The 56,766-nt window shown below is 44.9% G+C and carries 56 protein-coding genes and 1 pseudogene (1 of these 57 only partly in view); 36 read left to right on the top strand and 21 right to left on the bottom strand.

Features of this window, described 5'->3' with window-relative positions; genetic code table 11:
* Window positions 1-76 carry the start of a tRNA (N6-threonylcarbamoyladenosine(37)-N6)-methyltransferase TrmO gene (tsaA, locus tag ACTRWI_RS06115; protein WP_499129898.1) on the bottom strand. Its footprint begins 620 nt before the window's first position, so the window shows 76 of its 696 coding nt (coding positions 1-76); the start codon lies at window positions 74-76; its stop codon lies beyond the left edge, outside the window.
* Window positions 77-199: 123 nt separating this feature from the next.
* Between tsaA and ACTRWI_RS06110 the strand changes: the two genes are divergently transcribed.
* The 3 genes from ACTRWI_RS06110 to ACTRWI_RS06100 all read left to right on the top strand — a co-directional run bounded on the left by ACTRWI_RS06110 (window position 200) and on the right by ACTRWI_RS06100 (window position 2,562).
* Complete coding sequence (locus tag ACTRWI_RS06110) at window positions 200-460, top strand: type B 50S ribosomal protein L31 (protein WP_499129897.1); 261 nt, start codon at window positions 200-202, stop codon at window positions 458-460.
* Window positions 461-586, top strand: coding sequence for a type B 50S ribosomal protein L36 (ykgO, locus tag ACTRWI_RS06105; protein ID WP_005380299.1), 126 nt, complete (start codon window positions 461-463; stop codon window positions 584-586).
* A 389-nt stretch (window positions 587-975) separates the two neighbouring features.
* Window positions 976-2,562, top strand: a complete 1,587-nt coding sequence (locus ACTRWI_RS06100) for an AbgT family transporter (RefSeq protein WP_499129896.1) — start codon at window positions 976-978, stop codon at window positions 2,560-2,562.
* Between the two features lie 75 nt (window positions 2,563-2,637).
* Here ACTRWI_RS06100 and ACTRWI_RS06095 read toward each other — a convergent pair.
* From ACTRWI_RS06095 to ACTRWI_RS06085, 3 genes and pseudogenes are all read right to left on the bottom strand, one after another.
* A pseudogene (locus ACTRWI_RS06095) lies at window positions 2,638-2,991 on the bottom strand (MipA/OmpV family protein); the annotation flags it as partial.
* 488 nt (window positions 2,992-3,479) lie between these two features.
* The gene (locus ACTRWI_RS06090) at window positions 3,480-3,923 is read right to left on the bottom strand and encodes a YaiI/YqxD family protein (RefSeq protein WP_004738567.1); all 444 of its coding nucleotides are present in this window, start codon (window positions 3,921-3,923) and stop codon (window positions 3,480-3,482) included.
* A gap of 66 nt (window positions 3,924-3,989) precedes the next feature.
* Window positions 3,990-4,277: a hypothetical protein gene (locus tag ACTRWI_RS06085; protein ID WP_434566130.1), complete on the bottom strand. Its 288-nt coding sequence runs from the start codon at window positions 4,275-4,277 to the stop codon at window positions 3,990-3,992.
* A 750-nt stretch (window positions 4,278-5,027) separates the two neighbouring features.
* Here ACTRWI_RS06085 and ACTRWI_RS06080 point away from each other — a divergent pair.
* A complete protein-coding gene (locus ACTRWI_RS06080) occupies window positions 5,028-5,546 on the top strand; it encodes a GNAT family N-acetyltransferase (protein WP_499129895.1) in 519 nt (172 codons plus the stop codon).
* Here the strand turns inward: ACTRWI_RS06080 and ACTRWI_RS06075 are convergent.
* Both ACTRWI_RS06075 and ACTRWI_RS06070 read right to left on the bottom strand, forming a co-directional pair.
* Window positions 5,512-5,820 (bottom strand): DUF3301 domain-containing protein, encoded by a 309-nt coding sequence (locus tag ACTRWI_RS06075; RefSeq protein WP_499129894.1) that lies wholly within the window; start codon window positions 5,818-5,820, stop codon window positions 5,512-5,514. The two genes, ACTRWI_RS06080 and ACTRWI_RS06075, sit on opposite strands and share 35 nt — an antisense overlap.
* Window positions 5,821-5,909: 89 nt before the next feature.
* Window positions 5,910-6,947 (bottom strand): DUF3549 family protein, encoded by a 1,038-nt coding sequence (locus tag ACTRWI_RS06070; RefSeq protein ID WP_499129893.1) that lies wholly within the window; start codon window positions 6,945-6,947, stop codon window positions 5,910-5,912.
* A gap of 86 nt (window positions 6,948-7,033) precedes the next feature.
* Here ACTRWI_RS06070 and ACTRWI_RS06065 point away from each other — a divergent pair, with 86 nt between their 5' ends.
* Both ACTRWI_RS06065 and truC read left to right on the top strand, forming a co-directional pair.
* The gene (locus ACTRWI_RS06065; RefSeq protein WP_499129892.1) at window positions 7,034-7,348 is read left to right on the top strand and encodes a YqcC family protein; all 315 of its coding nucleotides are present in this window, start codon (window positions 7,034-7,036) and stop codon (window positions 7,346-7,348) included.
* Entirely contained in the window at window positions 7,348-8,097 is a 750-nt protein-coding gene (gene truC, locus ACTRWI_RS06060) for a tRNA pseudouridine(65) synthase TruC (RefSeq protein WP_499129891.1), read from the top strand. The genes ACTRWI_RS06065 and truC overlap by 1 nt, the downstream gene beginning before the upstream one ends.
* Before the next feature lie 104 nt (window positions 8,098-8,201).
* Here the strand turns inward: truC and ACTRWI_RS06055 are convergent, their stop codons facing one another.
* The 3 genes from ACTRWI_RS06055 to map form a co-directional block, all read right to left on the bottom strand.
* A complete protein-coding gene (locus ACTRWI_RS06055; RefSeq protein ID WP_499129890.1) occupies window positions 8,202-8,585 on the bottom strand; it encodes a DUF3461 family protein in 384 nt (127 codons plus the stop codon).
* Between the two features lie 182 nt (window positions 8,586-8,767).
* Window positions 8,768-11,389 (bottom strand): bifunctional uridylyltransferase/uridylyl-removing protein GlnD, encoded by a 2,622-nt coding sequence (gene glnD / locus ACTRWI_RS06050; RefSeq protein ID WP_499129889.1) that lies wholly within the window; start codon window positions 11,387-11,389, stop codon window positions 8,768-8,770.
* A 138-nt stretch (window positions 11,390-11,527) separates the two neighbouring features.
* Entirely contained in the window at window positions 11,528-12,406 is an 879-nt protein-coding gene (gene map, locus ACTRWI_RS06045) for a type I methionyl aminopeptidase (protein ID WP_004738580.1), read from the bottom strand.
* A 458-nt stretch (window positions 12,407-12,864) separates the two neighbouring features.
* On the opposite strand from map, the gene rpsB reads away from it, so the two are divergent.
* From rpsB to ACTRWI_RS05940, 21 genes are all read left to right on the top strand, one after another.
* Window positions 12,865-13,596 (top strand): 30S ribosomal protein S2, encoded by a 732-nt coding sequence (gene rpsB, locus ACTRWI_RS06040; RefSeq protein WP_063524560.1) that lies wholly within the window; start codon window positions 12,865-12,867, stop codon window positions 13,594-13,596.
* Window positions 13,597-13,737: 141 nt separating this feature from the next.
* Entirely contained in the window at window positions 13,738-14,583 is an 846-nt protein-coding gene (gene tsf / locus ACTRWI_RS06035; protein WP_499129888.1) for a translation elongation factor Ts, read from the top strand.
* 161 nt (window positions 14,584-14,744) lie between these two features.
* The gene (gene pyrH / locus ACTRWI_RS06030) at window positions 14,745-15,476 is read left to right on the top strand and encodes a UMP kinase (protein WP_004738586.1); all 732 of its coding nucleotides are present in this window, start codon (window positions 14,745-14,747) and stop codon (window positions 15,474-15,476) included.
* 98 nt (window positions 15,477-15,574) lie between these two features.
* The gene (frr, locus tag ACTRWI_RS06025) at window positions 15,575-16,132 is read left to right on the top strand and encodes a ribosome recycling factor (RefSeq protein ID WP_004738588.1); all 558 of its coding nucleotides are present in this window, start codon (window positions 15,575-15,577) and stop codon (window positions 16,130-16,132) included.
* A gap of 98 nt (window positions 16,133-16,230) precedes the next feature.
* Window positions 16,231-16,983: an undecaprenyl pyrophosphate synthase gene (gene uppS / locus ACTRWI_RS06020; protein WP_004738590.1), complete on the top strand. Its 753-nt coding sequence runs from the start codon at window positions 16,231-16,233 to the stop codon at window positions 16,981-16,983.
* Window positions 16,984-16,998: 15 nt separating this feature from the next.
* Window positions 16,999-17,841, top strand: a complete 843-nt coding sequence (locus ACTRWI_RS06015; RefSeq protein ID WP_499129887.1) for a phosphatidate cytidylyltransferase — start codon at window positions 16,999-17,001, stop codon at window positions 17,839-17,841.
* A 50-nt stretch (window positions 17,842-17,891) separates the two neighbouring features.
* Window positions 17,892-19,100: a 1-deoxy-D-xylulose-5-phosphate reductoisomerase gene (gene ispC, locus ACTRWI_RS06010; RefSeq protein WP_499129886.1), complete on the top strand. Its 1,209-nt coding sequence runs from the start codon at window positions 17,892-17,894 to the stop codon at window positions 19,098-19,100.
* Complete coding sequence (gene rseP / locus ACTRWI_RS06005) at window positions 19,097-20,455, top strand: sigma E protease regulator RseP (RefSeq protein ID WP_499129885.1); 1,359 nt, start codon at window positions 19,097-19,099, stop codon at window positions 20,453-20,455. Before ispC ends, rseP begins: the two co-directional genes overlap by 4 nt.
* 48 nt (window positions 20,456-20,503) lie before the next feature.
* Window positions 20,504-22,909, top strand: coding sequence for an outer membrane protein assembly factor BamA (bamA, locus tag ACTRWI_RS06000; RefSeq protein ID WP_499129884.1), 2,406 nt, complete (start codon window positions 20,504-20,506; stop codon window positions 22,907-22,909).
* Between the two features lie 27 nt (window positions 22,910-22,936).
* A complete protein-coding gene (locus tag ACTRWI_RS05995; protein WP_499129914.1) occupies window positions 22,937-23,437 on the top strand; it encodes an OmpH family outer membrane protein in 501 nt (166 codons plus the stop codon).
* A 5-nt stretch (window positions 23,438-23,442) separates the two neighbouring features.
* Complete coding sequence (gene lpxD / locus ACTRWI_RS05990) at window positions 23,443-24,474, top strand: UDP-3-O-(3-hydroxymyristoyl)glucosamine N-acyltransferase (protein ID WP_499129883.1); 1,032 nt, start codon at window positions 23,443-23,445, stop codon at window positions 24,472-24,474.
* A gap of 114 nt (window positions 24,475-24,588) precedes the next feature.
* Window positions 24,589-25,020, top strand: a complete 432-nt coding sequence (fabZ, locus tag ACTRWI_RS05985; protein ID WP_499129913.1) for a 3-hydroxyacyl-ACP dehydratase FabZ — start codon at window positions 24,589-24,591, stop codon at window positions 25,018-25,020.
* A 1-nt stretch (window position 25,021) separates the two neighbouring features.
* Window positions 25,022-25,810, top strand: coding sequence for an acyl-ACP--UDP-N-acetylglucosamine O-acyltransferase (gene lpxA / locus ACTRWI_RS05980; protein ID WP_004738600.1), 789 nt, complete (start codon window positions 25,022-25,024; stop codon window positions 25,808-25,810).
* A gap of 82 nt (window positions 25,811-25,892) precedes the next feature.
* Window positions 25,893-27,089, top strand: a complete 1,197-nt coding sequence (gene lpxB, locus ACTRWI_RS05975) for a lipid-A-disaccharide synthase (protein WP_499129882.1) — start codon at window positions 25,893-25,895, stop codon at window positions 27,087-27,089.
* 48 nt (window positions 27,090-27,137) lie between these two features.
* Window positions 27,138-27,758, top strand: a complete 621-nt coding sequence (rnhB, locus tag ACTRWI_RS05970; protein ID WP_499129881.1) for a ribonuclease HII — start codon at window positions 27,138-27,140, stop codon at window positions 27,756-27,758.
* Window positions 27,759-27,870: 112 nt separating this feature from the next.
* On the top strand, window positions 27,871-31,350 hold the full coding sequence (gene dnaE, locus ACTRWI_RS05965) for a DNA polymerase III subunit alpha (RefSeq protein WP_499129880.1): 3,480 nt from the start codon (window positions 27,871-27,873) through the stop codon (window positions 31,348-31,350).
* Between the two features lie 45 nt (window positions 31,351-31,395).
* Window positions 31,396-32,355, top strand: coding sequence for an acetyl-CoA carboxylase carboxyl transferase subunit alpha (accA, locus tag ACTRWI_RS05960; protein ID WP_499129879.1), 960 nt, complete (start codon window positions 31,396-31,398; stop codon window positions 32,353-32,355).
* Between the two features lie 123 nt (window positions 32,356-32,478).
* Window positions 32,479-33,810 carry a tRNA lysidine(34) synthetase TilS gene (tilS, locus tag ACTRWI_RS05955; RefSeq protein WP_499129878.1) on the top strand — a complete coding sequence of 444 codons (1,332 nt, stop codon included), beginning with the start codon at window positions 32,479-32,481 and terminating at the stop codon, window positions 33,808-33,810.
* 58 nt (window positions 33,811-33,868) lie between these two features.
* Window positions 33,869-34,174: a c-type cytochrome gene (locus ACTRWI_RS05950; protein ID WP_499129877.1), complete on the top strand. Its 306-nt coding sequence runs from the start codon at window positions 33,869-33,871 to the stop codon at window positions 34,172-34,174.
* Between the two features lie 130 nt (window positions 34,175-34,304).
* Window positions 34,305-34,643 (top strand): nitrogen regulatory protein P-II, encoded by a 339-nt coding sequence (gene glnB, locus ACTRWI_RS05945; protein WP_499129876.1) that lies wholly within the window; start codon window positions 34,305-34,307, stop codon window positions 34,641-34,643.
* A gap of 60 nt (window positions 34,644-34,703) precedes the next feature.
* Complete coding sequence (locus ACTRWI_RS05940; RefSeq protein WP_499129875.1) at window positions 34,704-35,546, top strand: endonuclease/exonuclease/phosphatase family protein; 843 nt, start codon at window positions 34,704-34,706, stop codon at window positions 35,544-35,546.
* Window positions 35,547-35,574: 28 nt separating this feature from the next.
* Here the strand turns inward: ACTRWI_RS05940 and ACTRWI_RS05935 are convergent, their stop codons facing one another.
* The 3 genes from ACTRWI_RS05935 to gloB all read right to left on the bottom strand — a co-directional run bounded on the left by ACTRWI_RS05935 (window position 35,575) and on the right by gloB (window position 38,655).
* Complete coding sequence (locus ACTRWI_RS05935) at window positions 35,575-36,261, bottom strand: YIP1 family protein (protein WP_499129874.1); 687 nt, start codon at window positions 36,259-36,261, stop codon at window positions 35,575-35,577.
* The gene (locus ACTRWI_RS05930; protein ID WP_499129873.1) at window positions 36,258-37,826 is read right to left on the bottom strand and encodes a LysM peptidoglycan-binding domain-containing protein; all 1,569 of its coding nucleotides are present in this window, start codon (window positions 37,824-37,826) and stop codon (window positions 36,258-36,260) included. Before ACTRWI_RS05930 ends, ACTRWI_RS05935 begins: the two co-directional genes overlap by 4 nt.
* Window positions 37,827-37,896: 70 nt before the next feature.
* A complete protein-coding gene (gene gloB / locus ACTRWI_RS05925) occupies window positions 37,897-38,655 on the bottom strand; it encodes a hydroxyacylglutathione hydrolase (protein WP_499129872.1) in 759 nt (252 codons plus the stop codon).
* 53 nt (window positions 38,656-38,708) lie between these two features.
* Here gloB and ACTRWI_RS05920 point away from each other — a divergent pair, with 53 nt between their 5' ends.
* Window positions 38,709-39,494, top strand: a complete 786-nt coding sequence (locus ACTRWI_RS05920; RefSeq protein ID WP_499129871.1) for a class I SAM-dependent methyltransferase — start codon at window positions 38,709-38,711, stop codon at window positions 39,492-39,494.
* A 40-nt stretch (window positions 39,495-39,534) separates the two neighbouring features.
* On the opposite strand, the gene rnhA is transcribed toward ACTRWI_RS05920, so the two are convergent.
* Window positions 39,535-39,999 carry a ribonuclease HI gene (rnhA, locus tag ACTRWI_RS05915; RefSeq protein ID WP_499129870.1) on the bottom strand — a complete coding sequence of 155 codons (465 nt, stop codon included), beginning with the start codon at window positions 39,997-39,999 and terminating at the stop codon, window positions 39,535-39,537.
* A gap of 56 nt (window positions 40,000-40,055) precedes the next feature.
* On the opposite strand from rnhA, the gene dnaQ reads away from it, so the two are divergent.
* Both dnaQ and ACTRWI_RS05905 read left to right on the top strand, forming a co-directional pair.
* Window positions 40,056-40,823 (top strand): DNA polymerase III subunit epsilon, encoded by a 768-nt coding sequence (gene dnaQ, locus ACTRWI_RS05910; RefSeq protein ID WP_499129869.1) that lies wholly within the window; start codon window positions 40,056-40,058, stop codon window positions 40,821-40,823.
* Between the two features lie 9 nt (window positions 40,824-40,832).
* Window positions 40,833-42,080 (top strand): TIGR03503 family protein, encoded by a 1,248-nt coding sequence (locus tag ACTRWI_RS05905; RefSeq protein WP_499129868.1) that lies wholly within the window; start codon window positions 40,833-40,835, stop codon window positions 42,078-42,080.
* 127 nt (window positions 42,081-42,207) lie between these two features.
* Here the strand turns inward: ACTRWI_RS05905 and fadE are convergent, their stop codons facing one another.
* Window positions 42,208-44,673 carry an acyl-CoA dehydrogenase FadE gene (gene fadE / locus ACTRWI_RS05900; RefSeq protein WP_499129867.1) on the bottom strand — a complete coding sequence of 822 codons (2,466 nt, stop codon included), beginning with the start codon at window positions 44,671-44,673 and terminating at the stop codon, window positions 42,208-42,210.
* Window positions 44,674-44,998: 325 nt separating this feature from the next.
* On the opposite strand from fadE, the gene lpcA reads away from it, so the two are divergent.
* Both lpcA and ACTRWI_RS05890 read left to right on the top strand, forming a co-directional pair.
* On the top strand, window positions 44,999-45,574 hold the full coding sequence (gene lpcA, locus ACTRWI_RS05895) for a D-sedoheptulose 7-phosphate isomerase (protein WP_004738621.1): 576 nt from the start codon (window positions 44,999-45,001) through the stop codon (window positions 45,572-45,574).
* Window positions 45,575-45,641: 67 nt separating this feature from the next.
* On the top strand, window positions 45,642-46,487 hold the full coding sequence (locus tag ACTRWI_RS05890) for a class II glutamine amidotransferase (protein ID WP_499129866.1): 846 nt from the start codon (window positions 45,642-45,644) through the stop codon (window positions 46,485-46,487).
* Window positions 46,488-46,563: 76 nt separating this feature from the next.
* Here the strand turns inward: ACTRWI_RS05890 and purN are convergent, their stop codons facing one another.
* A complete protein-coding gene (purN, locus tag ACTRWI_RS05885; RefSeq protein WP_499129865.1) occupies window positions 46,564-47,238 on the bottom strand; it encodes a phosphoribosylglycinamide formyltransferase in 675 nt (224 codons plus the stop codon).
* 128 nt (window positions 47,239-47,366) lie between these two features.
* A complete protein-coding gene (gene purM / locus ACTRWI_RS05880; protein ID WP_499129864.1) occupies window positions 47,367-48,407 on the bottom strand; it encodes a phosphoribosylformylglycinamidine cyclo-ligase in 1,041 nt (346 codons plus the stop codon).
* 169 nt (window positions 48,408-48,576) lie between these two features.
* On the opposite strand from purM, the gene upp reads away from it, so the two are divergent.
* Window positions 48,577-49,203 (top strand): uracil phosphoribosyltransferase, encoded by a 627-nt coding sequence (gene upp / locus ACTRWI_RS05875; protein ID WP_004738627.1) that lies wholly within the window; start codon window positions 48,577-48,579, stop codon window positions 49,201-49,203.
* 139 nt (window positions 49,204-49,342) lie between these two features.
* Here upp and ACTRWI_RS05870 read toward each other — a convergent pair whose 3' ends face one another.
* Complete coding sequence (locus ACTRWI_RS05870; protein ID WP_499129863.1) at window positions 49,343-50,581, bottom strand: uracil-xanthine permease family protein; 1,239 nt, start codon at window positions 50,579-50,581, stop codon at window positions 49,343-49,345.
* Window positions 50,582-50,857: 276 nt separating this feature from the next.
* Here ACTRWI_RS05870 and ACTRWI_RS05865 point away from each other — a divergent pair, with 276 nt between their 5' ends.
* Window positions 50,858-52,120: a DUF8605 domain-containing protein gene (locus ACTRWI_RS05865; protein ID WP_499129862.1), complete on the top strand. Its 1,263-nt coding sequence runs from the start codon at window positions 50,858-50,860 to the stop codon at window positions 52,118-52,120.
* A gap of 147 nt (window positions 52,121-52,267) precedes the next feature.
* On the opposite strand, the gene ACTRWI_RS05860 is transcribed toward ACTRWI_RS05865, so the two are convergent.
* The 4 genes from ACTRWI_RS05860 to bepA form a co-directional block, all read right to left on the bottom strand.
* A complete protein-coding gene (locus tag ACTRWI_RS05860; RefSeq protein ID WP_499129861.1) occupies window positions 52,268-52,705 on the bottom strand; it encodes a DUF2069 domain-containing protein in 438 nt (145 codons plus the stop codon).
* Window positions 52,702-53,295 carry an NAD(P)H:quinone oxidoreductase gene (wrbA, locus tag ACTRWI_RS05855; protein ID WP_499129860.1) on the bottom strand — a complete coding sequence of 198 codons (594 nt, stop codon included), beginning with the start codon at window positions 53,293-53,295 and terminating at the stop codon, window positions 52,702-52,704. The genes ACTRWI_RS05860 and wrbA overlap by 4 nt, the downstream gene beginning before the upstream one ends.
* 6 nt (window positions 53,296-53,301) lie before the next feature.
* Window positions 53,302-53,652, bottom strand: a complete 351-nt coding sequence (gene arsC / locus ACTRWI_RS05850) for an arsenate reductase (glutaredoxin) (protein WP_499129859.1) — start codon at window positions 53,650-53,652, stop codon at window positions 53,302-53,304.
* 112 nt (window positions 53,653-53,764) lie between these two features.
* Entirely contained in the window at window positions 53,765-55,219 is a 1,455-nt protein-coding gene (gene bepA / locus ACTRWI_RS05845) for a beta-barrel assembly-enhancing protease (RefSeq protein ID WP_499129858.1), read from the bottom strand.
* Window positions 55,220-55,397: 178 nt separating this feature from the next.
* On the opposite strand from bepA, the gene ACTRWI_RS05840 reads away from it, so the two are divergent.
* Together ACTRWI_RS05840 and ACTRWI_RS05835 are read left to right on the top strand one after the other, a co-directional pair.
* On the top strand, window positions 55,398-55,637 hold the full coding sequence (locus ACTRWI_RS05840; protein ID WP_004738640.1) for a sulfurtransferase TusA family protein: 240 nt from the start codon (window positions 55,398-55,400) through the stop codon (window positions 55,635-55,637).
* Window positions 55,630-56,706 carry an AI-2E family transporter gene (locus tag ACTRWI_RS05835; RefSeq protein WP_499129857.1) on the top strand — a complete coding sequence of 359 codons (1,077 nt, stop codon included), beginning with the start codon at window positions 55,630-55,632 and terminating at the stop codon, window positions 56,704-56,706. The genes ACTRWI_RS05840 and ACTRWI_RS05835 overlap by 8 nt, the downstream gene beginning before the upstream one ends.
* The last annotated feature ends 60 nt before the right edge of the window (window positions 56,707-56,766 follow it).

Below are 56,766 nucleotides of genomic sequence, written 5' to 3'. Positions count from 1 at the left end.
ACCTAGGCTGCCTTGGCACCGCGAACTTCTCTTTATAGGGAGATTCTATAAAGCCAATAGGTTCTATGGAGTACATGGGGGAAGGTTCTCTAATTACGATCTATGACCGGAAAATATCATAAATTAACTTGCCTTTCATTTGATAATTATTATCATTTGTCATGTTATAACATATCAAATAATAGTTTAGGGGAAACAAATGAAACCAAATATCCATCCTGATTACCGCACCGTGGTTTTTCATGATACCAGTGTTGATGAATACTTCTTGATAGGTTCAACCTTGAAAACAGACCGCACTATCGAATGGGAAGATGGTAATACTTATCCTTACTTCACTATTGAAGTGTCTTCAAAGTCTCATCCTTTCTATACAGGTAAGCAACGAGTGATTCATAAAGAAGGTCGTGTGGCGAACTTTACTCGCCGCTTTGGTCAATTTGGTAAGGGAGCTAAATAGATGAAGGTTGTAAAATCACTTAAAAGTGCCAAGAGCCGTCACCCAGATTGTCAAATCGTTAAGCGTAGAGGACGCCTCTATGTAATCTGCAAAACCAACCCAAGGTTCAAAGCGGTACAAAAATAAACAGTCAATTAGTTTCGGCACGCCTGTAAAAAATGAGGGGAAAGTCAAACTTTATTCATTTAACGTTTTTTCTTTTCCTTCATATGCAAGTTGATTAAATACCGAGTGGCTACTTATCGTACGATGAACTCTATTTTTAAACTAATCAAGAGGTTATATCATAAAATCATATTAATGATGAATGTGTGGTTGTGAATTATAAAGCTAGTTTTTGTGTTTATTTTGGTTTTATTTGCTAGGTAATTGTTAAATTATAGTTAAGTGTCGTCGTTTGTTACACATTTTGTAACATTTTGAATTTCTATTTGATTATTTTGTCGCGTACCCTTCGCCTGCAATTTGAACATTTTTGTCACAATTGCATAGGAATCACTACAAGGAGGGAACTGATGAGTTCATCAGCTTCAATAAAAAATAACTCGCCAAAGAAACCCATTTTTACCCGTTTTCTCGATGGTGTTGAGTATTTGGGGAATTTATTACCCCACCCTATCACTCTTTTCGCAATCTTCTGTGTCGCAATCTTAGTTACTTCTGGTATTGCAGGGTACTTTGAAGTATCTGTTATGGACCCTCGTCCAGAAGGTGCTCCAGGTCGTGCTGCTGACGGCATGATCCATGTTGTAAGCTTACTTAATGCTGAAGGCTTACAACTTATCGTAACTAATTTAGTTAAAAACTTTGTTGGTTTTGCGCCATTAGGTACCGTGCTAGTTGCAATGCTAGGTGTAGCGATTGCGGAGTACTCAGGTCTACTATCTGCTGCGATGCGTGGCATGGTAATGGGCGCGTCTAAGCGCATGGTTACAGTAACTGTGGTATTCGCAGGTATCATTTCTAACACAGCTTCAGAGCTAGGTTACGTGGTACTGATTCCACTTGCAGCAATGCTTTTCCACTCTTTAGGTCGTCACCCTCTTGCCGGTCTAGCGGCAGCATTCGCTGGTGTATCTGGCGGTTACTCTGCAAACCTTCTAATCGGTACGGTTGATCCTCTGCTTTCTGGTATTACAGAAACAGCAGCACAAATGATTGACCCGACTTACACCGTTGGTCCAGAGTCAAACTGGTACTTCATGTTTGTATCTACTTTCTTCATCGCAATTACAGGTGCATTCGTAACGGAGAAGATTGTTGAACCAAAACTTGGTAAATACAACGACGAAGAAGCGTCTGAAGATTTATCAAACGATAAAATGGGCAAGCTAACAGACGTTGAGAAAAAAGGTCTTAAGCTAGCAGGTATCGCAGTTCTAGCAGTATCAGCTCTTCTTGCTTGGACAATTGTTCCTGAAGACGGCGTTCTGCGTTCTGCAGCTGGCACGGTAGCAGGTTCTCCGTTCCTTAAGAGTATCGTAGCGTTCATCTTTGTATTCTTCGCAGTTCCTGGTTTCGTTTACGGTAAAGTTACCGGCACAATGAAAACTGACCGCGACGTTATCGATGCAATGTCTAAGTCTATGTCTTCTATGGGCATGTACATCGTACTTGTATTCTTCGCTGCTCAGTTTGTTGCTTTCTTCAAGTGGACTAACTTCGGTCAAGTATTCGCAGTAGCGGGTGCGAGCTTCCTACAAGACATCGGCCTAACAGGTCCAATGTTGTTCTTCGCATTCATCCTAATGTGTGGCTTCATTAACCTGATGATCGGTTCAGCTTCTGCTCAGTGGGCAGTAACAGCACCTATCTTTGTTCCAATGCTAATGCTTGTTGGTTACGCACCAGAAACGATTCAAGCGGCTTACCGTATCGGTGATTCAACAACGAACATCATTACTCCAATGATGAGCTACTTTGGTCTTATCCTTGCTGTAGCAACGCGTTACATGAAGAACCTAGGTATTGGTACTTTGATTGCAACTATGCTTCCATACTCGATCGTATTCATCGTTGGTTGGAGCTTAATGTTCTACGTGTGGGTATTCGTATTTGGTTTGCCAGTTGGCCCAGGTGCAGCAACGTACTACACGCCATAGAATCTAATCATTGTTTTATGATTACACCGAAAGCCTGCACATTGTGCGGGCTTTTTCTTTATTGGAAGATAGGGATTACAAGCCTGAAAATCGGTAGGTTATCCCAAACCCTAGCGACCACCCTATATCCCTTTGGATGAGAGGTCTGTTTGAATCATGGTGAGTCAATTCCATTTTGCTGATACCAATCCAGCGCAGTGTAAATTGATAGAGGCCAATGAGCCCTGCTTGATAAACAAAGGTAGACTCCGCATCAAACTGATCTAGCCCTGACGCTGAGGACTCGCTGCTTGAAATGCTGTAGAGGTGCTCAGAGAGTTTTTTGTCACGATAATCGACTTCGAGGTAGGAGATAATGATTAATGGCTTTACCCATGTTTCTAACGTCCTGCCTAGATGCAGCTGAACTTCGTAGCGATTATGCTCTGAGGTTACGTCGTGTCAGTAGGTGAGCCTAGTGCCTACTGTCCCCAGCATTATCCTGAGTTCGCCATTGCCATCTCTGTCTTGAATGCCATTGGGTAGGTCAATGAAGGTGTCTGATACTTCAGCGAAACGCCAGCTTCCAGATAGTCCGACAAATGGCAGCAGTTGCCCGTTTGCTAAGCTGCCATCAATAAAGCCTTTAGAGCTAGAATAAAAGAGGTAGGCTGTCGCACCAAGTTGCGGAGCACTCTGGTAGAAAAAACACTTTCGCCGAAGGTGAGGCTGGCGCCAATGATGCCATATCTTGATTGGCGAAGGATACTTGAGTGCTTCCTAAGGTGATGAACAGTGCTAAAGCGATGTGACGAACCATAATCAATACTCCGTTATTGTAATAAATATCAAGAACGGAGTAGGTCGATTAAAATTTCACAGAGCTCTTTGTTGCCTAAATGAGACGTTCCCAGATCTCTCTGGAGAAGAAGGGAGGATTAGCGCTTTGCTAGTAGGCGATCAAGGTGGTTAGCGAACTCACGGCGGTCTGTTTGAGAAAGTGAGCTTGGGCCTCCTGTCTGGATGCCACTTGAGCGCATGGTTTCCATAAAGTCGCGAATGTTTAGGCGCGCTTTAATGGTCTCTTTTGTATAAAGCTCACCACGAGAACTCAGCGCGAGTGCGCCTTTAGTGATCACCTCGTCAGCCAGAGGAATATCTGACGTAATCACGAGATCGCCTTTCTCTGTACGTTTTACTATTTCATTGTCGGCGATATCGAATCCGCTTGGCACTTGAATAGAGTGAATGTTGTTACGCTTCGGTACAGGGACAACGTGGTTCGCGATGAAGGTGCATTCAACACCGGTTCGCTCAGCTGCGCGTACGATGGTTTCTCGGATAACCTTAGGACAAGCGTCCGCATCAACCCATATCTTCATAGTGTTCTATTTCTCTGTTAGCTAATCTGTTGATTTATTTTTGTTAACTTATTTTTCTCGGCTAACTTATCGTTCAGCTAATTTGGCTTCAAGCGTGGCGACGCGAGCGGTAAGTTCAAGAATTTGTTTTTCTAGTTGGCCAATACGATCGACCTCTGGTTCTTGTTGTGCAGCGACTTCTACCTTGGGAACGCGGTTCGCGTTTTTCCAGCTTTTAATGGTCGTGATTAACGCAGGCATTGGAACCGATGTACTCATGCGAGCTTTTACTAACGCAACGGTTGGCTCTTTGCCTTGTGCTTGCAGTCCTTCAAGCACTGATTTCAGCTCTTCAGAAACATCTTTTGTCAGCATGTTGACCTCCATTTTTTAGTCTTTGGTCATTTTACTCGCTCCGGTGACCGATAGCGAATCATAAAACTGCCTATGGCGTGTGAGAGATCTCTTACAAACGCTGTGAGATAACGCGAATACTTCTCTAGAGATATTGATATGCACATGGTTAAGGTGTTGAATTTTAATTGTTTTATATAATTAACAACTTGGTTGAATTCAAAATGTGATGCAAATCTATTGTCCGAAATCCAAAATCGCGTAAATTAAACCTTGTCGGAAGGATTCTGACACGGAACAGGAAAGCACCAAGGAATTGGTTATCTTCAGGATGAAGATTTGGTTACTTAGGATTGAGTGATCAAGCATGGAGCGCAAGGACATTGTAGGGACACAGTCAGTTAATAGGAAGTTAGCTGCAACGGAATGACAATGGACACCTTTAGGATAAAGGGTTGGATTAGCATCAGGATGATGTAAAGGACACCGCTCACGGAACAAGTGATGTACGCTAACTAGGATTGTTAGCTTTTAGGATGATTGGACACCGCTAGGACGGCGAAGTAAAGGAAAGAGCTGAAGGATTACAGCCACTATTATGGATGATGCATGGAGCATTAATTAGTAGCCGGACTGCTGCGAGTAAGACCCTAGCCCTGACACTTCGGTGTCGGGGCTTTTCTTTATCAGGACATTTCACCCATCTAGAGGATCTTTATTTAGGAGCAATACATCTGCCTTTATGCTAACGGTCAACACAAGGAGTGTTTTATGACGATAGCAACCTCAAGAACGCTGTTAGTACCTTATACCGAACAGCTACAGCACGACTTTATCAAGCTCAACTGCTGCCCGATTAATCGAGCAGAAATGAATGGACCGCATTCTATCGCTTTTGCGAAGCAACTATTTCAAGAGATACTGCAAGACAACGTCGGCTTTTGCCGTGCCATTATCCATAACCAAACCCGAGAATATCTTGGGCATGTATTTATCTCATCAGAAGAAGGTAAACACGAGTTAGGTTTTATCTTGGATAAAGAATATTGGAATCAAGGTTTTGCCAGTGAGGTACTGAAACCTTTCTTTAATTTGGTGTGCTTTGAAGAGCGTTTAACGAATGTTTTCGCGACCGTTAATGTCGGTCAGAATCCATCGATCAAGCTTTTAGAAAAACTCGGCTTTGTATTTAAAGAGACCAAACAAGATCAGTTTGGCCCTTATCATGAATATCGATACACCGCTTACTGCGACGTTACATTCTATGAGGCTGTAGCTCAAACCGCGTAGAACGGAAACCTACCATGGTCAGTTTCCCTTTGTAACAGTCATCCCCTAACGCTGAAAACTCAAATTGGTAAATGGTGTGCCAGCGCCAAATGGTCGTGAGTTCATGGCGCATCTTCAGTTGATGACCACTAAAGGCAACACTTAACAGTTGCAAGTCGAGCTCTTTACACTTTCTCGAAATGGCAGCTTTTGCAAGCTCAGATTGCCTGCGCTGCTGCCAAAACAGAAAGCAAAGGAAGCACAGAAACAAAATAGCCAATAAGTTATCTATCATTTAATCCATACTTCCTTTTACTTTTTCTTCCTATTTAACTCTAGCTTTAAGCAGTTTTATTGAGTTTATCAGCTAGTTGCTAAGTATTACTAAGCTTTAGTCGCCTGTTGTAACTCGACCAGTGCATTCGCCAATTCTGGAGATGGGTTTGAGTTCAGCAATGGCAAAAATACCATTCTCAGAGCGGGAATCATCACCAGATCAGCAAATAGCTGGTTGAAGAGGTTTTGATTGCCCGTTTGTGCGAGGCGCAATAAGAATTGCTCGGCAATTACTGGGTCTTGTAGAGCGTGCCAGCTTCGACCTGCTAAACCAACCAGGACTTCTTGATGACTTAAGCGTGGGCTCGCCAGAACTTGGTTAATCACTGCATTGGTGATGCTTGGCTCTGCACCTGATAGGGCACGCACCAGTGCAGATAACAAGAACAGGTCTGGTTCACTGCTGTTGATCTCGCTCTCTGCCATTTCTTGTAAGCGTTGAGCCAGCTTGTCATTAATTTGCGTGTGCTCAAGTGCGCCTAATGTCGCGTAAAGTGGCTCAGAAGGTAGCTTATTGAAGGCTTTACGAATCGCGACACCATTTTTTTGGCTGCCAAGACGGGCACACATATCAGTGATGCCTTGAAGGCCAACAGTCTGCCAATTGTCCCAACCTAATTCACCGGTGAAGTAGTGCTGAGCATGTTCGTAGTATTGGCTGGTCGCAAGATCTAATTCTGCTCTTACTTGGCTATGAAATACCGCCATTTTGTCTTCAGAAGGCTTGAAGGTGTACGGATTGTTCGACAGCTTCTCTTGTTGCTCTTCGCTGATCTCACCACTTAAACGTGTACCCATCGCTTCTAATACGAACTTTAAAAAGTTACCTACATCGGCTTGGTTGAGTAGACCTCTTTCATCCAGTTTGAATTTTAAGAACCAGATCCATGGCTGCTTCTGTTCATTCCAGTAGCTGATCGCTAAGTGAGCTTGTTTCTGAAGTGGAAATGGGTATGGTTGTTTCCCTTGCTCAACATCTGAGAATAAGGTGTTGTCGATCTTCTGGATACGACGACCGAGATCGTAGATATCGTATTGGCAACCGCTATTCTTCAATAACTGAGTGAGCGTGTGAATGGTTTCCATAGTAATAAGCTCCTAACTTTCTTTCTTCAATAGATGGTACTCTATGCCCCAATTTCAAGGTCACTACATAAATAACTTGGTGAAAAATGACAGCTGCCACAAAGTTACCTCCATTACTTCAACAATTAGAACAACAAATGCGGCAATGCTCCCTCTGGAGTAGCGTTGCACCGTCGGATGAATCTCTAGCGAGCGTTGAACCTTTTGCGATCGATTCGTTGCAACCCGAAGAGTGGTTACAGTGGGTCTTCATCGTAAAGATCAATGCGATGATTGACGCGCAAATGCCTTTACCTAAAGGGTTTGCTATTCATCCATATTTTGGTGAGGTGTGGAAAAACGAGGCGGACAAAGCTGAGCTACTAGTGACGATTCAAAGCATTGATGAGGTATGCGCCTAATGTTAGAGATCATTTATCAAGATGAGTACTTTGTCGCGGTAAATAAGCCTGCAGGAATGCTGGTGCACCGCTCATGGCTAGATAAACATGAGACTCAATTTGTAATGCAGACTCTGCGTGACCAAATTGGTCAACACGTGTTCCCATTGCACCGTTTAGATAGGCCGACTTCTGGCGTATTGGTGTTCGCACTCTCAAGTGAAGTTGCTTCTGAGGTGATGCCGATGTTCGCTAACCATGAGATGCAAAAGACTTATCATGCAATTGTTCGTGGTTGGATAGAAGAGGGCGATACACTTGATTACCCACTTAAGGTCGAGCTAGACAAGATTGCGGATAAGTTTGCAAAAGAGGACAAAGAAGCACAAGAGGCCGTGACGGCTTATGAACCTTTGGCAAAAGTGGAAGTACCATATTCGACAGGGCGTTTTCCGACTAGCCGTTACTGCTTAGTAGAGATGTTGCCGAAGACTGGCCGTAAACATCAGCTGCGCCGTCATATGGCCCACCTAAGACACCCAATTGTTGGGGATACTTCTCACGGTGACGGCAAGCATAACCGCCTATTCCGTGAAAACTTGGATTCACACCGTTTGTTACTGCACGCTTCAGAGTTGCGCTTTATTCACCCTTTCACTAAAGAAGAATTAGTGATGAAGGCAAGTCTTGATGAAACTTGGCTACAGTTATTTGAAGCCTTTGAGTGGGATACAAATTTAGTCGATGCGCAAGCACGATCGTCTAAATAAAAGTTCGATAAAACAAAGGGCTGATAGTGATATCAGCCCTTTTTATTGTCCGTATAATCTAAACAGACCAACTAATAATGAGCACTAGTTGTCTAGTATCGGGATCATTTTAGTTTTTCTAGATCCGCTTCGATCTCAGCGATCTTGCTAGACACCACTTTTTCTAAATGACGTAGGTCGGTCAGGATCTTCTGTTTTACATCGATCTCAGTCGTTAGCGTAGGTTTAGTGATCTTATTAAGCTCATCAATCACAAGCGTGAGGTTGCGGTTAATCTCAGTCACTTCTTTGTATTGATTATTGCCACCACTAACAAGCACACTTTTTACTTGTCGTGGGTACTTAAACTTCACGCTTTTCGCGAACAGCTCGCCTTTCTGCTTACGAAAATAAATCTTAAGGATATCTTTGTGTGCTTCTTGGCGAAGGGAGTAACGTTCAATCTGTTTAGGCTCGTGGATACCTAAGCCAGTGAGGTTTGGATACATAAGCGACCTCTAGTTTATGAATGTAATACATTTATGTAATTGACTTAATCAATGTAGCAGCCTAACAACGAGCTAGATAGTTGATATCTGTGAATTGATTGTAAGTTGTGGGCAAGATCGCTCTCTATTTTCGCCCACACTTATTTGGTCATTAAACCAGCGAGTTGTACTTCATTCGCATTCTAAGGCGCAAGCTCGGAAACATGCTCGGTTAGCTTCTCTCTGAGCGCCTGCTCTTGCTCTTCAGAAAGTCGCCCACCAGTGTCGCTGGTCAGAATAAACAAATCCTCTGCACGTTCGCCAATGGTCGTAATTTTAGCGCCATGAAGGTTGATACCTAACTCTGCGAAGGTTGCACCAACTTGTGCCAGTAGCCCTGGTGTATCGAGTGCTCTTAGTTCCATCAAGGTGCGTTTTTTACTCTTAGTTGGTAAGAACTCAACCAGAGTTTTGACCTTGAAGTGCTGTAAGTTACGTGGCGTGCGACGTGTTTTAATCTTCGTTGGGCGACCATCGGCTAGAACATGGGTCAGATGTTTTGCGACAGCCTTGTGTCTTGCTTCGTCAATCGCATTACCATGCTGATCCAGTACGATAAAGGTATCCAGAACATGACCATCTTTGCTCGCCATAACCTGAGCGTCATGAACGTTGAAGTTACGTCTGTCGAGCTCGGCAACCACGGTGGCAAACAGTGCTGCTTGGTCTTTGCTGTAAACAAACACTTCTGTTCCGCCTCGTGTCGCTTTTTTGCTGATCAAAACCAAAGGCTGGCTTGGATCTTCTAGGCGTAGTAGATGTTCACAATGCCATGCGATCTGCTTGTGTGTATGACGTAAGAAGTAGTCGGCTTTAAAACGTTGCCACAACACCTCAATTTCACGAGCGGTGAAGCCTTCTTTACGCAGTAGGGCGGATGCCATTTGTTGGTTGTGACGAATACGATCTCGAACGTCGACCGGATTTTCTAGGCCGCGGCGCAGCGCACGCTGAGTTGAGTGAAATAGTTCTGCGAGTAGGGTGCGTTTCCAACTGTTCCATAGCTCTGGGTTTGTTGCACAAATATCGGCGACGGTTAGGCAAACCAGTAGCTCTAGTGACTCTTCGTCACGTACCTTTTTGGCGAATTCGGTTATCACTTCTGGGTCGTAAATATCGCGACGTTGAGCGGTAACAGACATCAATAAGTGGTTTTGTACTAGCCATGCCACTTGTTTGGCTTCTGGTTTCGATAAGCCATGTTCAATACAGAAAGAGTATGCTTCTACCGCACCTATCTCGGAGTGATCACCGCCACGGCCTTTACCGATATCGTGGAAGATAGCGGCTAGGATCAATAGCTCTTTCTTCTGCACTCGTGGGTAGACTTCACAACAAATAGGGTGCTTGTCGTGGTTTTCAATTTGACTAAAGCGATTGATGTGTTTGAGCAGTCGAATACTGTGTTCATCGACGGTGTAAACATGGAACAGGTCGAATTGCATCTGGCCGACGATCTGGCTCCACTGCGGTAAATACGCTGAGAGCACGCCCAATTTGTGCATTAAGCTAAACGCTTTGTGCAGTGCATTGGGATGGCGAACCAAGGTCATGAACTTCTCACGCGCTTCTGGAATGGTATGTAGGAAGCGGTTGAGCCTGCGACGTGCTGTTCGTAGCTGTCGCAATGTTGGAGGGCTAACTCCTTCGATGGAAGAGTCATTGGCGATATGGATAAACATATCGAGAATGGTTTCCGGCCTTGCTTGGAATAGGGCAGGCTTGCGCGCTTCTATCAATGAGCCTCGACGCTGGAAGTAATTATCGAGAATTTCAGCTTCTTCTGTTTCACCACCATTAATGATCGCTTGGTCGAATAGCTTGAGCAGCATTTTGTTGAGCTCTGCTACGCGGCGAAGGGTTCGATAAAACTCCTTCATCATCATTTCGACACCGCGGTTGCCTTCGCCTGTGTAGCCAAGGTGTTCGGCGACCTGTGCTTGATGGGCAAACGTCAGGCGATTGTCGTAGCGGCGCAACTCAATATGCAGTGCGAAGCGAACGCGCCATAAGAAATCTTGGCATTCCACGAGCTCACGATACTCAGCATCAGTAAGGAAGCCATACTTGCTCATTTCAAGCAGAGAGGTCGCACCGAAGTGGCGGCGTGCCACCCAACTGAGTGTGTGGATGTCTCGTAGGCCGCCTGGCGTAGATTTGATATCAGGTTCAAGGTTGTAAGTGGTATCGTGGTAGCGCGCATGACGCTCTCTCTGTTCTTGAATCTTTGCCTTGTAGAAGGTCTCACTTGGCCAAAATGAATCAGAATGAATCTTCAGTTTAAGTTCTTGAAAGGTATCTTCACTGCCGCACAATAAGCGTGATTCTTGTAGGTTGGTGGCAACGGTTAGATCATCGAAACCAATATCAATACACTCAGCAATGGTACGCACCGCGTGGCCAACTTCGAGCCTTAAATCCCATAGCAAGGTGATGAACTGACTGACTTTTTCACCAAGGGCTGGTGGTAATGTTTTTTGAGATACGATTAAGATATCAATGTCCGACAGCGGGTGAAGTTCACCACGACCATAACCGCCCACAGCAACCAGAGAGATATGAGGTAGGTTGCTAAAACCGAAGTGCTCCCATAAGCGTCTGAGTAACAAGTCCATGTATTCAGAGCGGAGCAATACCAAGTCAGTGACAGGGTGGTGATTTAGGAATTCATTTTTTTGGTACTGCGTGAAGATCTCGAGCTGATTTTTTAATTCGCAGATTTCAATTTGTTCGTCATTGAACGTAAGAGGGCATTGATAAGGCATAGTCTGCTATCCGTGCAAGCAAATGAGAATACTAAACAATTTACCAGAAGCTGGTGGAAAATCGAAATTGAGCGGATAAAAAAATATCCTCGACAATGCGAGGATATTTAAAAGGTTAGATGCGTTTAGCTCAGTGAACTAAGCGTTTTTCATGATACGTGGAATTGTATCATCGCTACGCAGTGTTAGAACTTCACAACCTGTATCAGTTACGACTAGCGTGTGCTCCCATTGAGCCGAGTTCTTGCTGTCTGCTGTGTACACTGTCCAGCTATCTTCGTCATCAAGACGGCAGCCAAACTTACCGGCGTTGATCATTGGCTCGATAGTGAAACACATGCCCGCTTTTAGTACTGTGCGGTCGTTGTTTTTGTAGTGTACAACTTGCGGATCTTCGTGGAACTCAGAACCGATACCGTGACCACAGTAATCTTTAACGATAGAGAACTTAGCGCGAGGGTTGTTCTTGTTGTTGGTCTTGATGTACTTCTCGATAGCTGTACCGATTTGACCAAGTTGAACACCTGGCTTCACTTGGCGCATGCCTTCGTAAAGCGCTTCTTGAGCAACCATACATAGACGCTTGTTTGCTGGTGAAACTTCACCTACAAGGAACATCTTAGACGTATCACCATGGTAGCCTTGAGGACGAGTGCTTAGATCTGCATTTTCGTCGTCAGGGATGATTACTGTGATATCTACGTTAAGGATGTCGCCATCTTTAAGTACAGCAGGCTTAAATTGACCTGTGCTACCAGTTTCGTCTTGTGATGCTGGAATACCGTGACACACGATGTGGTTGATAGACGTACAGATAGACTTAGGGAAACCGTGGTAATCAAGTGGTGCTGAGTATGCGCCTCTTTCTAGAGCGTAGTCATGACAGATTTGGTTTAGCTCTTCTGTCGTCGTACCTACTTGGATGTGAGGTTCGATCATCTCTAGAATTTCAGCAGCCAGCTTGCCGGCGACGCGCATTTTTTCAATTTCTTCAGCAGTTTTAATTTTTACAGCCATTGCATATCTCTTAATTTGGTAGCACCTAAGTGTGCATATTCAGGCTATTCTATCAGTGCAGCAATTTAGCGCAACATTACCATGTCCGTACAATACTGGTGGATACTGCTGACGTGATTAAATAACGCTCAGCTAACGGATGCAGAAGCCGTTTGATATAGACACTATTTTATAGAGGAAATTTACCTTTAGAGATCAGTATTGCAGTCGCCATTTTTCGATTTTTTTCTAGCCATAGATAGACAAAATATGGTATAAAGCGCGCCGGACATCAGGACTGTTTTCTCCAACTGGCGAAACAGGCTTTGGTATCCACTAACTTATATCTTTAAATCACACACATTCCGTCACATGTTCCGGGGTGCTTCAACAACACAGATAACGGCTGAAAAGTGGTTAGTTGTTAGGGGTCGGATTCATGGGGGATGTGGAGGCCTAACCCCATAGAGGATTTTAAAATGGCAACTGTATCAATGCGCGATATGCTTAAAGCTGGTGTTCACTTCGGTCACCAAACTCGTTACTGGAACCCAAAAATGAAGCCATTCATCTTTGGTGCTCGTAACAAAGTACATATCATCAACCTAGAAAAAACTGTACCAATGTTCAACGAAGCTCTAGCAGAAATCGCTAAAGTTGGTGAGAAGAAAGGTAAAGTTCTTTTCGTTGGTACTAAGCGCGCTGCATCTGAAGCTGTTAAAGAAGCTGCTGTAAACAGCAACCAGTTCTACGTTAACAACCGCTGGTTAGGCGGTATGCTAACGAACTACAAAACTGTTCGCCAGTCTATCAAGCGTCTGAAAGAACTTGAAGCGCAAGCTCAAGACGGTACTTTCGACAAGCTAACTAAGAAAGAAGCTCTAATGCGCACTCGTGAAATGGAGAAGCTAGAGAAGTCTCTTGGTGGTATCAAGAACATGGGCGGCCTACCAGACGCTCTATTCGTAATCGATGCTGATCACGAACACATCGCAGTTAAAGAAGCAAACAACCTAGGTATCCCAGTTTACGCTGTAGTTGATACTAACTCTAACCCAGACGGCGTTGACTTCGTTATCCCAGGTAACGACGATGCAATCCGTGCAGTACAGCTTTACCTAAACGCTGCTGCAGAAGCGGTTAAAGAAGGTCGTAACAAAGACGTTGCTGCTGTAGCTGCTGAAAAAGATGGTTTTGTAGAAGCTGAATAATAGCGGCTCTGAATCACGCTTGGCTTAGCTAATATAGATTTTGAAATCTTTATTAAATGTAAGCTAAGTTATAGTTAGATCGGGGGCCTCATTTTGGCCCCTGATTTTTACCTTATTTTCGAATCAACCGAGGAATAGAGAATGGCAACTGTAACTGCTGCTCTAGTTAAAGAACTTCGCGAGCGCACTGGCGCTGGCATGATGGAATGTAAGAAAGCGCTTGTAGAAGCAAACGCTGACATCGAACTAGCAATTGAAAACATGCGTAAATCTGGCGCAGCGAAAGCAGCTAAGAAAGCTGGTAACGTTGCTGCTGAAGGCGCAATCATCATCAAAGAAGAGAACGGTGTAGCTGTTCTTCTTGAAGTTAACTGCCAAACTGACTTCGTAGCAAAAGATGCTAGCTTCACTGCATTCGCAGAAGAAGTAGCAGCTGAAGCAGTAGCTACTCAAGCTTCTGTAGAAGAGCTACAAGCTAAGTTCGAAGAAACTCGCGTTGCTCTAGTTGCAAAAATCGGCGAAAACATCAACATCCGTCGCGTAGCATACGTACAAGGTGCTGCTCTAGCTTCTTACCGTCACGGTGAGAAAATCGGTGTTGTTGTAGCTGGTGAAGGCGAAGCTGAAACTCTTAAGCACGTTGCTATGCACGTTGCTGCTTCTCGTCCTGAGTTTGTTAACCCAGAAGACGTACCAGCAGACGTAGTTGCTAAAGAGAAAGAAGTTCAAGTTGAAATCGCTATGAACGAAGGTAAGCCTCAAGAGATTGCTGAGAAAATGGTTATCGGCCGTATGAAGAAATTCACGGGCGAAATCTCTCTAACAGGTCAAGCTTTCATCATGGAACCTAAGAAAACTGTTGGCGAAATCCTTAAAGAAAAAGGCGCTGCAGTATCTAACTTCGTACGTTTAGAAGTTGGTGAAGGTATCGAGAAAGCTGCTGAAATGAGCTTCGCTGACGAAGTTGCAGCGGTACAAAAAGGTTAATCCTTAGCGTATTGTTTGAAAAAAGACCGTGGCAAATGCTGCGGTCTTTTTATGAATAGTGAACTATTTTTGAAGGCAACGTTAGTGGTTATGAATGCAAACTGACTTACTCAGTTTTTATTCATGACTGTTAATCATCAACTCTTTGGAAGGTAAACTCCATGACTACGAACCCTAAACCAGCGTATCAACGTATTCTGTTAAAACTTAGCGGTGAAGCGCTACAAGGCGAAGAAGGTTTTGGTATTGACCCAACGATCCTTGATCGTATGGCTCAAGAAGTAAAAGAATTGGTTGAACTAGGCGTTCAAGTTGGTGTTGTTATCGGTGGCGGTAACCTGTTCCGTGGTGCTGGTCTTGCTGAAGCTGGCATGAACCGCGTCGTTGGTGACCACATGGGTATGCTTGCAACAGTAATGAACGGCCTTGCTATGCGTGACGCTCTGCACCGTGCTTACGTAAACGCACGTGTAATGTCTGCAATCCCTCTAAAAGGTGTGTGTGACGACTACAACTGGGCAGATGCAATCAGCCAACTACGTCAAGGTCGCGTTGTGATCTTCTCTGCTGGTACTGGTAACCCATTCTTCACTACTGACTCTGCTGCATGTCTACGTGGTATCGAAATCGAAGCTGACGTAGTTCTAAAAGCGACAAAAGTAGATGGTGTATTTACTGCTGACCCAGTAGCAAACCCAGACGCAGAACTGTATGATACTTTGTCTTACAATACAGTTCTTGAGAAAGAGCTTAAAGTAATGGACTTGGCTGCATTTACGCTAGCACGTGATCACAAAATGCCAATCCGTGTATTTAACATGAATAAGCCAGGCGCACTACGCCGCGTGGTTATGGGTGAAACTGAAGGTACATTAATCAGCGACGCTGACTAATTTTTCGGGCTTACTGGGGGCTATACTTTGGTAAGCTTTATCCTTATCACTCCAAATAAAAAGCTTTCTTGAAGAAAGAACATAATCAAGGTGAAATTGTGATTAACGAAATCAAAAAAGACGCTCAAGAGCGCATGGAAAAAAGTGTTGATGCACTAAGAAACAGCCTGCAAAAGATTCGTACAGGTCGTGCACACCCAAGCCTACTTTCTGGCCTTACAGTAGAGTACTACGGTGCACCAACGCCTTTGACTCAAGTTGCTAACGTTATTGCTGAAGACGCTCGTACTCTAGCAATCACAGTGTTTGATAAAACATTAACGCCTTTAGTTGAAAAAGCGATCATGACATCTGACCTAGGTCTAAATCCTATGTCTGCGGGTACGGTTATCCGTGTTCCACTTCCACCGCTAACGGAAGAGCGTCGTAAAGACCTAGTTAAAATCGTTCGTGGCGAAGCTGAAGGTGGTCGTGTTGCTATCCGTAACATCCGTCGTGACGCGAATGGCGATCTAAAAGCACTTCTTAAAGACAAAGAAATCTCTGAAGATGAAGATCGTAAAGCACAAGACGAAATTCAAAAGCTAACTGACGCTGCGGTTAAGAACGTAGACGAAGTCCTAGCAACTAAAGAAAAAGAGTTGATGGAAGTTTAATTTTCCATATTCTTTTCTTTCCGGAAAAACGCTGTACTCACTGTTCAGCGTTTTTTTATGCTACTCTGTTCGACTATTAGAATTTGATTCACTCTTTTATGCATAATTCTCAAGCGTTCACAGACTCTCTTCCTAAACACATTGCTGTCATTATGGATGGTAATGGTCGCTGGGCAAAAGCTCAGGGTAAGCCTCGCGTCTTTGGTCATAAAAACGGTGTTCAAGCCGTTCGCAAAACCATCTCTTCTGCTGCCAGACTCGGCATTAAAGCCGTTACACTTTTCGCATTCAGTAGCGAGAACTGGCGTCGACCAGAAGAAGAAGTGGGTATTTTGATGGAACTCTTTATCTCTGTGCTTTCAAGTGAAGTGAAAAAGCTCCATAAAAATAATCTACAACTGCGTGTTATTGGTGATAAAAGTCGTTTCAATGATCGACTACAAAAGAAAATCGAAGAAGCGGAAGCTTTGACTAGCACCAATACCGGTATGGTTATCAATATCGCCGCGAACTACGGTGGTAAGTGGGATATTCAGCAAGCTATGACTTCCATCGCTCAACAGGTAAAGTCTGGCGATATTAATGTAGAAGACATTGATGAAGCTATGATTACACAACACCTGACGATGGCGGATATTCCAGAAGTTGATCTACTGATCCGTACCAGTGGTGAATGCCGCATTAGTAACTTCATGCTTTGGCAGTTGGCTTACGCCGAAATGTACTTTACTGAACAATTCTGGCCAGACTTTAATGAAGACAGCTTAGTAGAAGCTGTGACTTGGTTTGTAAACCGTGAGCGCCGTTTTGGCTGCACCGGTGAGCAGATTAAAGCTCTGATGGACAGTTAATAAGGATTTTTTGGTTTGAAACAACGAATTATTACAGCGTTGATTTTAGCTCCCCTAGTTATTCTAGGAATTTTCGAGTTATCACTTCCTACGTTTATCCTTTCATTAGCGGTTATCTCGCTATTGGGTTACTGGGAGTGGACTCAATTTGTTGAAAGCAAATCGCGTTATTTAGCGTTGATTCCAACGGTTGTAGTAAGTGCTGCAAGTTTTGCTTTTATTCCTTTTGATGCATTTCGCCTAAATAACTTATCGAGTGCTCACTACGCCATTCTAACGATTGGTTCTATTTGGTGGGTAATCGCAAGTGGTATGGCAGTGACTTATCCTAAGTCTATGCCAGCATGGAAAGACTCATCGTTTCTTCGTCATGGTTTTGGTGTACTAACTCTGCTGCCATTCTTTTGGAGTGTAGTGATTTTGCGCGCTAACGGTATTGACGTTGATCCTTACCATGGCGCAAAACTCGTGATGTTTGTGTGTCTACTTGTGTGGGCTGCAGACAGTGGCGCTTACTTCTCTGGTAAGAGCTTCGGTAAGCGTAAAATGGCGCCAGCCGTTAGTCCGAACAAGACAATTGAAGGCCTGATTGGCGGTATCATCACCGCGGTGATTGTGGCTTGGATTTTTGCTGACTTGTTCAATATCCAATTCTCAAGCCCTCTACACATGATTGTGATTACGCTTGTGACCGTTGTTATCTCTGTTCTTGGTGACCTTGTCGAAAGCATGTTCAAGCGTGTTTCTGGGGTTAAAGACAGCAGTAATCTTATTCCTGGTCATGGTGGTATACTAGATAGAATCGATAGCTTAACGGCTGCATTCCCTGTCTTTGCTCTGCTTTACTTAGCATTCTAATTAAAAGGGCAGTGAATCTGCCCTTTATTACATTTCTACGGTCATATGTGATGCGAAATCTAACTATCCTAGGCGCAACTGGCTCAATTGGTGCAAGTACACTAAAAGTCGTTGAGCAAAACCCAGATCTTTATTCAGTCGTTGCGCTGGCTGCTGGCTCGAATGTTGAAAAGATGCTGGCGTTAGTAGAAAAGTGGCAACCAAGCTATGTTGCTATGGCTTGTCCTGATGCTGCATCTCAGCTAGCTGACACCTTGTCTATCAATCACCCTAACCTCCAAGTGCTCTCAGGCTCTGAAGGCATATGCAAGGTTGCTTCTTTGGGTGAAGTGGATACTGTGATGGCTGCGATTGTTGGCGCGGCAGGCCTACTTCCTACTATGTCAGCAGTTAAAGCGGGTAAACGTATTCTGCTGGCAAATAAAGAAGCCTTGGTGATGTCTGGACAGCTATTTATCGATGCTGTAGAAAAGTATGGCGCTGAACTTCTTCCTGTAGATAGTGAGCACAATGCTATCTTCCAATGCTTACCACAAAACGTCCAAACTAATCTAGGTCGCTGTGATTTAGAAGCTAATGGTATTAACCATATCCTATTAACTGGTTCTGGTGGCCCTTTCCGTTATACCGACGTGGCTGAACTGGAGTCAGTGACTCCTGAACGCGCTATCGCACACCCTAACTGGTCTATGGGACCTAAGATCTCAGTCGATTCTGCGACTATGATGAATAAAGGTCTTGAGTACATTGAGGCGAAGTGGCTATTTAATGCGTCTCAAGAGCAGTTAAAGGTGATCATCCACCCTCAATCTGTGATTCATTCTATGGTTCAGTACAAGGATGGTTCAGTTCTTGCTCAAATGGGTGAACCAGATATGGCGACACCAATCGCATTGACGATGTCGTATCCTGAACGCACTGAAGCGGGTGTTAAGCCTCTGGATTTCACTAAAGTCGGTGAACTAACTTTCTTAGAGCCAGACTTCAAGCGCTACCCTTGTTTGAAATTAGCCATTGAGGCGTGTTACTTAGGCCAGCATGCAACGACAGCAATTAACGCAGCAAACGAAATTGCGGTCGACGCTTTCTTGAACAATCAGGTTAAATTTACCGATATTGCTGTCATTAATGAACATGTTATGAGCAAAGTATGTGAACAACATAACTCTGAAGGCTTAGATAGCTTGGAAAGCCTGCTTGAGCTAGATAATATGTCTCGTCAAATAGCCATTCAATTTATTAAAGAGCAGCTAGCATGAGTGGAATTATATGGAACTTCGCATCTTTTATCATAGCGCTTGGCATTCTAGTCGCGGTTCACGAGTTTGGACATTTCTGGGTTGCTCGTCGTTGCGGTGTAAAAGTTGAAAAATTCTCGATTGGTTTTGGTAAATCAATCTGGAGCAAAGTTGGCCGTGATGGTACGGAATACAGCTTGTCTGTGATTCCACTGGGCGGCTACGTAAAAATGCTCGATGGTCGTGTCGATGACCTATCAGAAGACGAGCAGCAGTATGCGTTTGATAAAAAGCCACTGTGGAAGCGAACCGCGATTGTTGGCGCTGGTCCTGCGTTCAACTTCATTTTTGCTATGTTTGCATATTGGTTAGTATTTTTGATCGGTGTGCCAGCTGTTAAGCCCGTGATTGGTGAGGTAACTCCACAATCTATTGCTGCACAAGCCGGAATTGAAACTGGAATGGAACTTAAATCTATTTCGGGAATCAAAACCGCAGATTGGGAATCAGTCAATATGGGTTTAATATCGCATATTGGTGATAAATCGATGACAGTAACTGTGTCTTCGCAAGATGATATCGGCTTTGAGCAGCAATTGACGTTGGATATTTCAGACTGGTCGTTCAACCCAGAAACTGAATCTGCAATGACAACGCTTGGCTTTAGACCATACTCTCCAGAGATCTCGACAGTGCTGGCTCAAGTGACTGATGATGGTGCTGCTTACTCTGCTGGTCTCGAAGCGGGCGATCAAATTGTTGAAATTAATGGTCAACCAATTGAGTTGTGGCAATCAGTGGTTGATTTAATTCGCTCAAGCCCAATGACACCTTTAGATGTTGTCGTATCAAGAAACGGCAGTGAGCAATTACTCGTTATGACACCGAAAAGCCGTGAACTTTCTGATGGTTCAACAATCGGCTATGCGGGTATTGCTCCGGAAGTCGCAGAATGGCCAGAAGATTATCGCTTTGAGTTACAATTTGGTGTAATTGAGTCTGTAGGGAAAGCATTTGATAAAACAGGTCAAATCATTGGTCTGACCCTTACTATGCTGAAGAAGCTCATCGTTGGTGATGTTGGCTTAAACAACTTAAGTGGCCCGATTTCAATTGCTAAAGGTGCAGGTACAACCGCCGATTACGGTTTGGTTTACTTCCTAGGCTTTTTAGCTCTGATCAGTGTTAATTTAGGTATTATTAATTTGGTTCCGCTGCCTATGCTTGATGGCGGACATTTGCTCTTTTTCGCTATTGAGGCTGTTACTCGTAAACCAGTCCCTGAGAAAGTCCAGGAGATGGGATACAGAGTGGGAGGGGCGATCCTCTTCTCTTTAATGGCTCTGGCAATATTTAACGATTTTACTCGTCTGTGAATGGTTTCTCACAGGCATTGGTAGTAGCAAGGAATAATTAGAAAAAGTATGGCGATTAAGCAAATTCTGTTCGCAAGTCTATTAGCCACCAGTGTGGCTGCGAATGGAGCACAAAACTTTGTAGTTCAAGATATCAAGATCGAAGGTTTACAGCGTGTTGCACTTGGTGCAGCTTTATTGAAAATGCCAGTACGTATTGGCGATGAAGTAGATGAAAGCGATGTTTCTGAGATCATTCGAGCATTGTACGCTTCGGGTAACTTTGAAGACGTTAAAGTGCTTCGCGATGAAGGTGTCTTGATTGTTCAAGTGAAAGAACGACCAACCATCGCAAGTATCTCTTTCTCAGGCAATAAAGCGATCAAAGAAGAACAACTTCAACAGAACCTAGATGCATCTGGTGTTCGTGAAGGTGAAGCTCTTGACCGTACTACGCTAAGTAACATCGAGAAAGGCCTTGAAGATTTTTACTACAGTGTTGGTAAATACAACGCGACAGTAAAAGCGGTTGTGACACCTCTGCCACGTAACCGTTCTGACCTTAAATTTGTCTTTACTGAAGGCGTTTCAGCTAAGATTCAGCAAATTAACTTTATTGGTAACGAAGTGTTTACTGATGAAGAACTGCTTAGCCGCTTCAACCTCAATGTTGATGTGGCTTGGTGGAACTTCCTAGCGGATGAAAAATACCAGAAGCAAGTGCTTGCTGGTGATATTGAAGCGCTTAAATCTTACTACCTTGACCGTGGTTACCTGAAATTTAAGGTTGACTCTACGCAGGTGGCGATCTCTCCTGATAAGAAAGGTGTTTACATTACGCTTGGTCTAGATGAAGGCGAAGCTTACACAGTTAAAGACGTATCATTCCGTGGTGAGCTTATTGGCCGCGAAGCTGATTTTGAAGCGCTTGTGCCATTTGAAGACGGTGATACTTATAACGGTTCTTCTGTGACATCACTGGAAGAAGGCGTTAAGCGTATTCTTGGTGAGTCAGGTTATGCGTATCCGCAAGTTCGTACCATTCCAGAATTCAATGACGAAACCAAAGAAGTTTCATTGGTGATTAACGTAGAAGCGGGTAGCCGTATCTATGTACGTGACATTCGTTTTACAGGTAACAACTCGACAAAAGACGAGGTGTTACGTCGTGAAATGCGCCAAATGGAAGGCAGCTGGCTTAACTCTAAATCGATTGATACTGGTAAGAGCCGTCTTAACCGTTTAGGTTTCTTCGAAACAGTTGACGTACAAACCGTTCGTGTACCAGGCAGCGAAGACCAAGTTGATTTGGTTTATAACGTTAAAGAAGCAAACTCGGGTAGCATCAACTTTGGTGTCGGCTACGGTACTGAGTCTGGTGTGAGCTTCCAGGTTGGTCTTCAACAAGACAACTTTGCGGGCTCTGGTAACCGTGTTGGCGTAAGTGCTATGATGAACGATTACCAAAAGAACGTGAGCTTAGACTACCGTGACCCATACTGGAACCTAGATGGTGTGAGCTTGGGTGGTAAGATATTCTACAACGAGTTTGAAGCATCTGAAGCGGGTATCGTCGACTATACCAACCAAAGTTATGGCACGAGCTTAACATGGGGCTTCCCTATGGATGAGCTGAATCGCATGGAGTTTGGTGTTGGCTACACACACAACAAGATCGGTAACGTTCCGACTTATATCCAGGTTGAACAGTTTGCGAGAAGTATCGGCCAATATGGTGACGATCACATCTTAACTGATGACTTCGATATCAATATTTCTTGGACACGTAACAACTTGAACCGTGGTTTCTTCCCAACAGAAGGTAACCACCAACGTGCTTTCGCTAAAATGACGGTACCTGGCTCTGATGCTCAGTACTTCAAAATGCAGTACGATGTAAAACATTACATCCCGCTGACCAAAAAGCATGAGTTCACTCTATTGATGCGTGGCCGCTTAGGCTATGGTAATGGTTATGGTCAAACGGATGGTAACGATAACTTGTTCCCATTCTACGAGAACTACTATGCGGGTGGCTTTACAACCCTACGTGGTTTTGGTTCTAACTCGGCAGGTCCGAAAGCCGTTTACGGAAGCAGTACAGGTAACAACCCAACCTACGACACCACTACGGATGATTCAGTAGGTGGTAACGCAGTTGCTTTGGCAAGTTTAGAGCTAATCGTACCTACACCGTTTGCGTCTGATGAAGCACGCAGCCAGATTCGTACCAGTGTCTTCTTCGACATGGCAAGTGTTTGGGATACCGAGTTCGTAGACCGTGGCGCACCTAATAGTGGCAGTCAGTACTACTACGATTACTCTGATCCAACGAATTACCGTTCATCTTATGGTGCTGCCCTTCAATGGATGTCACCGATGGGCCCACTGGTTTTCTCTCTAGCGAAACCAATTAAAATTTACGAAGGTGATGATGAGGAATTCTTCACATTCACCATTGGTAGAACTTTCTAATATTTAAAGGACAATATTTTGAAAAATATGATTAAAGCAGCAGGTCTAGGCCTTGTAGTTCTTAGCTCTTCTTTCTTTGCAACAGCTGCTGAAGCTGCGCAAAAGGTGGGTTATGTAAACACTGCACAAGTATTCCAGGCTCTACCTCAGCGTGAAGTTGTTCTTCAAAAAATGCAGGAAGAGTTCAAAGACAAAGCAGCGGAGCTGCAAAGCATTCAAGCGGAAGCTAAGACTAAGATTGAAAAGCTTAAGCGTGATGGCGAGCTACTAGGTCCAGACGAAGTTGAGAAGCTTCGTATCGAAGTTGGTCAACTAGACAGCAAGTACAAAATCAAAGCTCAAGCTCTAGAAAAAGCAAGCCAACGTCGTGAAGCACAAGAAAAGCAGAAGCTCTTCAAAGTGATTCAAGATGCTGTAACGAAAGTTGCAGAAAAAGAAGGCTACGACATGATCGTTGATATTCAAGCACTACAATACGGTAAGCCTGAATTCAACATCTCTGAGAAAGTAATTAAAGAACTAAAATAAGTTTTATGAAGACACTGACTTTAGCCGAATTGGCAACCATTACCGGGGGGGAGCTACATGGTGACGGTGCTGTAACCGTTTCTGCTGTTGCTCCTATGGATAAAGCGCAAGAAGGCAACATTACGTTCCTTTCTAACGTTAAGTACAGCAAGCACCTAGGTGACTGTAAAGCATCAGCTATTATGGTTAAAGAGAGTGAGTGCGAACTGTGTAAGACTAACGTGATTGTGGTCGGTGACCCTTACGTTGCCTTTGCTAAGGTTGCTCAAGCGCTTGATACTACTCCTGTACCTGCTGTGGATATTGCTGATTCAGCTTCGATTGCGAGCGATGCAACACTTGGACAAAATGTGTCTATTGGTGCGAACGCCGTGGTTGAGTCTGGTGTTGTTCTTGGTGACGATGTGATCATCGGTGCTGGTTGCTTTATCGGTAAAAACGCAAAGATTGGAGCTGGCACTAAGCTTTGGGCTAACGTAAGCATTTACCATGAAGTGGTAATTGGTGAAGCTTGTTTGGTTCAATCAAGTACTGTGATTGGTTCTGATGGCTTTGGCTATGCGAATGAGAAAGGCGAGTGGATCAAGATCCCTCAAGTTGGTTCTGTTCGTATTGGTAATCGCGTAGAGATCGGTGCATGTACTACGATTGACCGCGGTGCGCTAGATGACACGGTTATTGAAGACAACGTTATCATCGATAATCAAATGCAAATCGCACACAATGTTCACATCGGATATGGTTCTGCTCTGGCGGGTGGTACTATCATCGCAGGCAGCACAACGATAGGTAAGTACTGTATTATTGGTGGTGGTAGCGTTATCAATGGTCACATTGAGATCGCAGATGGCGTGACGATTACCGGTATGGGAATGGTTATGCGCAGCATCACTGAGAAAGGCATGTACTCTTCGGGTATTCCTTTACAGCCAAACAAAGAATGGCGTAAAACAGCAACGCGTGTTCATCGTATTGATGAAATGAACAAGCGCTTGAAAGCCGTAGAAAAACTTATCGAGAAGAGCGCGGAATCTTAATTCCAGCATTTCTAATAAAAGGCTCGCGTACAGCGAGTCTTTTTCATTTATAATCTTTCTAATTAAATAAAGAATACATATAGGAATACGACTTTGACTACTGAACAGACAACGATGAACATTACTGAAATTCAGGAACTATTACCTCATCGCTACCCATTCTTAATGGTTGATCGTGTGACTAGCTTTGAAAAAGAAAAAACATTGACTGCAATTAAGAATGTTTCTGTTAACGAGCCTCAGTTTACTGGCCACTTCCCTCAACTTCCTGTATTTCCAGGTGTGCTGATCCTAGAAGCGATGGCGCAAGCAACAGGCCTTCTTGCATTTAAATCTTTTGGTGCACCTTCTGGTAACGAGCTTTACTACTTCGCAAGTGTTGATAAAGCGAAATTCCGTAAGCCAGTAGTTCCTGGTGACCAGCTGGTTATCGATGTTGAATTCCTAAAAGAGCGTCGTGGCATCGCGTCATTTAACGGCGTTGCGAAAGTTGACGGCGAAGTAGTATGTTCAGCTGAACTTAAATGTGCTCGTAGAGAGTTTTAATATGATTCATGAAACAGCAAAAATTCACCCGGCTGCAGTTATTGAAGGTGATGTAACGATTGGTGCGAACGTAACAGTTGGCCCTTTTACTTACATTGCTGGTAATGTAACCATTGGTGACGACACAGAAATCATGTCGCATGTTGTGATCAAGGGTCACACAACTATTGGTAAAGAAAACCGCATTTTCCCACACGCTGTGATTGGTGAAGAGAACCAAGACAAGAAGTACGGTGGCGAAGACACTACGGTTGTGATCGGTGATCGCAACGTGATTCGTGAAGCGGTTCAAATCCACCGTGGTACGGTTCAAGATAAAGCAACCACGGTGATTGGGGATGACAACCTGCTTTGTGTTAACGCTCACGTAGCGCACGACGTTATTGTTGGTAACCACACTCACATTGGTAACAATGCTATCTTAGGTGGTCACGTAACAGTTGGTGATTACGCTGGTGTTATGGCGCTTTCTGCGATTCACCCGTTTTGTTCAATCGGTGCTTACGCTTACATTGGTGGTTGTTCTGCCGTTGTTCAAGATGTACTTCCGTATGTACTTGCACAAGGTAACCATGCAGCACCATTCGGCCTTAACCTTGTAGGTCTGAAACGTAACGGGTTCGAGAAACCAGAGATTCGCGCGTTGCAAAAAGCGTACAAAGAGCTTTACCGCTCTGGCAAAACACTTGAAGAAGCGAAAGCGGCTTTAGTTGAAATGGCGAAAGAGTTTGCTTCGGTAACTCCTATGCTAGAGATGCTAGAGAACTCTGAGCGCGGTATTATTCGTTAATACCAGGTGTGATTGATATAAAAAAGATCGCTACTTTTAAGGCGATCTTTTTTGTTTTAGGCGAGAAGGGAATTGGAAAAATATGGCACAGCAAGACGCACAAACCAATAACTCAGGCTTTGTTTCCAACGAGCCACTGCGTGTAGGTATTGTTGTTGGAGAACTCTCTGGCGATACCCTTGGCGAAGGTTTTATTAAAGCGATAAAAGCTCAGTACCCGAATGCAGAATTTGTCGGTATTGGCGGGCCAAAAATGAAAGCGCTAGGCTGTGAATCTTTGTTTGAGATGGAAGAGCTCGCCGTAATGGGCCTTGTTGAAGTTCTTGGTCGCTTGCCTCGTTTGTTAAAAGTAAAAGCAGAGCTGGTTAAATATTTTACTCAGAACCCACCAGATGTGTTCGTTGGTATTGATGCTCCCGACTTTAACTTGAGACTGGAGCTAGACCTTAAGAACGCCGGTATAAAAACGGTTCATTACGTTAGCCCTTCAGTATGGGCATGGCGTCCAAAACGTATTTTTAAGATCGACAAAGCAACCGACCTGGTACTAGCGTTCTTACCATTTGAAAAAGCGTTCTACGACAAATACAACGTTGCCTGTGAATTTGTTGGTCATACACTAGCAGATGCCATTCCACTCGAGCCAAATCAAGCGGAAGCACGAGAACTGCTTGGCCTAAAGCAAGACAAGCAGTGGCTGGCGGTTCTACCGGGCAGTCGTGGTGGTGAAATGAAGCTTATCGCGCAACCGTTCATTGAAACTTGTAAGCGTATCAAACAAAAGTACCCAGACATCGGTTTTGTGGTGGCTGCTGTTAACGAAACCCGCAAGCAACAGTTTATCGAAATTTGGAAGGCGACAGCACCAGAATTGGATTTTGTCATTGTGCAGGATACAGCTCGTAACGTGATCACTGCAGCGGACTCAGTACTATTGGCATCGGGCACGGTCGCTCTTGAGTGCATGCTGCTTAAGCGTCCAATGGTTGTGGGCTACAAAGTGAATAAGTTGACTGGCTACATTGTTAAGAAGCTGGCTATCACTGAGTTTGTGTCACTGCCGAATATTCTGGCAGGTGAAGAAATCGTCAAAGAGCACATCTTGGAAGAGTGCCATCCAGACTTCTTATTCCCTTCGGTTGATAAGATGCTATCTGCAGATAATAGTGCGCTGATTGAACGCTTTACTGAAATGCACCACTGGATCCGTAAAGATGCAGACAAACAAGCTGCCAACGCGGTGCTGAAATTGATCGGCCGAGAGTTTGTTGAATCATAACGTGCTAGTTTCAAAAGCACGGGCTTAAAAGTTACAAAGAGAATTGTCATGGCAGTAAAAGAGAAAAAAGAGCTTCCACCTTTCGAATACCCTCAAGGCTACCAGCTATTTGCTGGCGTCGATGAAGTAGGGCGTGGGCCATTGGTTGGCGATGTAGTGACAGCTGCGGTTATCCTAGACCCTAATAATCCTATTGAAGGCTTGAACGATTCAAAGAAACTGTCTGAGAAAAAGCGCCTCGCTCTGCTTCCTGAAATTAAAGAGAAAGCATTGGCGTGGTCTGTAGGTCGTTGTTCACCGCAAGAAATTGATGAACTCAATATTCTACAAGCGACTATGGTTGCGATGCAGCGTGCGATTGCTAGGTTAAGCGTCCAACCAGATATGGCTTTGATTGATGGTAACCGTGTACCTGAGTTGCCAATGGCCGGTGTTGCAGTGGTTAAAGGTGACTTGCGCGTCGCTGAAATCAGTGCAGCGTCTATTATTGCTAAAGTCGTACGTGACCAAGAGATGGAAGAGCTTGATAAGCTTCATCCGGAATTTGGTTTTGCTAAACACAAAGGTTACCCGACGAAGGCGCATTTCGAGGCAATTGAAAAGCACGGTGTTACCGAGCATTATCGTAAGAGCTTTAAGCCAGTAAAACGTATTTTAGGCATTGATTAAGTGCTACACAGATAAGCGTTCATCTTCGAATAAATTTGCTTACTAGCAATAGAAAAAAATAGAATACACTCAGTTGTAATCCTAGGCTCCGGTCTAGAACTCAGGAAAAATAATGTCAGATCCAAAATTTGTTCACCTACGCGTACACAGTGACTTTTCTATGGTGGATGGCCTCTCTAAGGTGCCACCATTAGTTAAAAAAGTCGCTGAAATGGGTATGCCAGCTCTAGCACTTACCGACTTCACCAACCTATGTGGTTTGGTGAAATTTTACGGTACTGCCCATGGGTGCGGGGTTAAACCAATTATTGGCGCTGATTTTTTGATGCAATCTCCAGAATTTGGAGATGAGCTGACGAAACTGACGGTTTTAGCGTCTGATAACAAAGGTTATAACAACCTTACCTTGCTGATTTCAAAAGCTTACTTGCGTGGTCACATACAGCATCAACCTGTGATCGACAAAGAGTGGTTAATCGAAAACGCTGAAGGATTGATTATCTTATCGGGCGCCAAAGAAGGCGAGATCGGTAAGGCATTACTGAAAGGTAACCGTGATCTCGTCGCGAGTGGTGTCGAGTTTTACAAGACTCACTTCCCCGATCGCTTTTACTTAGAGCTGATTCGTACCGGACGTGCCGATGAAGAGTCTTACCTGCACTTTGCGTTAGAGCTTGCTGAGCAACAAGACTTACCGGTTGTGGCAACCAATGAAGTAGTCTTCTTAACCGAAGATTTGTTTGATGCCCATGAAATCCGCGTAGCGATCCACGATGGTTACACCATAGTCGATCCACGTCGCCCTAAAAACTACAGTGCGCAACAGTATCTTCGTAGCGAAGAAGAGATGTGTGAGCTGTTTTCAGATATCCCAGAAGCGCTTGAAAACAGCGTTGAGATTGCTAAGCGTTGTAACGTTACTGTTCGTCTTGGTGAGTACTTCCTCCCTAACTTCCCGACCGAAGGTTTAGCGATCGAAGATTTCTTGATTAAGAAATCAGAAGAAGGCCTTGAACGTCGTTTAGCATTCTTGTTCCCAGATGAGCAAGTTCGATCTGAGCGCCGTCCTGAATACGATGAGCGCCTTAAAGTCGAACTGGAAGTTATCAACAACATGGGTTTCCCGGGTTACTTCTTGATCGTAATGGAGTTCATCCAATGGTCTAAAGATAACGATGTGCCAGTTGGCCCAGGTCGTGGTTCGGGTGCGGGTTCATTGGTGGCGTACGCATTGGATATCACCGATCTCGACCCACTTGAATACGATCTACTGTTCGAACGTTTCTTGAACCCAGAACGTGTCTCGATGCCCGATTTCGATATCGACTTCTGTATGGACAAGCGTGACCAAGTAATTGATCACGTTGCTGAAATGTACGGTCGTGATGCGGTATCTCAGATCATCACCTTTGGTACCATGGCGGCAAAAGCGGTAATCCGTGACGTAGGCCGTGTACTTGGTCACCCGTTTGGTTTCGTCGACCGTATTTCAAAGCTTGTACCGCCAGATCCGGGTATGACACTTGAGAAAGCTTTTCTTGCCGAGCCTGCATTGCCAGAGCTTTACGATGGTGATGAAGAGGTTCGCGAACTGATCGATAAGTGTCGTATTCTAGAAGGTTGTACGCGAAACGCCGGTAAACACGCGGGTGGTGTTGTAATCTCACCAACCACAATCACAGATTTTGCGCCTATCTATGCGGATGCAGAAGGTAACTTCCCGGTAACGCAATTCGATAAGAATGACGTTGAAACTGCTGGCTTGGTTAAGTTCGACTTCTTGGGTCTACGTACTCTGACCATCATTGACTGGGCGTTGGGCCTAGTGAACCCACGCTTGAAGAAAGAAGGTAAAGAGCCGGTTCGTATTGAATCGATTCCTTTAGATGACCAAGCGTCATTCAACTTACTACAAAACTCTGAAACCACTGCGGTATTCCAGCTGGAATCTCGTGGTATGAAAGACCTGATCAAACGTCTTCAACCTGACTGTTTTGAAGATATCATCGCATTGGTAGCCTTGTTCCGTCCGGGCCCACTGCAATCAGGCATGGTAGATAACTTTATCGACCGTAAGCACGGTCGAGAAGCCGTCTCTTACCCAGATGAAACATGGCAACATGAATCGCTAAAAGACACGTTAGAACCAACCTATGGCATCATCCTTTACCAAGAACAGGTAATGCAGATTGCCCAAATCCTAGCGGGTTATACGTTGGGTGGCGCAGATATGTTGCGTCGTGCGATGGGTAAGAAAAAGCCAGAAGAAATGGCGAAGCAGCGCGGTACCTTTAAAGAAGGTGCAGAAGCCAACGGAGTGGATGGCGAACTGGCCATGAAAATCTTCGACTTGGTAGAGAAGTTTGCAGGCTACGGCTTTAACAAATCTCACTCTGCTGCCTATGCTCTGGTTTCTTATCAAACTCTATGGCTGAAAACGCACTATCCTGCTGAATTTATGGCTGCGGTAATGACAGCGGATATGGATAACACTGAGAAGGTCATCGGCCTTGTGGATGAGTGTTTCCGTATGAAGTTGAAGTTGCTGCCGCCTGATATCAACTCAGGCCTCTACCGATTTAATGTTGATGACGACGGTGCGATCGTTTACGGCATTGGCGCGATTAAAGGGGTAGGTGAGGGCCCGATTGAAGCGATCATTGAGGCGCGAAATAAGGGCGGTTACTTCAAAGATTTATTCGACTTCTGTGCACGTATTGATTTAAAGAAAGTTAACAAGCGTGTTATCGAAAAGTTGATTCTATCGGGTGCGTTAGATAGATTAGGCCCTCACCGTGCAGCGATGATGGCTTCATTGGCTGATGCGGTTAAAGCGGCAAGCCAATATCACCATGCCGAGTCCTTTGGGCAATCCGACATGTTTGGTGTATTGACGGATGCTCCGGAAGAAGTCGAGCACAAGTACATCCAAGTACCGAGATGGCCTGAAAAGGTTTGGCTTGAAGGTGAACGTGAAACGCTAGGTTTGTACTTGACGGGTCACCCCGTTAACGAGTACATCAAAGAGTTAGCGAAATACACCAGCTGCCGTTTGAAAGATGCGACGCCAACACGCCGTGACCAATCATTAACGATTGCTGGCTTGGTGATTGCAGCACGAGTTATGACCACCAAGCGTGGTACTCGAATTGGTTTGATGACCATCGACGATCGATCTGGGCGTATGGAAGTGATGTTGTTCTCAGATGCGCTCGATCGTTACGCAGAATTGCTCGAAAAAGACAAAATTGTGGTCGTTTCTGGACAGGTCAGCTTTGATGACTTCAACGGTGGGCTTAAAATGTCCGCGCGCGAGGTCATGGACTTAGGAAGCGCCCGTGAAAAATATGCTCGCGGGGTATCGATATCTATCGATGAATCCCAAATTAATGGTCAATTTTTTGAACGATTTAGTCAAATCTTAGAACCTTATAGAGCCGGAACGGTCCCAGTCAATGTATACTACCAGCGTGCCGACGCTAGAGCGCGGTTAACTTTGGGCACAGAATGGCGCGTGACGCCAAGTGATACATTACTAGACGAATTAAAACAGCTGCTTGGAAATAGCCAAGTAGAACTCGAATTTAACTAAAATTTAGCTTCGCAAATGCGGAGCTGAATCAACAAGGATTCATAGATGAGCCTGAACTTTCTAGAATTTGAAAAGCCTATCGCTGAACTTGAAGCAAAAATCGAAGCGCTACGTGACGTTTCGCGTCACGGTGGTGACACTGCGGTAGATCTAGACAGAGAAATCGAACAACTAGAGAAAAAAAGCTTAGAGCTTAAACAGAAAATCTTTAGCGACTTAGGGGCATGGCAGGTAGCTCAACTTGCTCGTCACCCACAACGTCCTTACACAAAAGATTATCTGGAGCATGCATTCACAGAGTTTGAAGAGATGGCGGGCGATCGTGCTTACGCTGACGACAAAGCAATCGTGGGTGGTATGGCTCGTCTAAATGGCCGTCCTGTTATGGTTATTGGTCACCAGAAAGGTCGTGAGACTAAAGAAAAAGTACTTCGCAACTTTGGTATGCCAAAGCCTGAAGGTTACCGTAAGGCACTTCGCTTAATGGAAACTGCTGAGCGTTTCAACATGCCTATCATTACTTTCATCGATACGGCTGGCGCATACCCGGGTGTTGGCGCGGAAGAACGTGGTCAGTCTGAAGCTATCGCTAAAAACCTTAAGGTTATGGCTGGCCTTTCTGTTCCAGTTATCTGTAACGTTGTTGGTGAAGGCGGTTCTGGTGGTGCACTAGCAATTGGTGTTGGTGACTACGTGAACATGCTTCAGTACTCTACGTACTCAGTAATCTCTCCAGAAGGTTGTGCTTCGATCCTATGGCGTGATTCAGATAAAGCACCACAAGCTGCTGAAGCGATGGGCCTAATTGCTCCTCGTCTTAAAGAGCTTGAGCTTATCGACGAAATCATCCCTGAGCCGCTAGGTGGCGCACACCGTGATCCAATGCAAACTGCTCAGAACATGAAAGACCTTTTAGTTAAACAACTAGAAGAGCTAGAGCAGTTTGATAACGAAACGCTTCTTGAGCGTCGTTACCAGCGTCTAATGAGCTACGGTTACTGCTGATAAGCTGCCTCATTCGAAGGCGGACTTTATGTAACGAGATGATGAAAGGGTTGGACTCAGTGCCAACCCTTTTTTATTATTCAAACATTACCTTTCAAACACCTTCTTGGTTTATTAGGCCTCATGACTCACTTAATCGAAACGTTTACCTCTGTATTTGACCAAAGCGTAATTAAGCCTCACCGGCTGGTGGTTGCCTTTAGTGGTGGGGTTGATTCACGAGTGCTGTTGGAGTTGGCTGCCCAATACACCAAAGATCATGGTATCGATTGTCAGGCAATCCATGTTCATCATGGCTTGAGTCAGAATGCGGACCAATGGGCCGAGCAATGCCAAGCGTGGTGCGATGATTTATCAGTGCCTTTAACAGTGGAGTGTGTCTCACTGGATGTTCATAGTGGTGAAAGTATTGAAAAGCTCGCTCGAGATGCCAGATATAACGCCTTCAAATCGCATCTTCGACAAGGGGATGTGCTGGTTACTGGTCAACACATCGACGATCAAGTCGAGACTTTTCTATTAGCGTTAAAGCGCGGTAGTGGTCCTAAAGGCCTCTCATCGATGGCGAAAGTGATGCCATTTTCAGAGGCTCATATTGTTCGCCCTATGCTGTCAGTGACCAGAACCGAGATCGAGGCGTTCGCTCGCCGTATGGGGTTAACTTGGGTTGAAGATGAAAGTAATCAGGACGTGCGTTTCGACCGTAATTTTATTCGCCACCAAGTGACTCCGGTGCTGACCGAGCGTTGGCCTAGTTTTCGAGAGTCTGTCAGTCGTAGTGCTCAGCTTTGTGCCGATCAAGAGATGTTGCTAGACGAGTTGTTAGCTTCTCACTTGCAACTCGCCCTCGGTGATGACCAGAGCTTGAGCATTGAGGTGTTATCTGAGCAATCTGCTTTATTAAGGTCGCGTTTGTTAAGAATGTGGTTAGGTCATTGCCAGCAAGCGATGCCGAGCCAAAAGCAACTCCAGCTTATCTGGGAGGAAGTGGCGTGTGCTCAGCGTGATGCTAACCCTAAGCTGGTGTTAAACGGCGTTGAAGTTAGGCGTTTTAATCAAAAACTCTATTTGGTTCGAGAGACTAAAGATCTATCGGTCTGGCAAGGTGATATTGCTGTTGGCGGAAAGTTGCTTCTGCCTGATGGCTTGGGAGATGTAAGTTTACACTCGGGGGTATCTGAATCCGAACCTGGTCGTCGGGTACAAACGTTCAGTTTACCAGACCAAAACGCGGTATTACGTGTTACCTTTAATCCTGAAGGTTTATCGGCGCACCCAGTTGGGCGTGGACATAGCAGGAAGCTCAAGAAGCTGTTTCAAGAGTACCAAGTGCCTAGCTGGCTGAGGCGCAGAACGCCTATATTAATGGATGGTGATCGAGTGATCGCTGTTTTAGGGTTATTCGTAGATAAAAGCTACGACGGTCAAGATTGTGAAGCACTTTGGAGCAACTAGAAAAAGTTTGTGTCACAATTATACGTCACTTGAATAAAAATAATTAATGGAATATGCAATGAAGAAAATTACACTAGGATTTGTTCTTGGACTATTGAGTGGTAATGCTCTGGCAGGTGATGTTGCTGCAGGACAAGCAAAAGCAGCAGTATGTGCAGCTTGTCACGGTGTTGACGGTATCGCAGTGATCCCGGGTTACCCAAACCTTAAAGGTCAAAACGAGCAATACATTGTTTCATCAATTAACGCATACAAGAATGGCCAGCGTACCGGCGGTTTGGCTGCTGTCATGCAGGCACAAGCTTCAATGCTGAATGATGAAGATATCGCCAATCTAGCTGCTTACTACGCAAGCCTTAAGTAAAACCTTCTTAAAGCACAGATTAAACAATACGATGAATTACGAGCCAGAGCTTTAAAGCTCTGGCTTTTTTGATTGAATGTTTACTATAGCTATCCGATAATGAGCCATTCGCACAGTTTAAGGGATGAACATGAAAAAGATTGAAGCCATTATCAAGCCATTCAAACTTGATGATGTACGTGAGGCGCTTGCAGAAGTGGGCATTACGGGTATGACGGTCTCTGAAGTTAAAGGTTTCGGACGCCAAAAGGGTCATACTGAGCTATACCGTGGCGCAGAGTACATGGTCGACTTTTTGCCTAAAGTTAAGTTAGAGATCGTTGTTACTGATGAAATAGCAGACCAATGTGTTGATACCATTATTGAGACGGCTCAAACTGGTAAAATTGGCGATGGTAAGATCTTCATCACTGACGTTGAACGTGTGGTACGTATTCGTACTGGCGAAGAAGACGAAGACGCCGTATAAAAAAACTATTACCCTAAAGGAGCGTTTATCGCTCCTTTTTCATTTCTGGTAGGGTGCTTTATGTTCAAGAAAACCATCATAGTTATCACATTACTGATAACACTAACTGTTGTTAGTTTTCACTTTATTTTTGTGATCCCAAATAAGCCAAATCTTATTACGTCTTCTCCAAACACCAGTAATGACATCTACAGTTGCTACCACAACTCTGAACCTAAAGCGCTGGATGTGTCTGACGGCTTAAGCCTCACTGTATGGAATATTTATAAGCAAAATCGCAGTCATTGGCAGACTGAACTCAATAAGCTGACAGCGGGCAGTGATTTAGTACTGCTGCAAGAAGCCAGTATGACGGATAGACTTCGTCAGTGGGTAACGAGTGGTCAATGGGGAAGTACTCGAGTCAATGCGTTTGAGGCATTCGAAAAAAGTGCTGGCGTGCTCAATCTTGCGACTCATTTGCCTATTGAGGCTTGTGCTTATACTCATGAAGAGCCTTGGTTGCAGTTACCTAAGTCTGCTCTTTGGTCACGTTACAAGTTGAGTAATGGTGAAGAGTTGGCGGTGATCAATATTCACGCCGTGAACTTTACTTTTGGTACCGAAGATTATAAAGCTCAACTCAAGAGCTTAACCGACAATCTACAAAATTATCATGGGTCAATTATTTTTGCCGGTGACTTTAACAGCTGGAGTGAGACTCGTTTTACAGTATTGACAGAGGAATTGGAAAAGGTAGGTTTGGCTGAGGTCGCTTTTGAGCCGGATAATCGCACTCAGTTCATAACGGGGCTAGTGCTAGATCATGTGTTTTATCGAGGACTAGAGGTCGAAAAAGCAAAAGCGCCCATGACGGACGCTTCTGATCATAATCCAATGTTAGTCACTTTTAAGGCTAAATAGCGTAAAGCTAAGACTCAGTAACGGTTATCTACGAAACTAAAATGTAGATAGCCCAGATTAGGTAATAGCCAATCCACGGCAAGCCTGAAATCACTAGTGCTTGTCCACGCTCAAACTCTGTCCACGTTAATACCGCCGCGTAACCAAGTACGATGTACCAAGGCAGTAGCAGTGGTAAAGAGCTAGCAAATTGTGACCAATCACTTGTAAGCGGTAACTTGATTAAGCCGTTTAAGCTGTTCAAGTCAGCGGCGAAGTTCATCACATGACCGTGCTTTAGGATTAGACTTGCGTAGCTCGCAATATCGCCTAAAACTGCTGGGAAGATGATAACTGACGCTGCTGCAAACCATCGCCAAAAGCTATGCTGATGTTGGCTTGGTTTGGTTGCAAGGTTAAGCCAAAATGCCAAAAGAACGATAGTGAGCGTGCGGCTAAACACATCGCTGATGATTTCACTGGCGAGTAGGGTATTACTATCAAGTAACGCCAACTGGTCTGGGTTTGTTTGAGCTAATTGCTTAGATAGCTCTGCACTTAACCAAGCAAAATCCACGTTCGAAAAATAAGCACCCCAAAATAAAAATGGGCTAAGCATTAATACGGCGTAGGGTTGCCATCCCCAAGCACTTCGCTGATAAAGCGCTAAGAAACAAGCTGTTGGTGAACGGAATATATCCAACAGCATGACGAGTGGGTTACTTGACGGGTTCATACACTTACCTTAGTTACATCAACATACAGCTTAAGCTTTTGTCCTGGCTGTAAGTATTTCTGGTTCTGTAAAGTGTTCCATTTTACAACATCTGAACTCTTTACCTTGAACTTTGATGCAATACCGCTGACTGTGTCACCTGATCTTACGTTGTAAAAGATGGTACGGATGATGGCGCCGTCAGAACCGTTCTTCCAGATGACCAGTTCTTGACCAATTCGTAAGGTGTCACGTGGTCCCATGCCATTCCACTTCGCAAGCGACTGGTGAGATACCTTGTTGGCGCGTGCAATGGTCCATAAGCTGTCACCACTTTTCACTTTGTGGGTTAGCTTGTATTGACCGCGATTCTTTGACTGTGTGCTTGCTAGGCGGTTTGAAGCGCTTAGCGCGTATGCCTTATCGTCTTTGGTCGAAGTAGGGATCAGTAGGTGTTGACCGATACGAATGTTGTTGTTGGTCAAACCATTGGCAGTGCGGATCACCTTGCTGGTGGTGTTGTATTTGCTTGCCAGTACGCTGATACTGTCACCAGACTGAACCTTATAACGAACCAGCTTCATGCCTTTGCCTTTATTGGCCGCTACTTCTTTGTTGAATTTTTCAACTGATTCTAGAGGAAGTAATAGCTTCTGATACTTTTCTGGTGCTGTCGCCCACTGGTTATATGCAGGGTTATAGCCTTGTAGCTCTTTTACTGGAATGCCTGCGTAGTTCGCAGCAATAGCCAAATCCAGTTGCTCTTCTGGATTAACCAGAGTCAGTACAGGCTTGTTTGGGATTGTAGGAATATCAATACCGTACTTTTCTTGGTTGGCAATCACGTCTGCCAGTGCCAGCAGTTTAGGTACGTAGCTACTGGTCTCTTTCGGCAGGTCTAGTGAGAAGAAGTCGATTGGTTTGCCAAGCTTCTTATTCTTACGGATTGCACTGTTCACACGACCACCGCCACTGTTGTATGCCGCGATTGCGTGTTGCCAGTCGCCATCAAAACGTCTGTTTAGGTCGGTTAGAAAATCTAACGCAGCATCGGTTGAAGCGGCAACATCTCGGCGGCCGTCATACCAGAAGTTCTGCTCAAGTCCGTAGTCTTTACCAGTGCCTGCGAGGAATTGCCATAGGCCAGCGGCACTGCCGTGAGAGTAGGCAAATGCGTCGAATGAGCTTTCAACAACCGGTAGCAGTGCCAGTTCTAAAGGTAGGTCTCTTTCTTCGATCTTGGTGGTGATCAAGTAAAGGAAAGGTTCAGCTCGCTTGGAGACGGTTTTTAGATGACTAGGGTGTTTTAAATACCAAGTTCGGTAGTAGTCGACCTTCTTTTGGTCTGGTACTTCCATTTCAAGTTGCATCGCAATACGTTTCCAAACATCTTCTTGTGCTTGTGGAGTGACGACAGGTGCTTCAACTTTTTGTTCTTCTTTGGTCGCTTCAGGTGAAACGTTCACTTGAGAAACTTCTGTAGGAGGTGTGTTGGTTTGCTCGGAAGCTTGGTCTGGATTCTCTGACTGAGTTAATTGGCAACCAGATAGTAGTAATACCAAAGCCCAGCTGTACTTAACTCGCATGTTACAGCCTTTTTAATAAACGGCCGATGATAATACTTGCCACTCCCTGTAAGTGACAAGTCTGTATTTGTTAAAATTCGTTCTTCCACGCACGTAGAGCGGTAAATACTGACAAAGGATCGGTCTGTTCCGTGCGGTTAGATACTGATTTCACTACACTTGGTTCGGTGTAGCGCAAGAAAGGGTTCACAAACTTCTCTTGTCTCAAATTTGTGGGAATGGTCGACTTATTTTGTGCGCGAAGTCGGTTCACTTGGTCGCGATATTGCTGCAAATGTTGGTTATCTGGCTCAACTGCAAGTGCGAAAGCAATATTGGCTGCTGTGTACTCATGTGCACAATAGACCTCGGTTTCTTGAGGAAGCGCCGTAATCTTATTTAATGCATCAAACATCTGTTGTGGAGTGCCTTCCATGATGCGACCACAGCCCGCTGAGAACAGTACATCGCCACAGAATAGCTTTGCATCACCAACGTAACCGATATGGCCCGCCGTGTGCCCGCTTAACCCAAGAACCAAGAATATTTCGCCAAACAACTCCAGTTGGTCTCCATCATCCACTGGGTGTGTCAATGTTGGGATAGGCTCATTCATCGGACCCACGACATCAACACCTGGGAATTGTCTAACTAACTCTGGAACGCCACCAATGTGATCGTGGTGGTGGTGCGTAATCAAGATTGCATCTAAAGTTAGCTCATGGTGTGCTAAGTACTCTAATACTGGAGCTGCATCGCCGGGGTCGACGACAGCACAACGGCGATCGCTATTTTCAATCAGCCAGATGTAATTGTCGTTAAATGCAGGTATGCTTTTGATATGTAACATTATTGGTTCTCCAGTCACTTTCAGTGCGACAGAATAAGTGAGACAGATTATTGATGAAGCCAGCACGTAGCAGAAAGAAGTTTGAGCGTCCTTACACTTGGGCACAATTGCACAATGGGGACTGGTTGAGAGAATCAATTCAAACTCGACTCGATGAGTGGTGCCCAAAGTTATTTGGTTACCATATGCTCAAGCTCGGCGGTCTCAGCAGTGAGATTTCCAGTTGCACATGCAACATTCAACATCAAGTAAACCTAGATATCCAGAACCCATTACATAATGTGATAGCGGATGGCTATAATTTGCCCTTTTTGGAGAAAAGTTTTGATGTTGTGGTACTTAGTCATCAATTAGATTATAGCAATGACCCACATCGGTTATTAAGAGAAGTCGACCGAGTGATGATGGACGATGGCTACATTATCATCACCGGCTTTAACCCATTCAGTGTCACCGGGCTTGCTAGCTTAATGCCGTGGCGTAAGAACAGTTTACCGTGGAGTGGGCGAATGTATACGCCAAGTCGCGTCAAAGACTGGTTGGGCGTTCTGAATTATGAAGTGATTCATTGTGATACTTATGCATTGTTCCCTATGAGTAAGTATCAAGCGATGTGGACTTGGCTTGAGAACGCATTAGGCAGCTGTACCTCGTTTACTGGAAGCCAATACTTTATCGTTGCTCGCAAGCGTACTTATCCACTCAAGCCTATTAAGCCACATTGGCATCTCAAGCGACGCTTCTCTCCGGTTGGTGCTAGCTTTAGGACAGATACTCGCTGCACGTTGCATTCCATTCGTGCGCTGCGCCCGCTAAAAACAGAAAAAGCCGACTCGTAGTCGGCTTTTTGCTATCGGATATCCTTATCCGCTCCCAATATCAGCTTGGCTGATAGCCCGTGTCTTCTTGGGTTGGGTTTTCTGCGGCGGTACGAGCTAGCTCATCACACATCTCATTCTCTCGGTGACCTGCGTGTCCTTTCACCCAACGCCAATCGACAGTGTGACGTGCTGTCTCTTTATCGAGCTTTTGCCAAAGATCGGCATTTTTCACCGGCTTTTTGTCGGCGGTTTTCCATTCGCGCTTTTTCCAGTTATGTATCCACTGTGTAATGCCTTGACGAACATATTGGCTATCGGTAGTCAGAATCACCGAGCACGGCTCTTTGAGGGTTTGTAGTGCTACAACAGCAGCGAGCATTTCCATGCGGTTGTTGGTCGTTAGGGTATAGCCCTGCGCGAGCGTCTTCTCTACTTTCTTGTAGCGAAGTACGATGCCATAGCCGCCAGGCCCTGGATTGCCTAAACAAGAACCGTCAGTGAAAATTTCAACTTGTTTCGTCATGATTTGATACTATTACCTCAAGCACATTATCGGCATAGTCTGACACAGTTATCCTTATGAATACCAGTAGCACTCCAGAACAAACCGCGAACGAAAAAAATAGTTCGAATGAAAACAAGCGTATCGTCGTACTCGATACCGAAACAACCGGTATGAATACCGAAGGTGGTCCTCATTACATGGGTCACCGCATCGTAGAGATCGGTGCCGTAGAGATCATCAACCGTAAGTTAACTGGGCGCCACTTTCACGTTTACATCAAGCCAGATCGCGCTATTCAAGAAGAGGCGATTGGCGTTCACGGTATCACTGATGAATTCTTGGTTGATAAGCCTGAATACCAAGACATCCATAAAGAGTTTCTCGACTTCATCAAAGGCGCTGAGCTGGTGGCTCACAACGCGCCCTTCGATACCGGCTTCATGGACTATGAGTTTGAGAAACTGGACCCTACGATCGGTAAGACAGACGATTACTGTAAAGTTACCGATACCCTGGACATGGCGAAAAAGATATTCCCGGGTAAAAGAAACAACCTAGATATCTTATGTGAACGTTATGGCATCGATAACTCGCACCGTACTCTTCACGGCGCTTTGCTCGATGCGGAGATCCTAGCTGACGTCTATTTATTGATGACGGGTGGACAAACGTCACTGCAATTTAACGCTGATCAGCAAGAAGGTGGCGTAGAAAGTATCCGAAGAGTAGAAAGTGGTCGAAAACCCCTAAAGGTTTTACGAGCAACGGCCGATGAAGTAGAAGCGCATCAAAGTCGTTTAGATCTCGTCGAGAAAAGCGGAAGTTGCCTCTGGCGTCAGTAGGGAGAAAGTATGTTAAGGGTATTGGCTACCGGTTGTTTGCTGCTGTTAAGCTTTAGCTTGCACGCGGCAACAGAATCCGTAATGAGTTTATTGGACAACCGATTCCGAGTTGATCCAAGCATAGAACAAATTACCTTTATAATTTATCGAGCCGATAACTCTAAACCTGTCGTCTTAGTTCGTCCTGACGGCAAGAAATACTACTCTTGGCGTAACGCTGATAATGTCCGTTGGTATGAAGAATCCTCAATGGACATTGTCTCTATTGATCAGCCGATGCCAGGCCCATGGCAAGCGGTAGGTAAGGTATCTCCTAAGAACAATATCAAGCTACTGTCTCACCTTGTTTTGGATGCTAACGAGTTTCCAGATAAGTTGTACCAAACCGAGCGCATCAAGTTTACCGCCCGTCTCACCTCTGACGGTAAGCCTTTGGTGCTCCGTGATTTCCTTGATCGTGTAAAACTAAAGGTAACGTTTACCAAATTTGTCGAAAACGAAGAATCCCTAGTGAGAGAAGCGCGCCCAGTTCCAGTTGTGATGGGCGAGTTCGCTGACGATGGCGTTGATCTTGATGAGAAAGCAGGGGATGGCGTCTTCACTGTCTCTTTGCCTATCGATATCGAGCCGGGCAAATACCGTGCGCGCATAACTTCCGGTAACGGTGTGTTTTTGCGAGCGCAAGAGCAAGAAGTCTTGGTTTACCCAACACCAATCACGACTACCTTTATTCAGTCTCGTAAAGAAGGTTTATCTCATACAATTGTGGTCTCTGGTGAGCAAGGCATGATAGCACCGAGTTCGTTAGCGGTGCACGTTGAGCACAAAGCACCAGATGAGTTTGTGATGTTTAAGCAAGGCCAAGCGGATGTCGATGCGATGAAGGTGCCTTTGGAGATCCCTTACAATGGTGAAATTGGGATTTATAACTGGTCGGGAATGGTATATGCCACCGATGCTTCTAGCCAGCGTGCACTGACGTTTCCGATTACTGAGCACTCTTACAGCGTGGTTCAAGATATTGATTTAGCGGAATCCCGCCGTTTTCAAGAAGAGGCATTAGCTGAGCAGAAGCGAATTGCCACTGAAATGATGATACTGAAGAAGCGAGAAGAAGATAGAAAGCGCAGTTTGATCATTATTGGGGTTGGTAATGTGGTTGCGATTATTTTGGGCTTGTTGATTTGGTTTGTGGTTCGCAAGGTGACTGCTAAGAAAAGAGCTCAACCAGAGATGCAACTTAAGGCACCCAAGTAATTCCCAACGTGATAGAGTTGTTTTAAGAGAGCTACTTAATAGCTGACTTGGGTCAAATACAAGCACCTATATTTTGAACAAAAAAACGGGACTCAAATGAGTCCCGTTTTTGTTTCTAAAACAAAATCTAAGCTACGTTATCAATCGATTGGTCTGGATACTGTGGCTTTGCTGCCAGCTCCTCTGGTGAGAAGTCATCAACATTGATGGTGTACAGTCGATGTTGCTCTGCACTCTCTAACAGTGCCGCTTCTTTCTCTGTCAGAATACCTTTCTCAAGACCTAATTGAGCGACCAAATCCAGTCTTAGGAAGGCGCGTTTCTGATGCGTCTCTTTACAAACTTTATCGAACAGAGGTTCAGCTTGAAGAATGACCTCCAATGCTTTCTCAACTTTACCTACCGCGTTGTATTGAGTATCCGCTAAGTATTGACCACGGCCGATACGTGAGCGTGTTGCACTCGGTGTTTGTAGGATGTGTGCGACTTGGCTATCCAGTTTGTCGTTTGGTGCGCGACGGATACGGCCAAATGGCATCAATACAACACGCAGAAGGCGTCCAACCACTGGGTTTGGGAAGTTTGCTAAGAACTCATCAATTGCTACTTCAGTTTGACGCAAGCTGTCTTGCATACCCCAGTGTACTAGTGGTAGGTCTTCTGCATTACTGCCTTCGCTTTCAAAGCGTTTTAGTGTCGCAGAACCTAGGTATAGTTGGCTCAGGATATCACCTAGACGAGCAGATAGGCGCTCTCTACGTTTTAGTGAACCGCCTAATACAGCCATTGAAATGTCAGACAGTAGCGCTAGGTTAGCACTGTAACGGTTCAGCTGTTGGTAGTAGCGTTTTGTCTGTTTATCTGTGCTATTGGCTGGTTTTGGCGTGTCCGAACCACGGCCATCAGTTAAACCAAACCACAAACTACGAACTAGGTTACTTAGTGTAAAGCTAACGTGTCCTGCTAACGCTGAATCAAACTTATCAAGCGCATCGCTACTTTCTGAGTATGCTGCTTCCATTTCATTAAGAACGTAAGGGTGGCAACGAATCGCACCTTGACCGTAGATGATCATTGAACGAGTCAGGATGTTTGCACCTTCAACGGTAATCGCAATTGGCGAGCCTTGGTAGCCACGAGCTAGGAAGTTTGATGGGCCTAAGCAAATACCCTTACCACCTACGATGTCCATTGCATCGATGATGCTGCGTTGGCCACGGTGCGTACAGTGATACTTCACGATTGCAGAGATAACCGAAGGTTTTTCACCAAGGTCGATACCTGCAACGGTCAGGTTGCTCGCTGCATCCATGACATAAGCATTACCACCTAGACGTGCCAGCGGCTCTTCAACCCCTTCCATGCGACCAATTGGTTGCTTAAATTGACGGCGGATACGAGCGTAAGCACCAGTTGCAAGCGCTGCTGTTTTGATGCCACCGGTTGAGTTTGATGGCAGTGTGATACCACGACCCACTGACAGACATTCAACCAGCATTCTCCAACCTTGGCCTGCCATTTTCTGACCGCCAATGATGAAATCGATAGGAACGAAAATATCGTCACCTCGCGTTGGGCCGTTTTGGAAAGGAACGTTCAGTGGGAAGTGGCGGTTGCCAATCTCCACGCCTTTCAAATCGGTTGGGATAAGAGCACAGGTGATACCAAGATCTTGCTGGTCGCCCAGTAAGCCTTCTGGATCGTGCAGTTTAAAGGCCAAACCCAATACGGTCGCAACCGGTGCCAGAGTGATGTAGCGCTTGTTCCAAGTTAGGCGCATACCAAGAACTTCTTTGCCTTGCCACTCACCTTTACAAACCACACCGTAATCTGGGATTGAACCCGCATCAGAACCTGCTTCTGGGCTAGTTAGAGCAAAACACGGGATCTCTTTACCTTCAGCCAAGCGCGGAAGATAGTGGTTTCTCTGCTCTTCAGTACCGTAGTGTTGCAGCAGCTCACCTGGTCCTAACGAGTTCGGTACACCAACGGTTGATGACAGTACGCTAGATACACCCGTTAGTTTTTGTAGAACCAAAGACTGAGCATAAGCTGAGAATTCTAAGCCACCGTATTTTTTCTTGATGATCATCGCGAAGAACTTGTGGTCTTTTAGGTATTGCCATACTTCTGGTGGTAAATCAGCAAGCTCATGAGTGACCTGGTAATCATTGACCATTTCACACACTGTGTTTACTGGACCATCGAGGAACGCTTGTTCGGCTTCAGATAGTTTTGGGTCAGCGATGTTCTGTAGTTTTTTCCATTCAGGTTTGCCTTTGAATAGCTCTGCTTCCCACCAAACAGTACCTGCTTCCAACGCTTCTTTTTCTGTCTGAGACATCGCCGGCAGTACTTTCTTAAATACAGAAAGTGCTTTTTGGCTGATGAGAGTTTGTCGAATGGTTGGTACAGCCAAAATAGCAACCGCTAATAGGTAACAAAGCCAGCCAGTAACCGCTACGTCGCCGAATAGTGTTAAAGCTACCATTGCGCCAGTTAGTGCGATTAATGTGCGTACCAAGTTAACTCTGTGGTAGAGACAGACACCTAAGATAGCTGTCATGCCGAGTAGTGAGAGCAATATATTCATGATCGATTTCCTTTTCAGAGATCACTTATTGTTATTAAGTTTAGGTAAGAGGTCTAACCAGTCAAGTGTAAACAGAATATTAAATATTTGTAAAACTCAAAGTTGGGTAAAAAGTGATCTGAGTAGAGTTAAAGTTCTAATTGTGAGAGGTTGGTGGTGATTATTTGGACGGATTTGTAGTGGCTGGCTAATTAAGGTGCAATCTTTCTGCTTAACTGTCGACACTATTTCATGTTTGTGGGTAAACTCAGGTAAAAGAGGGGAAAAACCTCAGCTCTCATATCGCGCACGCTAAGCTGCGTCATACAAATAAGAGATAAGCCTTATGTACCAAGACCTAATCAAAAGTGAATTGAACGAAGCTGCTGACGTTCTTAACAAGTTTTTGAGTGATGATCATAATATTGCTCAAATTGAAGCAGCGGCAAAAATGATTGCTGACTCATTCAAACAGGAAGGTAAAGTGCTTTCTTGTGGTAACGGTGGTTCACACTGTGATGCAATGCACTTCGCAGAAGAGCTGACTGGCCGATACCGTGAAAACCGCCCAGGTTACGCTGGTATTGCGATTTCTGACCCTAGCCACTTATCTTGTGTAAGTAATGACTTCGGCTACGACCACGTATTTTCTCGTTATGTAGAAGCGGTTGGCCGTAAAGGCGATGTGCTATTCGGTCTATCAACGTCTGGTAACTCAGGCAATATCCTAAAAGCCATTGAAGCAGCTCAAGCGAAAGGCATGAAGACGATTGCTCTGACTGGTAAAGACGGCGGTAAAATGGCGGGTTGTGCGGATATCGAAATTCGAGTACCACATTTTGGTTACGCAGATCGTATCCAAGAGATTCATATCAAGATCATCCATATTGTGATTCAGCTTGTTGAAAAAGAGATGGAATAACAGTTTTACAGACATATAGAGCCTAGGTTTGTGGCTCTATTGGTTTTAATAGGGAGTAGATTAAACCATGTGTGAATTGCTCGGTATGAGCGCGAATGTGCCAACGGATATTTGTTTTAGCTTCACTGGTCTTATGCAGCGCGGTGGCAATACTGGCCCACATCGTGATGGTTGGGGGATTACCTTTTATGAGGGGAAGGGCTTTCGTACCTTTAAAGATCCTAACCCTAGCTGTGAGTCTAAGATTGCTGAATTGGTTCAAAACTACCCAATTAAAAGCCAAGCTGTTGTCAGTCACATCCGTCAAGCCAACCGTGGTGGCGTTAATCTAGAGAATACACACCCTTTCACTCGTGAGCTTTGGGGAAGATACTTGACCTTTGCTCACAATGGCCAACTCTCAGATTACGATGACTTAGTGAGTGGGCGTTTTAGACCGGTTGGTGAAACTGACAGCGAGCGTTCATTTTGTTGGTTACTTAAGCAACTAGAAGAGCGTTTTCCTGAACCACCACAAGACATGGAAGGCATGTTCCGCTTTGTTGCTGAGTGTTGCGATAAGCTGCGAGAGAAAGGCGTTTTCAACATGTTGTTGAGCGATGGTGAGTATGTAATGACATACTGTACCAATCACTTGTACTGGATTACGAGACGCGCGCCTTTTGGTAATGCGAGCTTGATCGATGAAGACGTCGAGATTAACTTCCAAGAAGAAACCACACCGAATGATGTGGTGACGGTAGTGGCTACTCAACCCCTTACTGGTAATGAAGAGTGGTTTAGAATGAAGCCGGGTGAATACGCCTTGTTCCATTCTGGTGAATTGATTGGTAATAACCACAAAGAGTTGGAAGATGTCGCTTATGCCCCTAAAAAGGTTGCAAGCCAAGCGCCTTCTGAACCATTGAGCTAAACTTCTCATCACTTGATTCGATAAAATAGGCCGTTAACTGCGCTTGTCAGTTAACGGCCTTTTTGTATTCTCGATACTACTCTTGTGCGTAACCGTGTTTGCCTAGCACTTTTCCGTCTAACACCGCTTGTCCATCAACCATAGATAAACGGTCTTCTGCGAACCACTTACAAACCATCGGATAGATTGCGTGCTCTTGAGTGAGTACTCGCCCCGCTAGCAGCTTGGCATCATCGTCCTCAAACACAGGAACTTTGGCTTGTAAGATAACAGGACCACCGTCAAGCTCTTCTGTTACAAAGTGCACACTCGTGCCGTGTTCTTTGTCTTTTGAATCAATCGCACGTTGGTGAGTATGTAAACCAGGATATTTAGGTAATAGAGAAGGGTGGATATTGACCATTTTTCCTGCGTAGTGACGAACAAATTCTGAACTCAAGATACGCATATAGCCTGCCAGTACGATTAAGTCTGGTTGATAGGCGTCGATCTGAATCATCAACTCATGATCAAACGCTTCACGCGAGCCGAAATCTTTTGGGTTCACTGAGCGTGCATCGACGCCTGCATTTTTTGCTCGTTCTAAGCCGAATGCCTCTGCCTTGTTTGAGAACACAGCTTTGACTGAGGCATCAATCATATTGCTATCACATGCATCTAAGATCGCCTGCAAGTTACTGCCGCTTCCTGAAACTAACACAACGATATTTTTCTGAGACTGAGTGGTTTTCTGAGAGTGATTGTTTTTCATAAAGTGGGTCATATGATTGATTAATTGAACTGTTTACAATCTACCTACATAAACTAAGGTTTTCTGCGGGCCAAATAGCAAAATGAGGACCATTAGGTCCTCATTGATTAATTAAGTGAAGTGCTCATTTAGTTGATTTCAACTTGTTCTTCGCCAGCTTCCGCGTTCGCGATCTGACCGATAACCCAAGCGTTTTCGCCTTCAGCTTTCAGTAGTTCAACTGCAGCGTTTGCTTGGTCTTTAGGTAGAGCAACAACGAGGCCTACACCACAGTTGAAAGTGCGGTACATTTCAAATGTTTCCACGTTGCCTTTCTCTTGTAGCCAGTTGAAGATAGCAGGCCATTCCCAGCTCTTACCATTAATCACTGCTTTAGTACCTTTCGGAAGTACGCGTGGGATGTTTTCCCAGAAACCACCACCAGTAATGTGCGAGATAGCATGGATGTCATGCTCTGCGATCATCTTAAGTGCTGATTTGATGTAAATCTTAGTTGGTTCTAGTAGGTGCTCACCGATAGTGCGACCTTCTAGCTCTTCGTTCTTATCTGCACCAGATACTTCCAGTACTTTACGAATTAGAGAGTAACCATTTGAGTGTGGGCCACTTGAGCCAACAGCGATAAGTGCGTCGCCAGCTGCTACTTTAGTACCGTCGATGATGTCCGCTTTTTCTACTACACCAACACAGAAGCCAGCAACATCGTAGTCGTCGCCTTCGTACATGCCTGGCATTTCAGCGGTTTCACCACCGATTAGTGCACAACCAGCTTGAACACAACCTTCAGCGATGCCAGAAACAACATCTGCAGCTGTATCTACATCTAGCTTACCTGTTGCGTAGTAGTCTAAGAAGAATAGAGGTTCACCACCTTGAACGATTAGGTCGTTCACACACATTGCCACTAGGTCGATACCAATGGTGTCGTGTTTTTTCAGATCCAAAGCAAGGCGAAGTTTAGTACCAACACCATCAGTACCTGAAACAAGTACAGGCTCTTTGTATTTCGTTGGAAGTTCACATAGGGCGCCAAAGCCACCAATACCGCCCATTACTTCAGGGCGACGAGTGCGTTTTACCGCACCTTTAATACGGTCTACTAGTGCATTACCTGCGTCGATATCAACACCAGCGTCTTTGTAGCTTAGAGAAGAAGTATTACCACTCACGGGATAGTCCTCGAACTTAAGTTGGATGTGAAAACGGCGCTATTCTAACAGGGCTTGAATATGAAGGGCAAACGTTTGCGCGGTTTTTTTTATTAGAATAAAGATTCTGAAATAACCACAGAGTTCGTGTATAATCTGCAGGTTTATTTAAATATTGCCGGAGTTGGAAATGAAAGTTGTTGAAGTGAAACACCCGCTAGTAAAACATAAAATTGGCCTGATGCGTGAAGGTGAGATTAGCACTAAGCGTTTTCGTGAGCTAGCGACAGAAGTGGGTAGCCTTCTAACATACGAAGCGACATCAGACTTTGAAACTGAGCGTGTAACTATTAATGGTTGGGACGGCCCAGTTGAAGTTGACCAAATTAAAGGTAAGAAAGTAACAGTAGTGCCAATTCTACGTGCTGGTCTAGGCATGATGGACGGCGTTCTTGAGCACATCCCAAGTGCACGTATCAGTGTTGTTGGTATCTACCGTGACGAAGAAACGCTTGAGCCAGTACCATACTTCAACAAGCTTGCATCTAACATCGATGAGCGTATTGCTCTAGTGGTAGACCCAATGCTTGCAACAGGTGGTTCTATGATCGCGACTATCGACCTAATGAAAGAAAAAGGTTGTAAGCACTTCAAGATTCTTGTGCTTGTAGCGGCTCCAGAAGGTATCGCGGCTCTAGAAAAAGCGCACCCAGATGTTGAGCTTTACACTGCTGCAATCGATGAGAAGCTAAACGATAAGGGCTACATTGTTCCTGGCCTTGGCGATGCTGGAGATAAGATCTTCGGTACTAAGTAATTCGGTTTATAGGTTAAATGGATTCGGTTGTTTCAAACTTCTGAATTGACTTAATTATCCGTATTAATAAAAAGGGAGAGCATTCGATGCTCTCCCTTTTTTGATCTTAAATTTTGTGGAATCTAACCAGGTTCAACCATTAGTCGATTTGAGCTTTGTCTACCACTGTGTTGTCGCCTAACTCCTCAGGAAGGACTAGGTTAAGTAGAATCGCCACGATACCGCACAAGCTTACGCCCTGTAGGCTGAAATCGCCGATGCCAAATGCCATGCCGCCAATACCGAATACTAGGGTAATACCCACAATCACAAGGTTACGCGATTTGTGCAGGTTAACGTTGTTTTTGATTAGCGTATTCAAGCCGACTGTTGCAATAGAACCAAACAGAAGAATCATGATGCCACCCATCACTGGAACTGGAATGGTTTGCAGAAGTGCGCCCAGTTTGCCTACCAATGCAAGAACGATAGCGGTGACTGCAGCCCAAGTCATGATCACCGGGTTAAATGCTTTTGTTAGCATTACCGCGCCAGTTACTTCACTGTAGGTTGTGTTTGGCGGAGCGCCCAGCATAGAAGCTGCAATGGTCGCTACACCATCGCCTGTGATTGTGCGATGTAGACCTGGTTTCTTAAGGTAGTCTTTACCCGTCACGTTAGAAATTGCAAGCATGTCACCCACGTGCTCTACGGCTGGTGCAATCGCGACAAATACCATGAAGAAGATAGCGTTGATGTTGAACTCAGGCATCGTAAAGTTTGGTAGCGCTAACCAAGATGCTTGTGCAACGGGTGCGAAGTCTACTGCTCCATAGAATAGACTTGTAATGTAACCTGCGATTATCCCACCAAAGATAGGCAGTAGCTTTAGGAAACCCTTCGAGAATACGCTGATGATGACGGTAACCAGTAGGGAAACTGATGAGATCCAAAGTGCTGCGTCTGCATCAACAAGTTGAACAGCGCCATCGCCTGTCTTACCTAGCGCCATGTTTACCGCAACTGGTGCTAGGCCTAAACCAATCACCATAATCACAGGGCCAACAACCACAGGTGGAAGTAGCTTATGGATGAAGCCAACGCCTCTCACTTTGATAAGAGCCCCCATTAATACATACACAACACCTGCTGCCATAAGGCCGCCCATGGTTGCGCCAATACCCCAAGTTTGAATACCAAACATGATAGGCGCGATGAATGCAAAAGAAGACGCTAAGAAGATTGGCACTGAACGGCGTGTAATAAGTTGGAATAAAAGGGTGCCGATACCTGCGCCAAAGAGTGCAACGTTAGGATCAAGTCCTGTCAGTAGCGGCACGAGTACAAGCGCACCAAAAGCTACAAACAGCATTTGTGCACCTTGCAATGCATTTTTCATGATATGTCCTTAGATTGGTCGTTATATGAAAAGTGAAAAATAAAATTCGCGCGATTCTATCACTTGGCAATCGATTGCTACACAAAATAGATCAAATTTATTTATCATAGTGATGTTTTATATCGAACAAGGTCCGAAAATTCGGTTTATAAGTTAGCGCTTTATCATGGTTAGGTGATATTTTTTGGTTATTAAACACAGTAGGCGCTAACGATCTTGCCCCTCAATCCATAGTTGCTTATCATCAAGGCACAAGCTTTGAATATTAGGATCAATATGCGCTACATAGCATTGTTGTTGATGGGACTATTAGCCTTCCCGAGTTACGCCTTAACTAAAGTAGATATCTTTAGTGCTGAAGTTGCGATTAACGCCGAAGACAAACAACCAGAACAAGTGGCAAGAAATATCGGTATGGAGCAGGTATTGATACGTGCGACTGGCCAAACTGACGTTGCTTCAAATGAGACCATCCAAAAAGCGATGCGTAAGAGTGCGCAGTACATGTCTCAAATGAGTTTTGGTGAGCGCAATGACCAATCAACATTGCGTATGCGCTTTAATGGCGCCCAAATTCGTTCTCTACTGACTCAAGCACAACTGCCGTATTGGCCTGAAACTCGCTCAAACATCTTGGTTTGGCTGGTGGAAGAAGACAGCTTCGATAAGAGCATTGTGTGGGAGCACTCGAACTCACCACTTGCTGCTCAGATGCAAGCTAGTGCAAAAGATCGTGGTTTGCCTTTGACTTTTCCTGTCGGTGACTTCGATGATATTACTGGTATCGCGACCTCAGATTTGTGGGGCAGCTTTGTTTCACCGATCAGTCGAGCAAGTCAACGCTACCCAGTTGATGCAGTGTTAGTGATCAAAGCTCAATCTTCAGGATTGCGTTGGACGCTGTACGACCAAAAACCAAGCCAGCTAACCAGCGCGCCAACGGCACCAATCACAGGTTCAGTTTCGGGTAACAGCGAGATGGCTTCTAAGAAGCTCGTTGATCAAGTCAGTAACTACTACGCGGGTAAAAGCGCGGTGACGGTGGCGAGTGAGTCATCAGAGTCGATTCTAACTCAGTTTATTAGTTTGAATAATGCGCAAGACTTCTTCCAGTTAGAGAATGCACTTAAACGTCTAAATTCGGTTGCTAGCCTAGATATTCTTAAGATTCAAAACAACGAAGTGACGTTCCGTATTCATTTGCTGTCGACTCAACAAGAGTTTGAGCAAGAAGTGACAAGTATTCGCCAAGTTACGAAGGTTGAAGACTCTTACATTGAACCAGAAGTCAGCCCAGAATTTGAAACACAAGACAACACCATGTCGGTAGGCGATGATTCAACAGCTGCTGTTGATACTGAAGTAACAGCAACTGACGCAGATACTGGTGTTCAAGTGATCAAAGGTAATGAAGTTGTTGGTGATGATTCGCTAGCTGGTTCAGACGCTAATCTAGAGTTAACGAGTAGCGAAGTACAAGAAGCCGCAGCTCCACAGCATGCAAAACCAAGCTTGGTATACGAGTGGAACCGCAGTTAGGCAATTGCTGACATTCATCGTCTATACGGAGAGTAGGTAGACGAAGATAAATAAAAAAGAAAGCCCTGCTAGAGAAATCTCGCAGGGCTTTTTGTTTGTTCGTTATTGTTTGTGCTAGCTAGCTGATCGGGTATGCCGAAACTAATCTTATTGCTCGAACTTCGCTTTCTCTTTCTTTTCTACTTCAGAAAGGCGCTTAAGCTTGATGCCTAACTCTTTGGCTCGGAAACGGGTAAATAAGATGTTTCCGGCAAAGCCGATCGTGGTTAGCAGTAGCTCAACAGCGGCTAATAAGCGCTCACCACCATCTATGTATAAAATGGTCAATGCGTGTAGGAAGTAGAGCATTAAGATGAAGTTTGCCCAAGCGTGCGTATAAGGCTTCCCGATTAAAATGCCAGGTAATGGCAACAGTAACGGCACCGCCCAAACGATAGCGAGCGTGACATTATCTAGGTGAGGATGTGGTGAAAGCGTCATTTGCCAAGCAACAACCCAACCTAACAGTAATAGGTTGCCTGCTAATGCTAGGTATCGGAATAACTTTGTTTTAGGAGACATCGCCTTCTCTGACATGTACATCATTGAGAGATTCCCTTCTGATTTATCGCAATGCGCGCTAGGCGTTTACCTAGGTTCTGCGCCAGCTCAATTTCTTCTTTGCTTAGTGAAGCACTTTCGCCTGTGCTGCTTGCACCATAAGGCGTACCACCAGTTTGAGTGGTATGCAATGCAGGCTCTGAGTAAGGGATGCCTACCACTAACATTCCATGGTGAAGCAGTGGCAGCATCATGCTTTGCTGTGTTGTCTCTTGCCCACCATGCAGTGATGAAGAAGAAGTAAATACACAAGCTGGCTTGTCGATAAGATCGCCATTGATCCATAATGATGTAGTGCTATCCCAAAAGTGCTTCATCGGCCCTGCCATATTGCCGAACCAAACCGGACTGCCAAGCGCCAAGCCATCACAAGAACGGAGCTCTTGCAGCGTGGCGATTGGGTCTGTGGGCTGATAGTGAGAGTCTGGCTGCTCTTCCACTGTGTACACGTCATTAACGGTTCTTAGCGTAGCTTTACACTCAGGTATGGATTCCACCCCTCGTGCTATCTGTCTAGCGAGAGCTTGTGTGTTGCCGTGACGACTATAGTAGAGAACAAGAATGTTGATGCTCATAGCCGCTTACAGAATCTCTAGTACTTGCTCAGGTGGACGACCAATCTTGGCTTTGTTATTCGCTACAACTACTGGGCGTTCAAACAGTTTTGGATTCGCAGCCATGGCAGAAAATAGGTCTTCATCAGATACAGAAGTATCACCAAGGTTCGCTTCTTTGTAGTCTGTCTCTTTTGTGCGCATCATTTCGCGAACGCTGCTAAAACCAAGCTGAGTGAACAGTACTTTTAGCTGTTCAACAGTTAAAGGTGTGTCTAGGTACTTGATTACTTCAGGCTGTACGCCGTTTTTTTCAAGCAGTTCAAGCGTTTGACGGCTCTTTGAGCAGCGTGGGTTATGATAAATCACGACAGACATGGTTCTTCCTCATTATTATCTTTTATTTAATTTTCTGGGGAGGCCAGCTATTGGCCTCTTCACTGTATACGTTGAGCTTTGTTCTTTTGGCTATTTTCGCGTAATACAAGGATTATTGCAGTGCTAAGAAGCGCTCGCGCTGAATCATCAGTTGATCAATTCGAGCATCGTAGCGAGCTTGCTTCAAACTACCGAGTTCTGCGATTTGACTAGCTTGCGTGTAGTACTGAATTGCTTTGTTCCAGTTGGCTTGCAATGCCAAAATTTCAGCGCGAGCAGCAAGATCTTCATCACTGTTTCCAAGGCTTGTGTTCGCTTTTGAAAGCAGATACCAGCCATTGGCGTCATTCGGATTGTCATGTGTATAACGTTGTAATACGCGGACAGACTCTGCAAAGTCTTCTTTTTCAATCAAGGCGTTTGCATAGTTGATAGTAAGAACTGGGTTGTTTGGCTGACGGACCAAAGCAGACTTTAACTCCTTAACGGCAAGCTCAGGCTTTTCCTGTTCAATGTGAAGATCAGAAATCGCATCCAAATAGAATAGGTTAGTCGGATCATTGGTAATCAGCTTGGTCAGTATAGTCTCAGCTTTATCAAATTTTTTAGAGTCGAGGGAAACCAAGGCTTGTCCGTACTCTAACGAAGGGATGACCTCTTTTGGTGCCTTTTTCAATTGGCGTGAGAACCAGTCTAGTGAAGCTTCACTATTGATACCGGCATACCGAGCAACGATTCGGGCTCGTGCTAAGTGGTAATCTAAGGATGGAGCAAGCTTTAGCGGTGGATAACTGCGAGCGCGAGCACGAGAGTCGGTAATACGGTCTTCTGGTAATGGGTGAGTCAACAACATCGGTGGTGGTGTGCTGGCATAACGGTATTCATCAGCTAAACGGCTGAAGAAGCGTGGCATTGCGTTGACGTCAAATCCAGCCTTTGCGAGTGTGTTGATACCGAAGCGATCGGCTTCTTTTTCATTACTACGAGTATAGTTGATTTGACTCTGCATGTTACCCGCGGTGGTTGCGGTTAAGGCCGCAATACCGGCTTCAGGTGCGGCAATCGCCAGTAATATGGAGCCGGCAAGCGCTGCAATAGTCGCAGGAGAGCGACGCGCTTGATCTTCCATACTACGCGCTAAGTGACGCTGCGTAACGTGTGCGATTTCGTGCGCTAACACAGATGCAAGTTCACTTTCCGACTTTGCATGCAAGAAAAGGCCTGAGTGCAGCGCAACATAACCGCCAAAGAAAGCGAAAGCGTTGATGTTGCGGTCACGGATCATAAAGAACTGAAAAGGTGTTTTTACGTCATTGGCATTCGCGACAAGGCGATGACCTAGTGTGTCGATATAAAGGTTTAGAACCGGATCATTGATGACAGGCTGGCTGCTTCTGATGATGCGCATATAGGCATCACCATAGATGAGTTCTTGATCGATAGTTAGCGTGCCGCCAGCCGCGGTGCCGATGTCCGGTAAATCCAAGCTGTTGGTGTTAGCCAACGTTGGGGTGCTTAATGTGGCTGCGATGCATAAGCAAGCAATTGAACGAGCGCGTTTAAACATATTAGTCAGTAATACTCCGTTTCTTCTGACAGTAAGACAAGGGCAATGCAAATTGGTTCTTGATCTGGTTTAACCTTTGTTAAGTGCGTGCGCTATCCTGAAGGAAGATGAATCAATGATGGCACGTTTTCAAAAACAGATTACAATATGCCCCTTATAATAAGCATCGAGCCCAAGAATGACACCTAATATTCTAGATTTACGCCAAGAGCGCTGCCCAATGGCGTTATTATTAGCCAAGCGTCACAGTGTAAAGTTAGAAGTAGGGCAATCTTTGTCAATTTATGTATCAGATAACAGTTCGATGAAAGATATTGTTACGTTTTTGTCTAAGCAAGCTTATGTTGTCATGACAGAGGTTTGTTCTAATTACCACCATCTCCTCGTCACTAAAAAGGAATCGCAGTCAGATGCTTGAAATGGTCAGTCGTTGGTATAAACGACGTTTCTCTGATCCACACGCTGTCAGTTTGGTTGCCATCATTCTATTCGGCTTTATTACTATCTACTTCTTTGGTCACCTGATCGCACCCTTATTGGTGGCGATTGTCTTGGCTTATTTGCTCGAGTGGCCAGTGACTCAACTTCAACGACTCGGTGTTCCAAGAACGCCATCGGTGATGTTGGTGATCTTGATGTTCTTTAGCTTAATGCTTTTAGCGATATTCGGGTTAGTGCCAACCATTTGGGAGCAAGTGGGTAACCTAATCAATGATATTCCTAGTATGTACGGTAGCTTGCAGAAGTTCATTGCGACGATTCCAGAGCGTTACCCTGAGCTTGCTAACTTGCAGATCGTTGAGTCTGTAATGTCTAACGCGAAGAACAAGGCGTTAGGTATGGGCGAGAGTGTAGTGAAAGGCTCGCTAGCGTCTTTGGTTAGCTTAGCGACGCTGGGTGTTTATCTTATCTTAGTACCACTGCTTATTTTCTTCTTACTGAAAGATAAAGAAGAGATGCTCAGAATGGCAAGTGGTGTGCTTCCTCGAAACCGTCGCTTAGCGACCAAAGTATGGGAAGAGATGAACGAACAAATCTCGAATTACATCCGAGGTAAGGTGTTAGAGATTTTAATCGTGGGTAGCGTCAGTTATGTCACTTTTGCGATTTTAGATCTTCGTTACTCTGTGTTGCTCGCGGTTGCTGTCGGTTTCTCGGTATTGATCCCATACATAGGGGCAGCGGCGGTAACCGTGCCAGTTGCCATTGTTGGCTTGTTCCAGTGGGGGCTTGAGCCTCAGTTCTATTGGCTGTTATTGGCTTACGGCATCATTCAAGCCCTAGATGGTAACGTGTTAGTGCCGGTTCTGTTCTCTGAAGCTGTGAATCTACACCCTGTTGCGATTATTGTGGCGGTATTAGTGTTTGGTGGACTTTGGGGCTTCTGGGGCGTGTTCTTTGCAATTCCACTGGCGACCTTAGTGAAGGCAGTTTGGAATGCCTTACCTAGCCATGCATTAGATGATGACCCTGTACACCATCAATAACGAGACAAATGAATGATTAAAAAGGCGACTATCGATGATAGTCGCCTTTTTTATTTTATC

The sequence above is a fragment of the Pseudoalteromonas sp. G5_S1_14_S5 genome, from assembly GCF_054968605.1.
This window is presented reverse-complemented; position numbering and strand designations above follow the sequence as displayed.

Coding starts and splice junctions, on each gene's coding strand:
- ACTRWI_RS06110 (WP_499129897.1), top strand. CDS start 200: ATGAAACCAAATATCCATCCTGATTACCGCACCGTGGTTTTTCATGAT.
- ykgO (WP_005380299.1), top strand. CDS start 461: ATGAAGGTTGTAAAATCACTTAAAAGTGCCAAGAGCCGTCACCCAGAT.
- ACTRWI_RS06100 (WP_499129896.1), top strand. CDS start 976: ATGAGTTCATCAGCTTCAATAAAAAATAACTCGCCAAAGAAACCCATT.
- ACTRWI_RS06090 (WP_004738567.1), bottom strand. CDS start 3,923: ATGAAGATATGGGTTGATGCGGACGCTTGTCCTAAGGTTATCCGAGAA.
- ACTRWI_RS06085 (WP_434566130.1), bottom strand. CDS start 4,277: ATGCTGACAAAAGATGTTTCTGAAGAGCTGAAATCAGTGCTTGAAGGA.
- ACTRWI_RS06080 (WP_499129895.1), top strand. CDS start 5,028: ATGACGATAGCAACCTCAAGAACGCTGTTAGTACCTTATACCGAACAG.
- ACTRWI_RS06075 (WP_499129894.1), bottom strand. CDS start 5,820: ATGATAGATAACTTATTGGCTATTTTGTTTCTGTGCTTCCTTTGCTTT.
- ACTRWI_RS06070 (WP_499129893.1), bottom strand. CDS start 6,947: ATGGAAACCATTCACACGCTCACTCAGTTATTGAAGAATAGCGGTTGC.
- ACTRWI_RS06065 (WP_499129892.1), top strand. CDS start 7,034: ATGACAGCTGCCACAAAGTTACCTCCATTACTTCAACAATTAGAACAA.
- truC (WP_499129891.1), top strand. CDS start 7,348: ATGTTAGAGATCATTTATCAAGATGAGTACTTTGTCGCGGTAAATAAG.
- ACTRWI_RS06055 (WP_499129890.1), bottom strand. CDS start 8,585: ATGTATCCAAACCTCACTGGCTTAGGTATCCACGAGCCTAAACAGATT.
- glnD (WP_499129889.1), bottom strand. CDS start 11,389: ATGCCTTATCAATGCCCTCTTACGTTCAATGACGAACAAATTGAAATC.
- map (WP_004738580.1), bottom strand. CDS start 12,406: ATGGCTGTAAAAATTAAAACTGCTGAAGAAATTGAAAAAATGCGCGTC.
- rpsB (WP_063524560.1), top strand. CDS start 12,865: ATGGCAACTGTATCAATGCGCGATATGCTTAAAGCTGGTGTTCACTTC.
- tsf (WP_499129888.1), top strand. CDS start 13,738: ATGGCAACTGTAACTGCTGCTCTAGTTAAAGAACTTCGCGAGCGCACT.
- pyrH (WP_004738586.1), top strand. CDS start 14,745: ATGACTACGAACCCTAAACCAGCGTATCAACGTATTCTGTTAAAACTT.
- uppS (WP_004738590.1), top strand. CDS start 16,231: ATGCATAATTCTCAAGCGTTCACAGACTCTCTTCCTAAACACATTGCT.
- ispC (WP_499129886.1), top strand. CDS start 17,892: ATGCGAAATCTAACTATCCTAGGCGCAACTGGCTCAATTGGTGCAAGT.
- rseP (WP_499129885.1), top strand. CDS start 19,097: ATGAGTGGAATTATATGGAACTTCGCATCTTTTATCATAGCGCTTGGC.
- bamA (WP_499129884.1), top strand. CDS start 20,504: ATGGCGATTAAGCAAATTCTGTTCGCAAGTCTATTAGCCACCAGTGTG.
- ACTRWI_RS05995 (WP_499129914.1), top strand. CDS start 22,937: ATGATTAAAGCAGCAGGTCTAGGCCTTGTAGTTCTTAGCTCTTCTTTC.
- lpxD (WP_499129883.1), top strand. CDS start 23,443: ATGAAGACACTGACTTTAGCCGAATTGGCAACCATTACCGGGGGGGAG.
- fabZ (WP_499129913.1), top strand. CDS start 24,589: ATGAACATTACTGAAATTCAGGAACTATTACCTCATCGCTACCCATTC.
- lpxA (WP_004738600.1), top strand. CDS start 25,022: ATGATTCATGAAACAGCAAAAATTCACCCGGCTGCAGTTATTGAAGGT.
- lpxB (WP_499129882.1), top strand. CDS start 25,893: ATGGCACAGCAAGACGCACAAACCAATAACTCAGGCTTTGTTTCCAAC.
- rnhB (WP_499129881.1), top strand. CDS start 27,138: ATGGCAGTAAAAGAGAAAAAAGAGCTTCCACCTTTCGAATACCCTCAA.
- dnaE (WP_499129880.1), top strand. CDS start 27,871: ATGTCAGATCCAAAATTTGTTCACCTACGCGTACACAGTGACTTTTCT.
- accA (WP_499129879.1), top strand. CDS start 31,396: ATGAGCCTGAACTTTCTAGAATTTGAAAAGCCTATCGCTGAACTTGAA.
- tilS (WP_499129878.1), top strand. CDS start 32,479: ATGACTCACTTAATCGAAACGTTTACCTCTGTATTTGACCAAAGCGTA.
- ACTRWI_RS05950 (WP_499129877.1), top strand. CDS start 33,869: ATGAAGAAAATTACACTAGGATTTGTTCTTGGACTATTGAGTGGTAAT.
- glnB (WP_499129876.1), top strand. CDS start 34,305: ATGAAAAAGATTGAAGCCATTATCAAGCCATTCAAACTTGATGATGTA.
- ACTRWI_RS05940 (WP_499129875.1), top strand. CDS start 34,704: ATGTTCAAGAAAACCATCATAGTTATCACATTACTGATAACACTAACT.
- ACTRWI_RS05935 (WP_499129874.1), bottom strand. CDS start 36,261: ATGAACCCGTCAAGTAACCCACTCGTCATGCTGTTGGATATATTCCGT.
- ACTRWI_RS05930 (WP_499129873.1), bottom strand. CDS start 37,826: ATGCGAGTTAAGTACAGCTGGGCTTTGGTATTACTACTATCTGGTTGC.
- gloB (WP_499129872.1), bottom strand. CDS start 38,655: ATGTTACATATCAAAAGCATACCTGCATTTAACGACAATTACATCTGG.
- ACTRWI_RS05920 (WP_499129871.1), top strand. CDS start 38,709: ATGAAGCCAGCACGTAGCAGAAAGAAGTTTGAGCGTCCTTACACTTGG.
- rnhA (WP_499129870.1), bottom strand. CDS start 39,999: ATGACGAAACAAGTTGAAATTTTCACTGACGGTTCTTGTTTAGGCAAT.
- dnaQ (WP_499129869.1), top strand. CDS start 40,056: ATGAATACCAGTAGCACTCCAGAACAAACCGCGAACGAAAAAAATAGT.
- ACTRWI_RS05905 (WP_499129868.1), top strand. CDS start 40,833: ATGTTAAGGGTATTGGCTACCGGTTGTTTGCTGCTGTTAAGCTTTAGC.
- fadE (WP_499129867.1), bottom strand. CDS start 44,673: ATGAATATATTGCTCTCACTACTCGGCATGACAGCTATCTTAGGTGTC.
- lpcA (WP_004738621.1), top strand. CDS start 44,999: ATGTACCAAGACCTAATCAAAAGTGAATTGAACGAAGCTGCTGACGTT.
- ACTRWI_RS05890 (WP_499129866.1), top strand. CDS start 45,642: ATGTGTGAATTGCTCGGTATGAGCGCGAATGTGCCAACGGATATTTGT.
- purN (WP_499129865.1), bottom strand. CDS start 47,238: ATGAAAAACAATCACTCTCAGAAAACCACTCAGTCTCAGAAAAATATC.
- upp (WP_004738627.1), top strand. CDS start 48,577: ATGAAAGTTGTTGAAGTGAAACACCCGCTAGTAAAACATAAAATTGGC.
- ACTRWI_RS05870 (WP_499129863.1), bottom strand. CDS start 50,581: ATGAAAAATGCATTGCAAGGTGCACAAATGCTGTTTGTAGCTTTTGGT.
- ACTRWI_RS05865 (WP_499129862.1), top strand. CDS start 50,858: ATGCGCTACATAGCATTGTTGTTGATGGGACTATTAGCCTTCCCGAGT.
- ACTRWI_RS05860 (WP_499129861.1), bottom strand. CDS start 52,705: ATGATGTACATGTCAGAGAAGGCGATGTCTCCTAAAACAAAGTTATTC.
- wrbA (WP_499129860.1), bottom strand. CDS start 53,295: ATGAGCATCAACATTCTTGTTCTCTACTATAGTCGTCACGGCAACACA.
- arsC (WP_499129859.1), bottom strand. CDS start 53,652: ATGTCTGTCGTGATTTATCATAACCCACGCTGCTCAAAGAGCCGTCAA.
- bepA (WP_499129858.1), bottom strand. CDS start 55,219: ATGTTTAAACGCGCTCGTTCAATTGCTTGCTTATGCATCGCAGCCACA.
- ACTRWI_RS05840 (WP_004738640.1), top strand. CDS start 55,398: ATGACACCTAATATTCTAGATTTACGCCAAGAGCGCTGCCCAATGGCG.
- ACTRWI_RS05835 (WP_499129857.1), top strand. CDS start 55,630: ATGCTTGAAATGGTCAGTCGTTGGTATAAACGACGTTTCTCTGATCCA.